Origin of the sequence: Vibrio tapetis subsp. tapetis (assembly GCF_900233005.1) — a bacterium.
Classification (GTDB): domain Bacteria; phylum Pseudomonadota; class Gammaproteobacteria; order Enterobacterales; family Vibrionaceae; genus Vibrio; species Vibrio tapetis.
Window position 1 is genome coordinate 346028 of record NZ_LT960611.1, and the last position, 57671, is coordinate 403698.

The following is a 57671-nucleotide window of genomic DNA, read 5'->3' on the forward strand; positions in this document are numbered from 1 at the left end:
GAATCATCGGCAGCTTGCTGGATTTGCTGTTCAGTAGCGTCAGTGACTGTATCGGTATACCGCTTAAGAAGCAGGCCGTATCCGAGGTCATGCTTGGATTGATCAAAGGCCTGTTCTAGCGCATGAGAGGCATCGCCAGCCCGCAAACGTTCTAGCAATTCATAAGCAACAATGCCGTTTCGAATACGGACTAAATGTTGATCACGCAAATCGTGAAGCCCCGTCACCTCCTCATCCAAAGATCGGGTCGCAATAATCCCCATTACATAAGGAATTTTGACCGCGAAGTCGGTTTTTCCTTCCGCTTGGTTTGGTAATCCGAACAAAGTAAAAGCGGCCGGAGCGGGCTCGGTGTGCCATTCCGCTTCAATGGCCGCGAGTTTCACTTTTTGAACGTCGCCCAACTCATAACCGGATTCATCGCCTAGTACGATTACCGAGATGATAGATGCGATACCAAAAGATGCTGCCACAGCGAAAGAGCGCTTCGCAAAAGCAATGTCTCGACCTTTCAGTAAGTAATATGAACTCACGCCAAGGATAAACATCGCACCGCAGGTATAGGCCGACGCGACAGTATGCAAGAACTTAACTTGAGCAACGGGGTTAAGTACCACTTCGGCAAAGCTGGTCATTTCCATACGCATGGTTTGGTAATTGAACTCTGATCCAATCGGATTTTGCATCCAACCGTTGGCGACCAAAATCCATAGTGCAGAGAAGCTTGAACCTAACGCAACCAGCCAAGTCGCGACAAGATGTTGGTGTTTTGATAGCCTTTCCCAACCAAAAAAGAAAAGACCGACAAAAGTGGATTCAAGGAAGAAAGCGACCAGAGCTTCTATAGCTAAAGGAGCACCAAATATGTCGCCGACATAGTGAGAGTAATAAGACCAGTTGGTCCCGAATTGGAACTCCATGGTCAAACCTGTCGTGACACCTAAAGCGAAGTTAATACCAAACAGTTTGCCCCAGAAGCGAGTCATGTCTTGGTAGATATGCTTACCGGTAAGTACGTAGATCGATTCCATGATCGCAAGCAAGCACGACATACCGATAGTTAAAGGGACGAAGAGAAAGTGGAACATAGCAGTTAGCGCAAACTGTAATCGCGATAATTCAACTACATCAAACATTTAAACTCCAAACATCATAATGATGGCTTTCATATTAAGAATTGGAGCGTATTTCAACACAGTTTTTGGGAACCAAACTAGAACAGATTTACCGTTAAAAATTAGAACAGATCGACTTGTTAAGTAGACTGAGGGTAATAAATCAACAGACTATTTAGGCCTGTGATACCATGTTTTTAATTAGGCGACCAAGCGTTTGTATTGCCTCGGTGATTTTGTCGTCACAAGCGTATGAGCAGTTAAGACGAATGTGATGGGAGAACCTCTTGTCACTGCTGAATATAATTCCCGGAGCGACAGAGATGTTGTATTCAAGTGCCAGTTTATAGAGCTTCTCGACACAAATACTATGAGGTAGCTCTATCCATACAAAGTAACCACCTTGATTCTTATGGATAATCGCGCTCGAAGGCAAACTGTTCTCTAACAGCTCTAGGTGTTCTTTCTTCCTTTCATTTAAGCGTTTGCGAAGCTTTTTAAGGTGGTTGTCATAACTATAGAACGTTAGATAATGAGATAAGCCAAGTTGAATGGGAATACTGCTAGAAAGCGTAGATAAGTGCTGCAATCGTTGAATTGTTAGTGCTTGTTTTCCCGCTACTACCCAACCAATTCGAAAGCCAGGGGAGAGTGATTTGGAAAAAGAGCCACACAGCATGATCTGTTCACCGGCGTCGTACGCTTTTGCCGGCAATGAACTTTGATTACCAACGTGAAGCTCTCGGTACACATCGTCTTCTATCATCGGGATCTTATGTTGATTCACTAATTCTGCTAATCGCTGTTTGTTACTGTCACTCATTGAATAGCCAACAGGGTTTTGCGATTCCGTCATGAACCAGCACGCTTTGATGTCCATCGAAGCAAACACCGACTCCAGCACGTCAAGGTCAATGCCTGTTTTAGGGGCGATTGGGATCTCTACAGCGGTAAGGTTGAGCCTTTCGATAGTCTGTAAGACGCCATAAAACGCTGGATACTCTATTGCGACCAAGTCACCTGGCTCGGTGCAAGATTGTAGGCATAAATTGAGTGCTTCCATCGCCCCAGACGTAATCACTATGTCGTCTGGCAATACATTTAATCCGCTAGCTTGATAGCGTTGAGCGATTTGCCTGCGTAAGGTCTCACTGCCCGGTGGCAAATTGGTAAGCATACTATTGTCAGGCATTTGGCGGCTGGCATTGGCTAAACTGCGTGACAGCGCTTGATGCGGAAACAAGGCTGGGTCTGGAAATGCTGAGCTAAGTGGAATGATACTAGGATCTTTAGCTCGTTGAAGTACATCGTAAAGCAAGTCACTGATTTTAACAGGGTAAGGCTTGATGGCTTTTGGCTTTGAATGATCCGAAACGAATACATTTCTGCGTGGCAAAACAAAGTAGCCAGACTTAGGCTTTGAACGCACATAGCCTTGGTCTTCAAGTTGTTGATACGCTTGCAGTACCGTTTCTATGCTGAGTTTATAGCGCTTACACGCATCTCTAATTGATGGGATCTTCTCACCACTTAACCAAATATTTTGCTCTATCTGATTTTTGATTGTATTGGCGAGTATTTGTGATTTCTTCATCGAAAAATTCTTTAGTGTTTAATTCGCTGAAGAGTAGCGAATTCATTGTATTTAAAGTAAACCAAAGCTCTACCCTAAACACAATTACCTTTCCGGTCGACTTAATCTGATTATTTCACGGTCGTTGAGCCAGAGAAATCGAGTACGTGTCCGTTTAGACGCATCAAGCCCGCCAACCAACGTGCTATTGGCGAGAAAACTAAGGCGATTTACTATTATCGTTAATTCTTTCAATTGCCTGTATTCGCTTGAGCTGTTCTGGTGGGAAGGTATTTGATCTTAATTCGGAGATGGATGCTAGTTGTTCGTCACGACTGAGAGTGACATCATTGAAGATGTCATTCCTGAGAGAAATATAGGCGTCAATGGTTTCAGAAAAACGCTCTCTTTGACGATCTAACACATCAAGCCTTTGCGCGGCTTCTTCGCCCACTAATTCAGCTCTATTTAGGTATTTGTCTTGGGAGTTTAAAGAATTAGCTTGTGATAGTTGAGTTAGGAGAACTTGGTTTTTATGGCTTTTCTGAACGTAGTCAGGTTGTAATTCAAGCTCATTTTGAAGCTTTTGTTGATAGTCATCTCTGTCTAAGCTGTTTTCTTTGAGCTGCAATTTTTGTAATGCTAACTCTCTCATACGGTTGTCATGTTCAAAAAGTAATTGCTGCTCTTCTTTGCTGAAAAACCGCTCTTGTAAAGCGAATAAGGCTTGATGGATTTCTTGCAAATTCAATAGACTCAGATCGGTCATATTGGATGATAAATCAATGTCTTCCAATGCTGATTTATAATCCAAATATTTTGCAAACAGCGCTTTGTCTATAATGCTGTTACCTTGATGTTCCGAGAAATGAACGACCTTATTTTCCATACTTTTTAGGTCAGTTTCTGCAATACCTGACATAAAATATTCCATGGCATCTTTTGTTGAACTGACGTCGATTTCGGTGTCTTTTTGCGACTCAACCTGTACCGTGTTGGCCGATTGTATTGAATTAATTTCAGTTAATGTAGATTCATTCGTTGGTGAGAAATAAAAGACCGCACCAAGGCTCCCCGAGGCGATCATTAACGTTAGTGTGGTCTTTTTCATAATTATCCCCTTGATTCAGTTAACACTTACAAACCTGCAAGCTTCAAACGGTTCGCATGCTGGCGGTACAAAGTCACAGGATCGGTTTCAAATAAATGATGGATACCCAGTAACCCATTAATTTCATCAAGGTGGTTCATTTTGTAATTGTCACCAATCACTTTGCCCAAGTGAGCACTGCACGTTCCAACCAAGCCATCATTAGGGCCGTCAAACGCTAAGCCCAAAATAGTGATTGCTCCATCGGTCGGGTCAAGAAGGTTAGTAAAATTTGAAGAACCCGTCCAAGAATAGTAAGACACCCCATTGCTCGCTATCCAATCACCATCACCACACTCAGAAGTTGGAACGCCTTCTGGGTAAAACTGGTTAAACGCCAAAGATCCTTCCGTCGTTAAGGCATCAAGTGATGCTAGACCATCTTGTCCTAAATCGCTGCCACCAGAAAGTAAGTTAATTAGCGTCGTTAACCCACTCGCGAGCTTGACTGCAATGGCTTCAGTCGTGGATCCTTCCTCTACATTGCTCCTTAATAAATCAGCCACTTGAGAACCTTTATGCACGCCACCAATACTGGTAACTGACGCGACAAGATCGGGTCTTACAGAGGCAACATAGCGAGCGGTTGGACCACCATGGCTGTGTCCAACGATGTTGACCTTATCGGCTCCTGTGGCAGCTAATAAGACCTCAACTTGTTCTAATAATTGTTCACCGCGAATTTCTGAACTGTTTGTCGCAGAAACCTGAGCGACATAAACACTCGCCCCATCTTTTGTGAGTGACTCAGGCACGCCATAGAAGTAATCAACACCAGCCAATGTGTCGAAGCCAAATAAACCATGTACCAAAACAATTGGGTACTTTGTTTGGGTATAACCTCGGTTATCTAATACTGATGCACTTGTTCCCGCATGCACGCTTAAACTGGTCATGCACCACGCAGCCAGGAGAATTATCTTTTTCAATGTTCTTTTCCTTAAACAGATTAGACCTCGGATGAGATAAAAACGTAGGAGAAGATTGATAGAAGGAAAATTTTTGAGATGTAATTTCGTGAGGTCAGTTTTGTATTCAACAGAAGTCATTAACACAATTATATGCAATCACTAAATTAGGGAATAGACGTTCAAAACAGGAAAAAGCTTACGTTAGCTCGTCGAATGCCTTCAACCAAGGAGGGGAGTAGTCTTTGCAAAGGAATTGTTTAGCAGCACTGAGACCTCGCGAGATTTATCTAATGAGTCGTAAACATCGCAGTCGCAGAAGATCTCTTTTGCTAATCAGCATTTTTAACGTTAGTCCGACTTTTATTCATTCGTATTTGATTAACCAAGAAATTAACCAATGTCGCTAGGAAAATACCAATAATTACGCCACTTGTGTTCGCAAGCATATCTAACCATTCGCCGTGGCGATTCATATAGGGCTGAATCAGTTCAATCACACCACTGTAACCGATAAGAACAGCCCCATAGATCTTCCAATGTTTGGGTTTTCTTAAGGCAATAGGAAACATTAAGGCTGCATAGGCAATAAAGTGATGCGTTTTGTCCGTGCCAGGCACACTCGGTAACTCTTGGATGGGTGAAAGAGATAAATACGTAATGGTCAGCCCTAATACCATGACTAAAGCGGCCCAGTAGCGGATAATTATGTCGATGATTTTCATTTGATTTTGTTCTTTATGGCTAGAATGAAGGCGATGCAAAGTGCAAAGAATGATACAACCGTTACACCACCTTACTCATTTTGTGTGGGGTACATTGAGGTATCGATCAGTGAGAGGTTAAGGAAGCATCCAGAAATTTAGCCGATGTCGTGAGAAGCACCGGCTTTAAATTATTCAGATTGAAAGCATGTCTTGCGCTAAAAAGAGGTCGCTCGCACAATGTCGTTTAATTTGGCTTGGAATTCAGTATCCGTTAGGTTGCTGAGTTCGAACAATACTTCTGCCCCGGTAACATCAAACTCTACGTGGTGATCGTCTATGGCTTCATCGTTGTTACGGAACATCAACAAGTGGTGCGCCATTCTTGCAATATCTAGGTAGCTGACTAATTGTTCTTTGTTACCGTACTCTTTGTTTGTGGCAACTTCTATAAAGTCACTGTCAAAACCCCATTGCTTGAGTACCAGTTGGCTGGTATCTGCGCAGCGAGACTGAAAAATCTGCATTGCTAAGTCGTAATTTAGATAATTACCACGTTCAAGGTACAAGTGATATTCGCTCACTAAGCAGAAAAGGCCAATGTCTGCTAACAACCCTGTAAGCAGTGCTTTTTCTGGTTCTAGGTATTCAAAGCGACGTTCAGTGTCGATGGCTCTATATCGTTCTGCAATCATCACCATGGTAGCGCCAAGCTTTCGAGATACTGAGGCACTATTGATGAGAACGGTATTGCACTCTTTTTTAAGGTTCACAGAATGCTTAAGCTGCTCAATGGCTTGTGCAGTAACGATGTCTCGTACGCGATAGATCCCTAGACGTGATACAGCGGTGTTTAGGTCGGTACAGGTAATATTTCTTCTATTGAATACGACTGAATTCGCAACACGGATAACCACGGCAGTAAGCCCTGGATCTTGCAGCAAGCTTTCAGAAATTTCCGCAATGCCTGTCGATTCTAACGTGCACAGAGTCTGAATTTTCAATACAACTTCGGGGATCGGCGGCAGGCTGATTCGGCCTGTGCTGATTGACTGCTCTACAAGTTGAGCAAACTCAGTTTCAAGTCCTTTCAGTAGAAGCTGATTATTATCTGGAAGCCAGTAAAAGGATAAGTGATTCATTGTATTCTTTTATCAGTATTAACTCATGTAAGTTTAACGTCTACTATGGGTATTAGGCAACAAAATGCGATGTAAAATAAGTGTCGAAACAAGGGTCTTTTTGATCATGTTTTATGTGGTATTTAATTATATTTGCGTCAATTACTCTTGTTTCACTCCGTTTCTGTGACGGGGAGTGTATTGAAATTGAGAAATATTGTCTGTCATGTGATCGGTATCGACACTTATTTCTCAAAGATAAGTATCATATTTGTAGGTGACAGGGGGTTACACTTCGGTCACTTTTGATTGCCTTTGGTAATCTTTTTAGCCGCATTATTGGCTAACGCTCTAAAAGTCATTTAATGACGCTTGTGTTTTGATCGGGGGGTTAACACATAAGTACGGAGATCAGAGAACATGAAGGAACAATTGTTCTATGCATACGCAAAAAAATTTGGTTCTTATCAAAAACGTTCAATGTTTGGAGGAATAGGGCTTTTCAAGGATGGCGCGATGTTTGCTCTTATCACTAACGAAATTATCTTTGTTCGTGGTGGTGGTAATCTTGACAGTAAACTGACTGAGCTACAATGCGAAAAATACAAACACGTTAAAAAACAAACAACAGCTACGGTAAATTATTATGATATCACTGAGTTATTTGATGCTGGCTATGATGAGCTAGATTCAATTGTTCAGGGTTCTATTAATTTCTCTAAGCAACAGCGAGCGTTTCAAAAGTCTAAAGACAGCAGAAGGCTACGTGATTTACCTAATATGCAATTGACTCTAGAACGTATGGTCAAGAAATCAGGGGTAGATGATGTGGGTACTTTCCTACGTATGGGTGCGGTTGATGTATTCCGCCAAGTAAGACATACCTACGGAACAGATGTTGATATTCGGTTACTTTGGAAATTTGCTGGAGCAGTAAAAGGTTGTCACTGGAAATTGATTGAAGAGCATCAACAGCAAGAATTACTTGAATCATTGTGATGATTTTGATTGTTTACAAGTCTGTTTTTATAACAGGCCTGTGAAATTATAAAAACAATGCACTATGGCTAGGCATTGAATGTAAAAAAAGGTTCACGAAAGTGAACCTTTTTTAATTTTTCCAGCGCTCTACAGAGAATTAGAACTTAAAACGAGCGGTCATGATCATATGATCACCGTAAAAGTCATTCAAAATCCCTTCAATACCTAAAGAGAACAGTTCAGTCGAGTGGAAACGAGCGTAAACAGAACCAGTGAATTGCTCTTTATCTTTAATCGACATGTAACCGCCTTTACCACCAACCTCAAGTTGTGGACCAAGCCATTGGCGAACACCAAGGTTTAATTGCATGCCTGTTTCGATGCTCTGATTTTTGTCATCTACAGAACGTAGTAACATTTCACCAGTGATATCTGCCCAGTTATTTACTGGCGCATGGAAACCAAAACCAGCCGATGCGTCGAAATCACCTTTGAATTTTGAATCGAGCTTACCAATAACATGCGCATTAGGGTGAATCGATTTGCTAAAAGCACCACCTAATGTCATTGGGCCGGCACCAATGCGGGCTTCTGCGTAATCGTAATTGAAGTTGCTCATCACAACCGTATCTTGATCGGCGGCCATTACTGTAGATGACGCCGCGATAAGTCCAATAGCTAAAAGAGTCTTGCGCATAATTTAGAAAAACCTATTATATTGTTGTTTAGACGTATTGAGCTTAGCGAATAAACTCAGTCGTATCCGATGGTCGCTAAACCTTAGATACGCGCCCTCTAATCCTTGATTCAATGGCATATATCATAAAGCATCTCGCCTAGGAATCATCATAAAAATGTGAATTCTTGTAACTATTCCCCAAACTGGCTGCGTTTATCGGAGATAGCATTGAAGATTCGCTCGGTATTCAGGGCTCTTCCCCAAGGCATTAGCTCAGGCTCATTTTCTATCATGTACGTTGTGAGTTGTTCAGTTACGACGTTAACCAGCTCTTTTCCTTGCCATGGCTTTGCAATATAAAAATCTAAGCTGGCGTGATTGATGGCTTCTACTGTTTCCTCAAGGCCTGCTTGGCCTGTGAGAAGTAGTTTACGAGCATGTTTCGTTGCAAGGTTTTGCTCCAATTCGATGAGAAAGCTAATTCCGGTTTGGTCGGGCATTATATGGTCACAAAGTATCAGAGCTAGCGGTGTGTTTTCTGTAGCAAACTCTGAGATTACGTCTCGTGCTTCGGCAACCGACTCTGCGGCTTCAACAACAAAATACTCTTCAAAGGATGCAAGATCTTGAGTCACGCTATCAAGAACTTCACGTTCATCATCCACACATAAAATGAGATATTTTTTCATGATTCTATTCCTTATTGGATTGTTGAGACGCCGTCATATCATCTATGAAATCAGGGTGGTGGGTTGGCAAGTAAACACGCATTTGGGTAAAAGACTCAGCATCAGATTCTACCTCAATCCAGCCTCCATGCTGGTGGACAATTTGTTGGCACACAGACAAACCAATTCCTAACCCAAAGTTACCTTCGCGTTTCGTTGTATAGTTCAACTCGAAGATGTGTTCCATTATTTCTTCAGGAATACCATGGCCGTTATCTTTAACTATGATTTCAGCAAAGTGTCGTGCTTCAATCTCTTTGATTCCAGTTGAAATTGTCAGTTCGCCGTTATCAGGAAAGGCGTCGATAGCATTAGAGATTAAGTTGGTCCAAACCTGTTGCAAAGAAATAGGCTGACAAAGCACCTCTGGGATACTTTGGTAGTTCTTGGTCACTTTGAATCTTTTCAGTTTGTTTTCAAAGATGACGAGAGTGTCTTCAAGACCTTCATGTAAATCGACAAAATGCAGTTTTTCGTCATCTTGTCGCGCGTAGCCTTTTAGCCCCTTGACCATATCTGCAATGCGCTTTGCACAGACATTAATAGAACGCAGTGTGCTTCCAGTAACGTGATAATCTTCAAGGTGTTTGATGTCTGCTGGTAGATCTTCGCTCTGGGCGAGCAAACGATCGAGTACTGGCTTATTTTGGTGTAGGTTAAATTGCACCAGTTTTTTTGCTAGCTGCCGATCGCCGAGTTGTAACGTGAGCTGTTTGGATTCTTGCCGAACCTCAGCAGTAGACATGGGCCGAGATTCTAACGCATCTTGCAGTATCTGTTTTCCGAGGCCGGAAGTCAGGTTCTGTTTGGAACCAAGGGTTAAACTGGCTATCTTTTCAGTGAGGGTTTCTGCTCCACGTAAGATCGCGGCAATTGGGTTGTTGAGCTCATGCGCTACACCGGCAACGAGTTGACCTAATACCGCCATTTTTTCGCGTTCGATTAACTGCTGATGAGCCGTCTCTAGGGACTCTAACGTTTTCTGTAATTCTAGCTTGGTATTGATACTGCGTTGTAATCTTCGATTAAAGTGCCTTAACAGTAAATTGGTAAACAAAGGAAGAAGATCGGTATTGGAGTGCATAACCTGAGAAAAAACATCGCGGTCTAATTTGATCACTTCGGTTTGGGTCAATGTCACGGCGGTTGAGAAGGAGTGTTCACCGGAAACAAAAGACATCCCCCCGATAATGTTTCCTTTAGTATGGCGCACTACTTCTCGTTCTATACCAAGGTCATCTTTTTTGTACAGTGCCACTTCACCTTGAGTGATAAACCAAAGAAAACGGTTTGGTTCACCTTCTCGGGTTAATAGGTGATCGGCGGAATAGCTTCGAATGGCGCGCGTTTCATCTTTTGTGGTGAAAAACTCGTGCAGCGACCCAATTACTTGCTCTGCTAATTGTGTATCGGAAAGGTCATGAAAGTCGTGAATGAACCCGGCACGATAGGAACGCATTCGGTTGTCGATGTGCGCGCGAAGTATCCGGTTTTGATCAAGTAAGTGACTGTATGCTAACCAATCTTCATTATCTTTTTCTAATATGAAGGTGGTGAGTTCCTTTATTGCCGATTTATGCACAGTGTTGGGAGTGAAAGGCTTCGTGATGCAGTGATCTAAGCGACCCTCGTTGACCGCGGCAAGGATTGATTCAATATCTTGACCATCACTGAGTAATATTTTTCGAGCGCTTCGAGTGGAAGGCCGTTTATCCAGTTGAACCAAAAACTCAGATCCTTGAATCTCCTCACTATCACAGGTGATAACTAACGCAACTATTTGATTTTCTTTTTCAATAAACTCTAAATTGCTTTCGGCTTCTTCTACGGAGTCGGCTCCATAGATATCAAACCGATGAGAAAAAGCTGAAAGCTCACTTCTAAGCTGTTCAATACTGTGTAAGTCATTGTCTATAAATAGTAAGGCGTATTGGTTCACGGCAATCACTTCTGGTTTTTTATCAATGTATCAAGAAAAATTGCAACGAGATGAGAGCTAGCTAAAGTTATTTACTCCCTAACCAATATTTGCTTCAAAAGACTGATTTAACGCAAACTTTGTCAGTAATAAGTAAAACTGCCTATTTTTCGCCTCGGTTGTTGTGATTGCCTTTGAAAGATAAACGGTGGCTAGGTACACTGATTTCTTTTTCCGTTATTGAGTAGAAAATGCAGCAACTAAGAAAATACGGCGCAATTGGTGGCGCAATTGTGATCGCGGCTATTTGGCCATTGGCAGTAGGGCAGATAGCCCAAAAAGTAATGACAGATGGAATCGTGCAACTTAGTAACAGCAAAATGAGCGCCGAAGTGATTGAATACGATCGCGGCTATTTTTCTGCTCAAGCGATAACCCGCTTTGTGGTAACCGATGAAGCCTTGAAATCACAATTAGAAAAAGACGGTATACCAACACAGATAAGTTTGACTCATCAAATATCCCATGGTTTGTTGTCGATAGACGCGAAAACCAATACCTTAGAAAACCCTCTTTTGGCGTTCAGCTTAAATACCAATACCAAACTCAATGGTAATACCACGTTTTCTTTGAACGGTGACCCTATTGAGTTTAAAGATAAAAATGGCGGCCAACTTAACATCGACCGATATACAAGCGAAGGCTCTATCGTACTCGGTGGTGAATCTTTGGTGCGAATAGAAGTGCCAAATACCGAGGTCGAGTTTGCTAATGGTGAATCATTACAAATGAAAAAGCTCGTATTGGAAGGGAAAGGTCAAAAAGGATTAGGGATTTGGCTTGGAAGTCAGAACATTCAGATAGATGGCCTAGCATTAGATACCCATGATCCACTCAACTCAATGTCTTTGGATCAGCTAAGTTACGCTGTAAATGCGTACCAAAATGAAACGGGCGATAGTTTAACCAATACACAGCAACTGCAACTCAAGCAAGTAGAGTTATCTGATGTCACTTTTGACCAAATTGATATGGATTTCTCCATCAATGGGTTGAACAGTTCAGCGTTTGAAGGATTGATGTCGCTCTACCAGCAAAACCAAGTGTTGAATGATCAACAAATAGAGCAAGCGATACCCTTGTTGGATTCATTAGTAGAATCAGGTATCCGATTTGACTTGAGTAAGCTGTCGGTGGCGTCGACTAATGGCGACATGGCGATGAAATGGAATGTAGAGATACCAAAAGGGCTGGCCAATGTTTCTCAAAATCCGACCATGCTTATTAACCAACTGACGGGTGAACTCAGTAGCTCCACGTCAGAAAAGTTAGCCAGTACATACCCAATGGTTCAAGAAGGGATTGATGAGATGATGATCATGGAGTTCGCTGAAGAATCTTCCAATGGTTATGCCCTAAAAGCGACGTTAGATAATGGTATTGTTACCTTTGATACGGGTAAACAAATGTCTTTAATGGCGCTGTTTATGCCCTTAATGGTGAATGGCCAATAACAAGATAGTTAATAGAAATAGCCATTAGCAAATAAAAAGAGGTCAAATGACCTCTTTTTTCGCTTTTGTCGTTGCGCAAAAAATGGTATTAATCTGGTATAGAGCTTAGAAACCAACGCAGGAGCATACGCTATCATGGAACCGATTTATAATTTTAGTGCTGGCCCAGCTGGCTTACCGAAGCCAGTGATGAAACAAGCACAAGCAGAACTGATTGATTGGAATGGCTTAGGTACTTCGGTCATGGAGATCAGCCACCGAAGCAAAGAATTTATCGAGGTTGCAAATCAAGCGGAGCAAGATCTACGCGATTTGTTAAACGTGCCTAGCAATTACAAAGTGTTGTTCTGCCAAGGTGGTGCTCGCGCTCAGTTTGCTGCGGTCCCAATGAATTTGTTGGGCGAGAGTAACACGGCTGATTATGTCGATGCTGGTTACTGGGCTGAAAGTGCCGTTGTTGAAGCCGTTAAATACTGCGAACCAAACGTCATTAATGCGCGCACTGAAAAAGATGGAAAAACAGCGGTTGTTCCGGCAAATCAATGGAAAATTAGCGAAAATGCAGCTTATGTGCATTTTTGTCCGAATGAAACGATTGATGGCATTGAGATTAACGACCTGCCAGTGACAGACAAGCCCATCGTCGCTGATATGTCGTCTAACATTTTGTCTCGTAAAATTGACGTATCTAAATACGGTGTCATTTACGCAGGTGCACAGAAAAACATTGGCCCAGCAGGGATTGCGATCGTTATCGTACGCGATGATCTGTTAGAGCTGGCAAATCAAGCGTTGCCTAGTATTCTTAGCTACAAAGTTCAGGCAGAAAAAGACTCAATGTTTAATACGCCTCCAACGTTCTCATGGTACCTCTCTGGGCTTGTGTTCAAATGGTTAAAAGAGCAAGGCGGTGTAGAAGCGATAGAAGCGGTGAACAAAGCAAAAGCAGAGTTACTTTACGGCTACATTGATGCGTCGCCGTTTTATCGTAATAATGTACACCCTGATAACCGTTCTCGCATGAACGTGCCATTTCAGCTTGCTAAACCTGAGTTAGATGCAACGTTTTTAGAGTTGGCAGAGGCGAAAGGCTTAAAGTCACTAAAAGGCCACAGAGCCGTAGGCGGGATGCGAGCTTCAATTTATAACGCACTGCCGCTGGAAGGCGTTCAAGCTTTGGTTGAGTTCATGAAAGACTTTGAACAGGCGAACGCTTAATCGTTAATGATTTAAGTTGATAGCAGAAAGATCAAAAATAGAAAGTCCGAGTGTCATTCCGCTCGGATTTTTTTATGCCCATTCTCAATTGAAGCTTCAAAAAAAAAGCCGCTCAGTTAATGAGCGGCTTGATAGCTTCGTGTTTGGTTAAATTACGAGGTTAGTACTCGTATTTACTCTCACGTTCAGCGGCTTCCTTTTCCCACTGAGGAACAACGGTTTTCAAGAAAGTATCTTTGTCAGAATTCATCTTGTCCATTGGCATGCCCAGTGCTTTTTGAGCAGCAGCTTTGGTAGAGATATCTGGAATTTCAATCGGCTCTAGAATGCCTTTCTTCGCAAGTAAACGTACGAGCTTAGTACGGGCATCAGCAGCACGGTCAACAGCAGTACCTAGAATTTCTAGTGCAACTTCGGGTGCGTGCATGTGGACACCGTGTGAGGCGATTGCGTAATCCCAGCGCCATTGCGCATGACGAATATCCAGTAAGATGTCTTGCATCTCTTCTTCTGTTGCCCCCGCGTCCCACGCCGCTCCTGCTTCAAAGTGAGCAGCAACAATTTGTTTTTCGGCGGTTAACTTCATATTTGTCACTTGTTGTTTACGTGTACCAACAATATCAATCATTGTTTCTTTGCTTTGTGTATGACAATTTGCACACGTGTCTTCGAAGCGGTCTAGCGGGTTGCCAATCTTATGATCGGTATAAACGGTGCCATCTTCTTTGGTGACTTTTGGCATATGACAATCAGCACAAACCACGTTGTTCTTACCGTGAATACCTTCACGCCAAGTTTCGTACCCTGGGTGTTGAGCTTTTAGCATTGGCGCTTTAGAGACTTTATGAGTCCAATCTTTGAAGTTAAGCGCATCGTAGTAGGTTTCCATTTCGCCTACTTTTGTGCCGTTGTCCCAAGGGAATTTTACGCCCTTAGTTGGCCCTGTGAAGTAGTACTCAACGTGACATTGTGCACACACAGACGCTTGTTGATCTAATCGAGATTGGTCATCAAATTTCTTACCGATGGCTTCGAATGCACGCTCAACGTATGGACGGGTAATGGTCAATGCAGGCTCACCATTCTTAAACTCATCACTTTTAGTGTCGTGACAATCGGCACAACCAATGGGGTTGATGATTTCTGCGCCTAATCGAGCCCACTTACCTTCAAAGTAGCCGTCTTCACCGCGTTCTTCGATAGATCGAGCGACATCAGGGCTTTTACAGCTCCAACACGCCATAGGCATAGGTCCAGAGTTGGCATCCGTTGGTGCGCCAGTACGAAGGGTTTGTCTTACGTCATCTACTGCGTAGAAGTGGCCACGCGCTTTGTTGTAATCTTTGGCGAAGCCGTAACCAGCCCACATGATCACCATGTTAGGATCGCTAGCAAGGGCGTCGTCTAAGGCTTTACTTTCAGACGTTGCTTTCCAAGAGTTGTATTGATCGGGATGGTTCTCTTCGTAGGTTTGGTTACGAGGATCACCGATTTCATTTGTTTCTGGTGCAGCGAGGCAGCCCATACTAAATAAGTAGCTTGAGCCAAATAATAACGCTGCAGCCGAATTCCGTATCCAGTGCTTTTTCACAGTTGCTTCTCCGTAAATTTGTTTTGTTATTACCTAGCGTTGCGTTTCAAGGTAGCCAAAATAAAAAACTGGAGAACTTTTCATATATTAGGTGAAATAAATAGGTTCGTAAGTTCAATTATTTATTAAATTGTTTTAGATCAATTATGAGTAGTGATCTATGCCACGTTATGTTTCTTATACCCCTAAAGGGGGTAGGTCTAGTGTTTGACCGTTGGTTTTTATTAATGAACAAACCTCTTTTATTACTAGTAACTTAGCTAATTTAATTAGTGAAATAGGTCACTGTTTGGTCTATTTAATAAGCAGATATTTACTGTTGTAGATATAATGAAGTCAGATAGCGTTGCGGCTCATCCGAAATAAGAACTGATATCATTTAAGAGTTATTATCATTTAATTCTTAGAGTCACTTTTTGTTTGCCAAAATATAGTTTTGGTTTAAGGAAAGGAAAAAAATGGGCAATATTAAATTGACCATAGCCATGATGCTAAAATACCTTCTAGTATTATGTCTCTATGGGTTTTCATTCAATGTTGCTGCCGATACTTCTGAAACTGCGGTTCAAGAAGTTGACACAGCGCGACACAAAGTGTCGTTGATTCGAGATCCAGATTACAAGTGTACGCAATGTCACAAGGATGCGAAGCAAACATTATTCGGTTCTCACGGGGAAGACGCGCAAGCGATCATAGGCCGTGAGGTAAATTGTACTGAGTGCCATAGTAGCATTTCTCCAGATCACCGTGATGGTGCACCTGAAGTCATCAAATACTCTGCTGCACAATCAAAATCTGGCACAGAGAAACAACTTCTTAGTCACAGTCAAATTTTATCTGCTAATAGCCAATGTACCGATTGTCATCAACCTAAATACCTGCAAGAAGACAGCTGGACACACGATGTCCACGCCACTAACTTGACGTGTTCAAATTGTCATGTGGTTCATGGTGAAAAACAGGGTGTGCTTAGCTTAGAGCGTAAAGACAAAATCAAACTGTGTGTTGATTGTCATTCCGATGTTACTCAGTTAAAAATGAAGAAACCGGAGGACGATTAATATGAGTTGTTCTAGACGAAATTTCCTCACAGGTGCTGGCGCGGTTATCTTAACAACAGGCGTTGCTGGAACCGCGGTTGTTGGTAGCAGTAAGTCATTAGCCTATTCTATGGAAGACGGTAAAAAACGCTATGGCATGGTTTACGATGAAACAGCATGTATCGGCTGCACAGCTTGTATGGATGCTTGTCGTGAAGTCAACAATGTGCCAGAAGGCGTATCACGCTTAGAGATTACACGAGGCGAACCGAAAGGAGAGCATCCGAATGTTGATTATCAATTTGATCGTGTTTCTTGTCAGCATTGTGAAAATGCACCTTGTGTCTATGTGTGCCCAACCGGCGCTGCATATAAAGATGAAGCAACCGGCATTGTAGATGTTCATAACGACAAGTGTGTTGGTTGTGGCTATTGCTTAGCAGCTTGTCCTTATCAAGTTCGTTTCTTTAATCCTGAAACCAAATCAGCGGATAAATGTAATTTCTGCCGAGACACTAACTTGGCCGCTGGGAAACTACCAGCATGTGTCGAGTCGTGTCCGACCAAAGCACTGACATTTGGCGATTTAAATGATCCGAAAAGTGAGATTAACAAGGTTATTGCAAGTAACCCGGTATACCGCGATAAATCCCATCTAGGAACGAAACCGCAGCTATACAAAGTCGCACATGAAAAAGGAGAGGTGAAGTCATGAGTACTTGGCAAGCTGCATTTCAATTCGACTCACTGGTATGGGACTGGATCATCGCTGTTTACCTGTTTTTAGCGGGTATGTCGGCAGGTGCGGTCATGATTGCAATCTATCTGAAACGAAACGTGATAGAAGGCAACCCAGCCGAAAATGGGATCATGAAAGCAATGGCGTGGGTAGCTCCGTTCGGCATTGTGGCGGGTCTTCTTATACTGGTGTTCCACTTAACCAAGCCGCTATCGTTCTGGAAAATCATGATTTATTACAACCCGACGTCCGTGATGTCGATGGGGGTAATATTGTTCCAATTGTACCTAGCGGTACTGTTTGTTTGGATAGGGATTATTTTCAGAGAGACAATCGTTAATTTCCTTAAAGGACGATTTACTTTTGTTGATGGTTTACTAAAATCCTTTGGACGTTTTGAAAACGCAATAGAGATCTCGTTAGGTGTTATGGCGGTAATGCTCGCGGCTTACACTGGATTTTTATTGTCGGCGTTAAAAACCTACCCAATGCTAAATAACCCAGTATTACCATTATTGTTTTTGTTCTCGAGCCTTTCTTCTGGTGCGGCGGCAAGTTTGTTGTTTGGGGTCGTTGGCTTTAAAGAAAGCCCAACCAGCCCGAGCGTTCGTTGGGTACATAACTTCGAACGTCCAGTGGTAATATTTGAGCTGTTTGTCATTGTTACTTTCTTTACTGGCTTAATATTTAGCGGAGGCCAAAGCGAAGCTTCAGCTTGGTTCGCCTTGACTGGCGATTTTTGGTCATCGTGGTTCTGGTGGGGTGTCATTATCTTCGGGATGTTAGTACCGCTCGGGTTAAATGCATTTTCTCCGAAAGCGTTGCGTCACAGTCCGTTGTTTATTGTGGTTGTAACCAGCTTAAGTCTGCTTGGCGTATTGATGTTGAGAACCTTCGTACTCTATGCTGGACAAATGACCGTCGTTTAAAGCATGAATGCCTTGCTGCTTCGAAAAGGGTAGCAAGGTAAATTAAGGAAGTTATGGTAGCAAGTGTTGGCGTTTTTACACTAGCAGTATGTGTGATCAGCGCATTAATGGTCGTTGTTGCAGGGTTAGCTACCTTCTCATCACGGTTCCGTCTTAATCTGCAAGTTGATGTTCCTGTACATCTCGCTTTCCTTTCAAGCCTCGCGGCAATTATGTTATTGGGGTATGCATTCGTATCAAACGATTTTTCGCTCGCCTATGTCTCTTCACATTCAAATACCCAATTGCCAATTTTCTTTCAAATAGCGGCGGTATGGGGCGGTCATGAAGGTTCATTGCTGTTTTGGTTAGTGACGCTGTCGAGCTGGAATAGTGTCATTGCGCTGCAAAGAAACCGGATACCAGACAACTATCGAATTCGGGTAATGATGGTCATGGGGGCCATCATTACTACCTTTGCGTTGTTTATTCTATTTGCCTCTAACCCGTTTGAAACAAATACAATACTGCCTATAGAAGGGCGAGATTTGAATCCCATGTTGCAAGACATTGGGTTGGTGTTACATCCACCTCTGCTATACATCGGCTATGTAGGTTTTGCGGCTACATTTTCGTTCGCTTTTGCCGCCCTTTTAATGCCAAATATCCCTGAATATTGGTTCAAGTTATGCCGTGCTTGGAATGCGGTAGCGTGGGTGTTCTTGACTTTGGGCATCGTACTCGGTTCTTGGTGGGCATATAAAGAGTTGGGTTGGGGAGGGTGGTGGTTCTGGGATCCAGTCGAAAATGCTTCTCTATTACCTTGGCTTACTTCAACGGCCTTGATGCACAGTTTGCAGGTAAGTCACGCAAAGCAACAGTTGAAAGGCTGGAGCTTTTCACTTGCGATCATCACTTTTTGTTTAAGCTTACTTGGCACCTTCGTGGTTCGCTCCGGTGTACTTACGTCTGTTCATGCGTTTGCCGTCGATCCAACTAAAGGCCTGCTACTGTTAGCCATTCTCGCCATTTTACTCTTTGGAGCCTTAACGGCATTAATTCTGCGCAGCGAGAAAATCGTAAGTAAAACGATTACTGGTCTCTTATCAAAAGGCGGTATTGTCTTATTGGTATGCGGAGTTTTGGCACTCGCAACACTCGTCGTATGGTTAGGGACTTTCTACCCTATGGTGTATCAACTTGCGGGCCTTGGAAATATCTCGGTAGGGGCTCCGTATTTCAATCAGATGATGTTACCACTTACGCTCGTTGGGCTGTTACTTATGTTAGTCACGGGGATAAAATCTGCGCCAAATTTAGTCATCAAATGTACGATTTTGGTCGGTTCGGCGTTACTGCTCGCATTGTTGATATTTATCTATCCGATGACCTTCTCACCCATGCTTACTTTCGCTTCATATCTGGTGATTGTAGTTGTAGCGCTTCATGTACTGCCTTCAAAGTTAACGGGAGTATTCGGTTCAGTACCGATGCGTTTGGCTCACGTAGGATTAGCGATTACAATTTTTGGAGCATTAGGAAACGCCCAGCTCTCTTATGAAGTCAGTGGTAAAATGTATCAAGACAGTCAACTGCAATTTAGAGATACTGTGATTACATTCGACGACAGAACTCTTGTTGTTGGGCCTAATTATACGTCTGAACAAGTTCATTTTGTGTTGTCTCGAGATGACGAAATTGAGGCTAGGCTAGTACCTGAAAAACGTCACTATCAAGTAAGGAATATGTTGATGAGTGAGCCTGCTATCCATTCCGACTGGCTCGGGGACGTTTATTTAACGCTCGGTGAAAAACTGGACAATCAGAGTTATGCTGTCCGTATTCAGTACAAAGCCTTCATTCGTTGGATCTGGTTTGGTGGGTTGTTAAGTGCATTTGCCGTGTCACTTACGCTTGTTCCTAAAACACTATTGAAAATAGAGAAACGTTATGTCGAAAAAAGCAAAGCTCACTAGTTTATTTGTCGTACTGGGTGGGTTCATTGCCTTATTGTGGGTTGGGTTGCTTTCCGAGCCTGACAAATCGAATCAAGCGTTAATCGATCAAGCCTTTCCTTCCTTTACTTTACCGTTATTGGGCTCACCTGAAATCAGGGTAAATGAACAGGTATTTAAGGACAGCCAGTGGACCATTGTAAACGTGTGGGCATCCTGGTGTGTGGTGTGCGAAAAAGAGCACGAGTTTTTGAAACAACTGGATCAACAAGGGTACTTTATTATTGGGCTCAATTACCGGGATGACATTGCCAGTGCGGCTCAGTATTTACGACGAAACGGCAGCCCTTATGAAGTGACTTTGTATGATCACGACTCGGATCTTGCGTTACGATTAGGGGTCATTGGCACTCCGGAAACGATTCTTGTTGATCAGCATGGGGTCGTGCGCCAGCGCCATCTTGGTGAGCTGACACCCAGAGTTTGGCAGAGTAAGTTTACTCCGTTAATGGAAGGGCGCTGATATGAAAATATCAAGATTCCATCCCTTAATTCTGGCTTTATTTTTAAGTGTTTTCTCGGTGCAACTGTCAGCAGAAGTTGCGTTATTTTCCAAGGCAGAAAGCGAAAAAATATCGAAAGTAGAACTATTTGAATTCGAGTCACCCGAACAACAAAAGAGGGCGATTGCACTGGCAAAAGAACTGCGCTGCCCACAATGTCAAAATCAAAACTTGGTTGAATCTAATTCTCCAATTGCACAAGATCTACGACTCAAAGTGTACCAAAAGGTCAAGCAAGGTGAGACAAACGAAGCAATCAAAGCTGGCATGGTAAAACAATTTGGCGAGTTCGTCTTATATCGACCAGAAATAGGAACATCGACGTTTATGTTGTGGTTACTCCCGCTATTGGCGGTAGCGGTATTTATTTATTACGTATTAAGCTCAGTTCGCACAAAAAAAGTGTGATGTGTCTCCATGTTAGAGCTCAATTTGCACAATATAAAATTAATAAATGCTATGATCTTCGCAATGTGATGCCATTTAACTCATTCATTGAGATAAGAAACGGACGTAAGGTGTAGGCAGTGGAACCGGTAGTTACGCAGTTAAAAAAGGATTTTCAAGCTCGTATCTGGGCAATGCCAGCTAATAACGGGGCTAATTCAACCTTATCTGTTCTGACAAAAGAAGAGCTAATTGAGCTGGAGAACATTTGGGTTCAGCTTATTATGTGGCAGAAAAGAGCAGGCTTAGTTTTTTTCAGCAACAGCCACTGGTATATTGCGCGCCTTTTCCAGTCATTACTCTAGTCAAATGTATCCCTATCTCTTCAGCCTACAGCCGTCGGCTTCTATAAGCCGAGAATGAGTATAATTCCAAGCCAGTTTGATTCCCAACCCTGCACTTTCTGAGTGTGGGGTTTTTTTATTGTCTAAACTCTTATTGATGGCGGTCTAAACTGAGGTAAGAGTGCCATCGTATTCTTGCGGTATCTCGCCTGCAGGTAAGGGATACAGCCTAGTGAAAGACTAATTGTTATAATATAACAATAGTGGTATAAATATTATCATCATCATGGTTGAATCTGTTCGTGGGCACCCCCATTTAGAGTTCAACTTCTCTTTACTTGTTTGCATGAACAACAGACATCGATACGAGTGAAGAGTTAAAGTCACAAATAATAGAATAAGTTGGGAAATGTTATGGCGGAAGTTCGTGCCAGAGTTAGCTTAAAAGTCGGCCTGAAAAGCCATATAGACGCAGAAATTCTTTCGTTTCATGGATTGAAAACCGAAAAAGAACACGTTGCTTTGATTTTCAAATCTGCTGTTCAGCAGGCGCATACTCCACTGGTACGAATGCACTCTGAGTGTTTGACTGGGGATGTATTCCACTCCTCGCGATGTGACTGCGGTGAGCAGCTTGATGAAACATTGGAAAAAATGGGCGACAACGGTGGCATCATTCTGTATTTACGTCAGGAAGGTCGAGGTATTGGTTTATACAATAAAATTGATGCCTATAAACTCCAAAGCGAAGGCATGAATACATACGAAGCGAATAATCACCTTGGATTTGGTGATGACCTGCGTGATTTCCAAGAAGCGGCCCAAATGCTATTGGCGCTGGGGATCAACAAGATCCGTTTGATAACCAATAACCCTAAGAAGATAAAAGACCTTACCTCTCATGGCATCGAGATTGAAGAAGTGGTCAATACCGCAGCACACATTAAGCATGGTAACGAAGGTTACCTGAAGGCGAAAGTCTCTCACGGTAAGCACAAGCTGGACATCTAGCCAGCACAAAATACAGTAGGGCGCTTGAATAAGAGCCACTGTGCATAACAAATCAATAGGCCTCACGTATGTGGGGCTTTTTGTTATCTGGTACTTGAATATCAGTAATAAAAATGTATCATTCTGTTACGAATAATAATGATAATAGTTCTTACTACTTATTTGCTCAACAAGGATGATTTCATGATCACTAAACAAGCTACTACCCAATTAATGGTAGTTTCTCTTCTTGGTTTATCTGGCAGTGCTGTCGCTGCTGTAACACAATCTCAAGTCGTTAAACATTATGCAGACGTCGCTCATGCAACGTATGCAGATGCAGCAATGACCGCAAAAGTTCTCGATAAATCAATCGACCAGCTTCTAGCCGCTCCATCACAGGCGACTCTTTTGTCTGCTCGTGAAGCGTGGTTGAATGCTCGTGTCCCTTATCAGCAAAGTGAAGTGTTTCGCTTTGGCAACGCAATCGTTGATGATTGGGAAGGTCAGCTGAATGCGTGGCCACTTGATGAAGGTCTGATTGATTACGTATCAAGCGATTACCAGTACGAGTTAGGTAATGAAGGTGCGCAAGCAAATATCGTTGCAAACGAAGAAGTTCTTGTCGGCTCTCAGGTACTTAACACCAAAAAAATCACTCCTGCACTAATTGCCGATCTTAATGAAGTCGGCGGTTCTGAAGCAAACGTAGCGTCGGGTTATCATGCAATTGAGTTTTTATTGTGGGGCCAAGATCTAAATGGAACTAATGCTGGTGCAGGTAATCGCCAACATACTGACTTTGCAGTAGGTAGCGCGTGTACTAATGGTAACTGTGATCGTCGCGGTGAGTTTTTGAAAGCAGCATCGCAACTGCTGATTCAAGATCTAGAGTGGATGGAAAAGCAGTGGGCAAGTAACCAAAAAGGCAATTACCGCCAAAAACTGCTATCTGAATCTAGCGAAACAGGTCTGCGTAAAATGCTATTTGGTATGGGCTCTCTATCTTTAGGTGAGCTTGCTGGTGAGCGTATGAAAGTGGCTCTAGAAGCTAACTCTACTGAAGATGAGCATGATTGCTTCTCTGATAACACGCACAACTCTCACTACTACAATGAGCAAGGTATCTACAATGTATTTACCGGTCTGTACATGCGTCAGAGTGGTCAATTGCTTTCTGGCCCAAGCATCTACGACTTGGTAGCACAGCAAGACAAACAAGCGGCGAAGAAAATTCAAAAAGATTTCGATATGGCGCGCGCACAAGTAAAAGAGCTAGTTATTTCAGCTGAGAAAAACGATCAACACTTCGATCAGTTAATTGCAACGGGCAACACTCAAGGTAATGCTCTGGTTAATGACACGATCATGGCGTTGGTATTACAAACAGCTGCGATTGAACGTGCAGCGAAGATCATCGGTATTGAAAGCCTGAACCCTGATACTGCCGATCACGAGTTTTAATTTAGAAACAGTATTATAGGGCTCACGCATAGTGGGCCCTTTTTTTCTATTAAGGACGTTCAATGACATTTCGTTTATTTACACTGGGATTAATAACGATACTCTCTACTTCTAGTTACGCGTATGAAAAGAAATCTGGCGGCGATACAACAACTAATAAACAAGGCCCCAATGCTTTTTCACTACCCGCAACTAACCTACCAATGGCATCACGGCTTGATTTTAGTGTTGGCAATAGCTTTTTTAGAAACCCTTGGGTTCAAGCGCCAGCATCCACTGATGCTCGTGACGGATTAGGGCCACTTTTCAATACCAACGGTTGCCAAAACTGCCATATAAAAGATGGGCGAGGCCACCCTCCTGAGCCTAACGATATCCATGCGGTCTCCATGCTGGTTCGTTTAAGTATTCCAGCAACGACGAAAGCCCAACAAATGGCAATAATACGTGGCGGAGTCATACCCGAGCCTACTTACGGCGGACAACTGCAAGATTTCGCGCTGCCAGATGCTAAACCTGAAGGCAAAGTCGTCATCGAGTATGATGAGCAAGTGGTTCGCTTTGATGACGGTGAACAGGTAGTACTGCGTAAACCAAAACTGTCTATTACGAATTTGGCATACGGGCCAATGAACCCTGAGGTTTTGCTTTCTGCACGAGTCGCTCCTCCAATGATTGGCTTAGGCTTACTCGAAGCCATTCCTGAACAAACAATCCTTGCTATGTCGGATGTTGACGACAGTAATAAAGATGGGATCTCTGGCAAAGCAAACCGAGTATTGGACGTAAAAACAGACACATTAGCCTTAGGCCGATTTGGCTGGAAAGCAGGGCAGCCTAACCTGATGCAGCAAAATGCAGCGGCGTTTAATGGCGATCTTGGCTTAACCAGTGACCTGTTCCCAAATGAAAATTGCACGTCCGCTCAAGACATTTGCCAAAAACTGCCTAATGGTGGTCAGCCAGAAGTCAGCCAGAAAATTCTCAATTTTGTGGAGTTCTACTCTCAGCATTTAGCCGTTCCAAAGCGTCGGGATATGACTTCGCCTGACGTTATTCGTGGTCAAGCTCTGTTTGCTCAATCGGGGTGTCAATCTTGCCATGCGGTCAATATAAAAACAGGCATTGTGCCAGACAAGCCAGCGTTATCTGAGCAAGTCATCCATCCATACAGCGACATGTTGTTACATGACATGGGCGAAGGCTTAGCGGATAACCGACCTGAGTATTTGGCGAATGGTCAAGAATGGAGAACGCCACCGCTTTGGGGGATCGGCTATACAAGCGAAGTGAATAATCATACCTACTTCTTACATGATGGTCGCGCTCGTAATCTTATGGAAGCCGTATTGTGGCATGGTGGCGAAGCGAAAAATGCACAGCAACAAGTGCTAAGTATGTCTAAATCTGATCGCGATGCGCTGATCGCATTCTTAAATTCATTATAGGGTGAATCAAATGACTAAACGAACCATCGCTTCGTGGGCTAGGCATGAACCTGTGAAAACAACAAAAACATGCGCCCTTGCTGTGTTCGCGACATTACTGGTCGGGTGTCAAACCACAGAACCAACTAATACGGTAACGCCGTCGGTTGCTTTAACACCCAAGTCAGACCACATCAGTGATGATGTGTTTCAGCTTCAATTAGTTTCTGCTAAGCGCTTTGAAGCTCAATCATCGGAACTGGCTCGTCACTTTAGCCAGTTCTGTCAAAACGATGCGAAATCGTTAGATGATTTAAAGTCTCAATGGTCGGTAACCATGCAAACCTGGATGGCGCTTCAAGGGCAGCAGCGTGGGCCGCAATCTGCACTGGATCTGAGTTGGAATATACAGTTCTGGCCAGATAAAAAAAATACCACGGGCAGAAAAATGCAAGCACTGGCTAAGCATAGCTCTGACCTAACGGCGCAAGATGTGCTTAAAGAAAGCGTGACCGTGCAAGGGCTAGGGGCAATAGAGTGGCTTCTTTACGATACTAAGTCTCCATTGCTATCGGATAAACAAGCGGGGTGTCAGTTAGGTGAACCGATTAGCCAAGCCTTGCAATATCATGGACTACAAGTGAATCAAGCTTGGCAACAAAACCCGTGGATTGAATTAGATGGGAAGCACTGGCGTAGCGAATACGTCAGCTTGTTATCAAACCAAATCGAATACAGCATGCAAAAACTAAGTCGACCTCTGGCGAAGATCGGTCAACCTCGTCCTTATTTTGCTGAGTCTTGGCGATCAGGGACATCACTTGCCAACTTGGGTAGCAACGTTGATGCGATGGATAAGATCTATCACCAAGGTGGCCTAGATTCACTGTTACGAGAGCGCGGAAAAACCGATCTAGCGGATAGCCTGAGTAGAAACTTTAAGCATCTCAAAAACGAATGGCCTCGAGACGGTAACATGTTTCAAACCATTGATACGAAAGCTGGCTATCAACAAAATTTGATGTTGTTCAATCAACTGGAATTACTTGATATCTTAATTCGTGACGATGTGGCTCTCGAGCTCGGAATTGTTGTGGGGTTCAATGCAACTGATGGTGACTGATCAAACAAGACGCCGTTTACTACAGGCCGCTTTTTGGGGGGTAGCTTTACCCCTACCCACGACTTTTGGCTGTGCATCAGTGAATGCAGATAAAAAGCCCGCATTGATTGGCTGCGCAATTAGTGGCCGTGATCGCTATCAAGTTGTTATCGCCGATCATCGCGGTCAACCCATTGCGGTTCACCCTTTACCAAAGCGGGGCCATGGTGTTGCTGTCCAACCTAATGGAACGCAGGCCGTAGCATTTGCGCGCAGACCTGGAGATTACTTTCAGCCGTTTGACTATGAATCCGGTGAAATGAAGCCGCTGGTTGTGCCAGAGGCTGATCGTCATTTTTATGGTCATGGTGTTTACTCCAAAGATGGCGAGTATCTTTTTGTTACCGAAGGGGATAAAACGACTAGCCGAGGGATTATTGGGGTGTACCAAGTCTCAAATGGGTATAAAAAAATAGATGAGTGGTCTGGTTTTGGTATTGGTCCACATGAAGTGATCTTATTAGAGAACAACCAACTCGCTATTGGTGTTGGCGGTGTGCATACCTTAGGCAGAACACCTCAAAACCTAGAAAGCATGATGCCTTCATTAAGTTATCTTAATATGGCTGGTGAGCTTGTTGATCAGGTTGGATTACCCGATCACCAACTCAGTATTCGCCATTTAGCAACGGATGCCAACGGTGCGGTTTATTGCGGTCAGCAGTACCGTGGTGAACCGGATAACTACCCAAGTTTGGTGGCGGTGCACAGTGGTTTGTCGAGCGGAGGAAAGGGCAAGTCAGGGTTGAAAATGCTGAATGCGGAACCTGAAGAGTGGGCTCGATTCAATCACTATATTGCCAGTATCGCGGTGCATGAAAATACGCTAATTGCGACTTCGCCTCGTGGGAATTGCTATGGAATTTGGGATTTAGCGAGCAACAAACTTCTGGAGTTGTCCGCACTTCCTGATGCTAGTGGCGCCGTTGCTAGTGAGGATGGATTTTGGTTAAGTTCTGGGGCGGCGAAGGTTGTTCATCAAGCTTATGATCAGCCAAGACAGACGCTTTCATCCAACATCTATTGGGATAACCACTGGAGCGTAATTTAGTCATTTAATAGTCCTATACTTGCTCAAATTTTTGCCATACTTAACTATGTTGTTAAGTATGGCGATGTCAGCAAGGAGCGGGCAAATGAAAGTAAGACATTTAATTGTTTCGATTTTTCTGCTCTGCTCGTCCTCCGTTTATGCGTGGAGCCAGCACCAATCTCTCGCCTGGGTATCTAGCCATACACCTGCAGGCACCGCATTAGCTCATCATGAGTTATTGGCTCAAATTTATCATGGTAATCAGTATCAACCCATTTGGTATCAATACGATGCGATCAAACAGTTTGAAGCGCAATTGGAACACGCCGCGCTGGCGGACGTCAGCGATGTGTTTTATCACCGACTGTCTGAACTAAAAGAAGCTCGTTATCAAAATCGTTGGCAAGAATATGACATTTTGGCCACCGACACCTTACTTACCTTTATGTCTTATTCACAACTGGCTCAGAAAGAAGGCAAAGGTTGGTTCTTTGGTGGGCGTGTACCTGCACATTTGCCAATGCCCGAAGAAGGCAGTACCGAGGCGTTGCTTTTTGCGGTAGAAAATGACGGCCTACAAGCCTACCTAGAACAATACGAGCCTAATACGGCCGCTTTTAAAAAATACGTGACGACGATCGATAAACTGAAACCGTACGTCGATTTCTTTGTCAGTGATTACATGCAGCGAAAACATTTGTTACGCAAAGGAGACAGAATAACTCACAAACCGGAATTAACTTATCGTTTGGATATTCTAGGTTTTGATGTTCAGCACATTGATCAAAGTAATAAAATTTATGATGGCGACTTAGAATTGGTGGTTAAACAGTTCCAACAACGTCATGGCTTGAGTGTGGATGGCGTTATAGGGCCGAAAACTATCTATTGGATTAATCGACCGATGGAAGAGCGATTACGTTTAGTTGCACTTAATGCACAACGGCTACGAATATGGCCAGAACAACGCAGTAATATTGTATTGGTTAATGTCCCGCAGTTTGCGATGACTTATTGGAAAGAAGGGCAGAAAGCGTTTGAATCCGATGTGATTGTTGGTCGACCATCACGCAAGACGCCACTCATCAATACCAAAATGGACTCGGTGATTCTGAATCCTAGATGGAACGTCCCACGAAAAATCATGGTCAAGGACATTTTACCTAAAGCAATCCATAGTCAGGAATATCTAGAAAGCCACAATTATGAAATTGTAAAAAGTTGGCACAATAGAGAAGTCATCAACCCTGATGAAATTGACTGGACTGAGGTCAACCCTAGCTCGTTTCCATATCGAATTCGTCAACTGTCAGGGCCAAGAAATGCGTTAGGGCAATACAAATTTAACACGCCCAACAAAAATGCTATTTTCTTGCACGATACCCCGGCAAAATCTTTGTTTTCTAAAGACAGACGAGCGTTTAGCTCGGGTTGTATTCGCATAGAAGAGGCGGCGTCATTTGCTCAATTATTGGTAGAACAGTCAGCCGTAAAATCTCAGTTCAAACAAATGTCTTTACCCGGTGAAGACACATTAGCAGTAACATTAAAAAGACGCATTCCAGTGCATATCATCTATCAAACGGTTTGGTTTAAGAATGGTGAACTGCAATACAGCGATGATGTTTACCGCTATGACCATTTGAGTAAGAGTTCAAATTTTGACGCAAAACTGACGAAAATCGTGAATCTAGATAAAGTTCTTTCTGCTCAATAACTAATCAACAAATCGGCTCTATCTGAGCCGATTTCGCCAATTTTTCTGGTTTGACCATGGTAAATTTTCTCGGTAGGGTCTCGATCTTGCATTAATTAGCATGTCGATTCGTAACCAAAGTTGAATGAACCAATGTCGTATTCAGATTTAAACCGTAGAAAATTTATACAGCTTGCGAGTGCAGGATTTGTAACCACCACGCTAATGCCGACTCAAGCGTTAGCGAGCTTAGCTTCTAAACCTCGTAACATCGTTTTTAATAATCTTCATACTGGAGAGAAAATAGAAACCTGTTATTTCGATGGCTCTACTTATGTAACAGAAGAGCTTGACCGCATTAACCACATTTGTCGTGATTTCCGCAGAAACGAATCTCATCCAATGGATAAGTTGTTGCTAGACAAGATCAGTGCAATTCAATCAGCGCTCGGAACGAACGCAGAAGTGCAGATCATTTCTGGTTATCGTTCGCCGGCAACTAATGAGATGCTGAGAGGAAAATCTTCCGGTGTGGCAAAGAAAAGCCACCATATGTTAGGCAAAGCCATCGACTTTCGTTTAGAAGGCGTGGCGTTAGCTGACGTGCGTAAAGCCGCTATTTCACTTAAAGCTGGTGGAGTAGGTTATTATCCGGGAAGTAACTTTATTCACATTGATACGGGCGCAACGCGATCTTGGTAATACGCTCTGCCTCGAAAAGTGTTCCAGACTCAGCTTGTCAAATTCAAGGTGAAATGTCATAGTTCTGGGCAATAACCCTTTTCAAAAGAGTAAGTAGAATGAGCCTTAAATACCAAGTCGTGCCTGTCACTTCTTTTTCTCAAAATTGTTCCATTGTTTGGTGCGACGAAACAATGGAAGCTGTAGTGGTCGATCCAGGTGGCGATGTTAAGCACCTAGTTACTATCATTCAAGAATTGGGTGTTAAGGTCGTTAAAATTCTATTAACTCATGGCCATTTAGACCACGTTGGTGGCACCGAAGATTTAGCTCGTGAAATGGTGACCCCAATTATAGGCCCACATAAAGACGACAACTTTTGGTTGCAAGGCCTTGAAGGCCAAAGTCAGATGTTCGGGTTTCCACTCACTGAGGCGTTTGAACCGGATCAGTGGTTAAATGAAGGTGACATCGTAACGTTTGGCAAGGAATCGATGGATGTCTTGCATACTCCAGGTCACACTCCAGGTCATGTGGTGTTTTACAGTGCATCGGCGAAGTTAGCGTTTGTTGGTGATGTTTTATTTAACGGTAGTATTGGTCGTACTGACTTCCCTAAAGGGGATTTGAATACACTGATGGAATCGATCAAAGGCAAGCTTTGGCCGCTTGGTAACGAAACGACATTTGTACCGGGTCATGGGCCTGAATCCACATTTGGAAAAGAGCGTGTCTCTAACCCATATGTGGCAGACGAAATGCCAATCTACTAGTCTGTTTAAAATATAATGAAGCGCCTTAATGGCGCTTTTTTTATGCTCAGAACTTTGTACATTAAGTATTTGAACCTCAGAGCCTCGGTTTATCCGCAGAAACAGAAGGCGAGGCGGCAAGGTAGCGCCTAGTGAGGCCAACGAATTCTTCGATAGGGCGATCAAGATCTGATTCGGAGATAAAGAGATCGTATCCCCAGTACTGTCTTTGATACCGCATACGATTTGCCATCATCGCCGCTAAGCCTCGAAACTGTTCGCCAGAAGATGAGATGTGAGGGTCACCATTAAGTACCATGTCCTCAAATTTGGATAACTCACCTTTTTGCTTTGCACCGAGGTAGAGCAAAGCTCGTTGCTCCAGTAAGATCTGCGTGGTAATGCGTGGGCAAATACTGTTGATGTATGGAGAATAGTCTTTCAGGCGTATCCCAATCCATGGCATGGGCTCACACCAGCCATCTTTTTGGTAATGGCACAGTGAGATTTCACTGATATTACTCCAAGTTACCACCCAACCACCTTTAAATAAGTGCTGTTGAAAGTGTGTATCCGTCATGGTGAAACGAACTCGCGCTTGCTCAATGAGGAAGTAGGCCACCCCAAGCAGGGTGACAATGCCACACCAAATCAGCAGTGCTAGGGCAGGCGTTGGCATGACGACAAATAGTAAAAGACCCAATAAAACAGCAGCAACCCCGACCTTTTTATTAATAGGCGAGCCAAAATCGAATGATATGTTGCTCAGGTGTTGTGTTGGCATCTAGGTTTTCCTTCCCCTCTTTAGTACTGAACAATAAACAGGAATACCGTATCCATGACCCCCGGTTTATTTTACTGATGGTTGTATAAATAATAGTCGAACAGTGCGTATTTCCCCATTTTTCGCCGGAATTTCGGCTCTAGACTACAAATTTGCCTTCATTTTTGTTATAAATCGCGCTTCAAAATTTTCACCACTGCGCCGAATGCAGTGAAATGGAGAAATACTCGATGAGACTAGCACATAAGCGTAAGGTGCAGATGAAACTGCAGAAGCACATTAAAGCGGCTGTAGCAAACGTAACAGCACCTAAAGCAACCAAACCTGCGGCAGACAAGATTGTTGTAGAGAAGGCGGTTGCTGCGACACCAGCGGCGAAAAAAGTCGTTGCTGCAGCTACAAAAGCTGATGTAGCTCTAACTCCAAAGCAACAACAAGTATTGGATATTGTTGTTAGCAATGCTGAAGGTATTAATCCTAAAGGCATCGGCCTTGTTGCTGGCCAAGAAGATGCAAAAGCAGCTTCATGGGCAACAGGCGCACTTAAAAAGCTGCTAGAAGAAAACCTAGTAGTTAAAGAACAGCTAGCGGGTAACAAGGTTATCTACAAAGCGATTTAATTTGCTTTCGCTGTTTAAGAATAAGAAAAAGCCCAGTCATTTCGCGATGACTGGGCTTTTTCTTTATACAGTTCGGATCACTCTTTCCTGTTTTCGATGTCATGTAATGTGTGAAAACCAGACCAAATACGCGTCAGGGTTGTTATCCAGCATAATGATCCAAATACATAGGCGATAATAGCAAAGTGGCTTGGTAACAAGCACATCACAATAAAACAGGCGATGGTTTCTGTTCCTTCAGTAATGCCACTCATGTAGTACAACGATTTGTTTTTATAAACGGGGTTTTCGATACGGTGTTTGCTTGCCATGATGGCAAACGCAAAGTATCAAGTGTCTGTGCCGATAAATGAAAAAATCAAAAATGCACCGGCAATCGCATTACTGCTCGGATCGGCAAGTACAAATCCAAAAGGGATCAATGAATAAAAAAGAAAATCCAAGCTGATGTCGAGAAACCCACCTGAATCTGATATGCCATGCCTGCGGGCCAATGCGCCGTCAAGGCCATCCGCGACTCGGTTTAACACCACAAACAACAATGCCAGCGAGTATTGCTGCCAAATTAACGCAGGAAAGGCGCAACAGCCGAGTATAAACCCTTTAACCGTTGTTTGGTTCGCTGTGGCCCCCATTTTGTCGAGTACGGCTGCACCTAAGTTTAACGGCGAGCGAATAACTTTAATTGAAAATCTATCTAACATGATGGGTCACCTTTTGAACTTGGTTCCAAGGCCAAACTAGACACTTGTCTTGATCCGGTACATCGGATTGGTCGTGAGTCACCATCACTGTTGGGATATTCGCTTCACTAAGTTGTTCGAATATCCAATCTCTAAATTGCGTTCTAAGAGATTGGTCCAATTTGCTAAACGGTTCGTCAAGTAAGGCTAATTTGGGTTTGGCTAGCAGCATTCGAATTAAGCTAACACGTGCACGTTGACCGCCAGATATCTGATTGGGTAGTGAATTGGCAAGAGATTCTAGCCCTAACTTTTCAAGAGCATGTAAAGCCTGAGTCTGGCGTTGTTGCCCCTTGACGGAATTAGGCAAAGCAAACGCGAGGTTTTCCCATACATTGAGATGGGGGAACAGTAAATCCTCTTGAAACAGAATGCCTACTTTGCGCTTGTGCGGTGCTAGGTTCGAGATATCCGTGCCTGCAAGTGTAATTCCCCCAGAAAACGAAAACTCGCGCCCTAGGTGGCCGGCAAGGGCATTTAACAAGGTTGATTTACCACAACCACTCGGGCCCATGAGGCTAAGCACTTCGCCGTTACTCACCGTAAAACTCAGTGGTTGGAATAACTGGCTTTGTTGGCGATCATAAATGGTGAGATTTTCTACTGCGAGCGTCATGTCTAACCGCTGTCCTTACTGGTTTAATTTGTCCTATTTTTCGACGTTGATGTTGTTTTAATAAATATGCAAAGAAGAAAAATACAAAGGGTAATAGTGCTTGCCAAAGGGCATAAATCGCTGTTACGCGTCGGTCGTATCCACTTGAGAGAGCAACAGCTTCCGTTGTAATGGTGGATATTCTGCCAGCCCCTAATACCAGCGTTGGTAAGTATTGCGCGAGACTAACACTCACTCCAATGGCCCAAGCATAGATGATGGCTGGAAAAACAATAGGGGCTTTAACTTGCAGCCAAGTTCTAAGTGGTGATTTACCAAGACTTAGAGCGGATAACGTATAGCGCTCGTCATAGCTGCGCCATGGCCCATCAAGGGATAGGAATACGTATGGAAAGGCAAAGAAAACGTGCGCCCAACAGACCCAGAGATAATAGTAGTCAGCGCCAATTAACAAGCTTGCGACCTGAATGCCAAACAGCAATGATATTTGCGGAATCAATAAGGGGATCGCAATCATGAAGCTCGGTACATGGCTTTTGTGTTTTAAACGGTATTCATGAGTAATTATGGCTAAAAGCAAGGCTATGGTCGCCGAGACTGTCGCAATGGCGACGCTGTTACTGATCGTTGGGAGCACGCTGCTCCATTCGGTTTGCCAGAAGCGCTCACTCCACCGAGAAGGCAGTAAATCTGGGAACTTCCATCGTTGAGCAAAGCTCCAAATGAGTAGAATAGGGAAGCAGATCAAAGCCGTAATGCTCAATGTAGCGAACATTGATTTACCGGGTAGTGCAATGCCATACCGTCCTGAGAATTGCCATTGGCGGCACTGCTTGACAAGAAGCCACTCTAGGGTGCGAGCAAAGGCGATCATGGCCGAACATAGAGCGAATAAAATGGCTGCGCCTGCGCCTGCTCGCGGAAGTAACGTTAAGTTTGGTTCGTTAAACCATTGCCAAACTAGCACAGCAAAAGTGGGAGGATTGGTTGGCCCTACTACTAAAGCGACATCGACGACCGACGCGCTGAAAGCCAACACCGCAAAAAGTGGAAATCGCATCTTGCTTAGCCATTGAGGTAGTATGCATTTCCACCATAACTGGTTGTCGTTGTAGCCGAGGCTGTGCGCCATTTGCGTGGTTTGCTTGATTCTGAGTTGCGCCAGAACAGGCATGCTCATTAATAAGAAAAAAGTGATTTCCTTGAGCGCCAATACCGCAATGAGCCCAACACCAGATTGATGTTGAATTAGAGGAACATTCCAGTTGCCGTCAACGTGAATGGAGAACAAGGCCAGCCCAGACTCAAGCGCTCTTACCATGATACCGGTAGGTGAGAAAAGAAAAGCAAACCCGATAGCAAAAGCAACATGAGGTAAGGCCATGAGCGGGGCTAAACTGTTTTCAATTTTCTGCCACGCTTTGGTTTGCCAACAGCTTTGTAATATCGCAAACGTAGCGAAGAGGGCAAGATAGGAGCTAATTAATGTCGTCGAAACGGTGAGCCAGATAGAGTGGCCGATACCGCTCCAATCGAACGCCGCACTAAAGCCAACTAAACTCGGCTTAGAGAGCCCAAGTGGGGGAATGTAGGCAAATGCAGAGGCAAACATACCTACCATCCCAGGGATGGTAGGTGCGATGCAAATAATCAGTACTGCCAAATACAACAGGCGTAACATAAGAATATTCTAGTTTCCGTAGCGCTTAAGCCACTCTTTTTCAAGAGCGGTTTGCCAGCTTGGGTGAGGTTCCGCTACTGATTTAAACAACTTGGTATTTTTTGCACTACCGGTAAGGTATTCACTCTTAAGCACGGAAGGATCACCCCAGATGCTTAAATCACCTTTACGGGATTGAGCTTCCGGGCTTAACAAGAAGTTAATGGCCACTTGTGCGCCTTCTTTTGCGGTTGCGTTTGAAGGAATTGCCAAGAAATGAATGTTAGATAGTGCGCCACCTTCCATTGCATAGCTCTTAGTGCTGGCCGCAAGCGTGCCGTCAGCTTGTGCTGAGAACACTTCGTTGGGATTAAAAGTGATCGCTAAATCAATTTGGCCGTCGTCGAGTAACTGAATAGACTGAGAACCGTTGGCAGGAAATTGTGTGCCTTGATTCCACATCGTTGGATGCAAGGTATCCAAGTAGCGCCATAATGGTTGAGTAATGATAGCAAAGCTTTCTTCGTTTACTGGCTTCATTAAACTGGCATCGTTATTGGTCAGTTCAATGAGAAGCGCTTTGAGTAAGCTGGTGCCATGAAAAGCAGGTGGTTTAGGGTAACTAATACGCCCTGGAAATGCTCGACTGTAATTGAGCAGTTCTACAAAACTCTTAGGTGGATTACTTAGCTTTTTCTCATCATGAATGAACACCAGTTGCCCTACACCCCACGGGGCTTCTAAGCCCAATGTTGGCTCAGAAAAGTCGCTATCTACTGGGAGTTCAGTGTTGACGTATTTCCAGTTAGGGAGGTCTTGTGTAAATGGGCCGAAAAGTAGCTTGTTGTTCTTCATCGATTTGAAGTTTTCACCGTTAATCCAGACCATATCTACACTGCCGTTGCTGTGTTTCCCTGCGGTCTTTTCAGCAAGTAAGCGAGCGCTGGTTTCAGCAATGTCGGTCACTTTTACATGAACAAATTCAATACCATAATTTCGCTTTAAGTTTTCCCCTGTCCAGCGTAGGTAATTGTTGATTTGCTGGCTACCGCCCCAAGCGTGAAAATAGACGGTTTGGCCACGAGCTTTCATTTCAATATCTTGCCATTCTTGTGCAAGAGCACTGGAAACGGTGAAAAGGGAAGTTAACGCAAATAAGATGAGCTTTTTCATGATTGTCCTTATCTAAGGTTTAGCTGCGAGATGTCGATTATTTTTAGCTATTGAATGACAAGACCGCGTTCCATGCCTATTCCTTTCAAGTATGAACCAGAAATTAGAAATATTCTGGTTTAGCGGAATAAAAAGGAATAAATTTAATGAGATAGGATGATAACAAAAATGCGCCGTTGAAGGCGCATTTATATCGAAGGCAACAGGCTAGATTATGCTTTGCACGTATCCATGGTCACCATTTGGTCGATCAATAGTTGTCCACGAGGGTTACGGAGCATCAGTCTATATTTTACGCCAATTTCCATGTTGTTTTTTACGTCTTTACTGGAGCAGTAGTAATCGGCTGCGTACGACATCAATTGTTGCGGGGTTTGTGATGCATCGTCGGCATTGAAGATCATAAATATTTCTACTACGCCTTGTTTGGCGCTTGCCCTCATTATATTGAGGGGCCCGTATTCAATGGGCAGACCAGCACTGAGTATGCTTGCTCTTTGTTCCGCAACTAGGTTGATGGTTTTTTGTTTATCGTTGTTAGACGCACAACCAGAGACCAGAAGTACAGCCATTAAAGATAACAAAATGGACGATAAAAAAGACTTAGGCATTGTTATCAAAAGACCTTTTTAAATGGTTTTACAATTACGTTGGCATAGACGCCCGCAGCAATGTATGGGTCGCTGTCTGCCCATGCTTGCGCGTCTTGTATTGAATTGAATTGTGCGATAACCGTTGAACCCGTAAAGCCGGCTTCGCCAGGATTATCTGAATCAATAGCAGGCATTGGACCTGCGGTAAGGAGACGACCTTCATCTTGCAGTTGCTGCAAGCGGGCGAGGTGCTTTTCGCGAACGCTCAAACGTTTTTCTAGTGAATTCTCGACGTCTTGAGAAAAAATAACGTACCACATGATTTTGACTTCCTATTCAAGTAATTATTTAGCCAAGATACTAGACCTTGCAGGCAAAAAAAAGCACCTCGTCGAGATGCTAACCGTATTTAGACAATTAATGTGTTTATGGTTCGATAACGCGAGGGCGACCTTCGTTATCTATCGCCACGTAATGGAACGTAGCATCACACACTTGGAAGCGATCACCAACGCCATCTTCTTTTACTGGTTTCACCCAAACGTCAATGTCGATGGACATAGAAGTGCGGCCAATTTTACTGCATGCACCGTAGCAGCAAACTACATCGCCGACCTTTACTGGCTTTTTAAAGGTGATGCTTGAAACCGAAACGGTAACGATACGGCCACCTGAAATTTCTTTTGCAAGAATGCCACCAGCCAAGTCAAGTTGAGACATGATCCAACCACCGAAGATGTCGCCATTTGCATTGGTGTCTGCAGGCATAGCAAGAGTACGGAGTAGAAGTTGGCCGTGTGGAGCGTCGTGTGTCTTTGTCATGAGTTATCCATTGTGCGCCCTGAGAACAGAGACAAGGCGCTTATATATTGGTAGTAATTAATCTTTGTTTTCTGGTTGATTGTCTTGCTGACCGTCTTCGTCTTTGGGCATGTATTTGTAGACATAAATTCCGGTTAACAAAGTGAAACCAAAAGTCGCGGCAAGCAAACCAAATACCTTAAAGTTTACCCATACATCCAGCGGTAGGCTGAAGGCGACGTAAACATTAAGCGCTGCGCAGAAGGTAAAAAAGACAATCCACGCTGCATTGATTTTTGCCCACACAGAGTCAGGTAAGGTGATCTCTTTTGCCAGCATGCCTTTAATAACCGGTTTGCCCATAAGTTGAGTGATTAACAAGCCTAGTGCGAACACCATGTATACAATCGTCACTTTCCACTTAATGAAGTTTTCATCGTGTAAGAATATGGTCATCCCGCCAAATACCGCCACCATTACAAAGGTAATGAGCTGCATCTTTTCGACTTTTTTATAAAGGAAATAAGTCACAGCAATTTGAATCGCAGTCGCGATGATCAAAGCACCTGTACCTACATAGATGTCGTACATTTTATAGAGCGCGAAGAAGATAATCAGTGGGATAAAATCAATCAGTTGCTTCATTGGGTACGTATTTCCATTAAATAAATTCGGTCTCAGTCTACCCAAAATAGCGACAATGAAAAATACACTTTACGTAATTAGGCATAAAATAGTCAGCAACTGACGGATAATCAGCCGAAATAGGGTGTGATTTCTGATGAGACAAAAAAGACTACCCATAATTGGATAGTCTTTTCGTTAATGACTCGCAGGTTTAACAAGGATTAGCAGGTTCGAAAACTTGGCGATTAAGCCTGCTGCTTCTCCAGCTCAACTTGTTGCTCTTCTTTAGCAATGGCATCAACGATAACGGCACAAGCGGCATCACCTGTGATGTTTAGCGCAGTACGGATCATGTCAAAGATACGGTCTAATGCGAACAACAAAGGAAGACCTTCGATTGGGATGCCAGCGGCAAGCAATACAGCGACCACTAAGAAGCTAGGTCCAGGAACGCCAGCTTGACCAACAGCACCAAGCGTTGAAGTCACGATGATTGCAGCGTATGCACCCATCGACAAGTCAATACCGAAGAGCTGAGAGAAGAAAATGGCAACTAAACCATAGTAAATGGCATTACCCGACATGTTGATGGTCGCACCAAGTGGAAGCACAAATGAAGCGGTCGAGTTTTTAACACCTAATTCGCGTTCTACTGTGTCCATAGTAACAGGCAGCGTGGCCATTGAAGATGCAGTAGAAAGCGCAACGGCTTGCGGTTTCTTCATTGCAACTAAGAATTTTTTAGCCGACGTCTTGGTAAAGATCTGAACCATAAGTGGGTAGACGATAAAGCCAAAGATCAGAATGGCAGCAACGTAGACAAGGAATAATTTGAACACGACCATCAGTGCGCCGAAACCAAACGTACCAACCGCTTCTGCCATTAAACCAAACACGCCGATTGGTGCGATGATCATAACCTTGTTGATCATCCAAACCATGCTATCAACGATGCAGTTCACACCATTGATGATTGGGTCGCGTTTCTCTTTTGCTTGCTTAGATAAAGCAATACCAAAGAATAAACAGAAAACTAGGATTTGCAGGATGTTCGCTTCGTTCAGTGACTGGAAAACGTTAGTTGGGATCATACCTGTGATGGTAGCCCAGAAAGTAGGGAGTTCACCTTTTGCTGCGTATTCAGACGAGAACATACCTTCTACACCTGAAACATCAATGCCTAAACCTGGTTCAAACACTTCGCCCATTACCAGCGCGAGCGTAACGGCCATTGCAGAAGTCAACGCGAAGTAACCGAGAGTGACAATACCCACTTTACCGGCGTTAGTGCTGTTACCTAAGCCCGCAGCGCCTGAAATAAGGGCGACGGCAACCAAAGGAATAACCAGCATCTTAATCAAGGCGATAAAGATCGTACCTAGCGGGGCGAACATGGTGGCTGAATCGCCCATCATGGCACCAACGATTGTACCTACAATCATAGCGACAACGACTTGAAAGCCGATGTTGCTCATTAAACTCTTATTATTTAACACTTCCATAACCTCTGTGCTGCATATTGTGAATTTGTTAGAGATAAATATTAATAACCATTTTCCTAATGGATAAATATCTCGCAACACTTTCTACACTTTAACCGAGTTGTTATCAATGGAGGCGAAACGTTTAACGCGATATATCAGGAAAAAACATGCGATACGGTGATGAAATAGCCATTTTTTAACACTGGTCAGACTTTATGTAAGCTATGTGTAAAGTTTCAGGGGAGCAAAAAAAAGAAGGGTAGATGTTAAAGCATAAGCGCACGCTATAGGTGGTTAGCGTGCGCATAGTGTTACAGGTGTGTAACGTATCGTATGGTGACTATAGTTGAGTTGCTGCTTTCATTGATGTGACAAATTGCGCTAAATCAGCCAGCATTTTGTCCGAATCATCAAGGTTCGATTCGATGATCTTTACCACCGCTGAACCCGAAATAGCGCCCGCTGCACCTGCTGTGATGGCTTGCTTAACTTGTTCCGGTGAGGATATACCAAAACCAAGTAAGGCTGGTGGAGCGTCAAATTGGTTCAATCTGGCTAACATGCTATCAACAGGCATATTGGCTTTTGTTTCTGTTCCTGTCACACCAGCACGTGAAAGCAGGTATGTATAACCACCACCTAATGAAGCCACGTCTTTTAGGGTTTCATCTGATGCTGTCGGTGGGGCGATGAAAATTGGGTGTACACCGTACTTCTCGGCCGCAGCGACAAATTCCGCACTTTCACCTGTTGGAACATCAGCAATCAACACAGAGTCAATTCCAGCTTCGCTGCAGCGTTGATAGAAAGTTTCAATCCCAGCTGAATAGACCAGGTTTGCATACATCAACAAACCGATAGGTAAGTCGGGATGCTCTGCACGAATTTGTGCAATCAGATCGAAACAAATCGGTGGTGTTGCTTTAGAGTCCAATGCGCGGATGTTTGCACTTTGAATGGTTGGGCCGTCTGCTGATGGGTCTGAAAACGGAATACCCAGCTCCAGTGCGTCAGCGCCAGATTCAACCAACGTCTTCATGATGCGTAATGATTGCTCTGGGCTTGGATCGCCAACGGTGACAAATGGGACAAAAGCGCCTTGTTTTTTCTCTGCTAGGCGAGCAAATAGGGCTTGATAGCGATCCATTATAGCGCTCCTTTTTGTTCTAAAATGTCATGCACAGTGAAGATGTCTTTGTCGCCACGGCCTGAAAGATTCACAACCAGCAGTTGTTCTTTTTCTGGTTCGTCGTGCGCCATTTTTAATGCATAAGCAAGTGCGTGTGAAGACTCTAGGGCAGGGATAATACCTTCGTTACGCGCTAGAGATTGAAAGGCTTCTAATGCTTCGTCATCGGTAATCGATACATACTCTGCACGGCCGGTAGCACTCAAGTGAGCATGCTGTGGGCCTACAGATGGGAAATCAAGACCAGCGGAAACCGAATAAGATTCCTCAACCTGACCATGTTCATCTTGCATCAGTGGTGCTTTCATCCCAAAGAAGATGCCCGTTTTACCGTGCTTGAGTGGTGCGCCATGCTGATCGGTATCAATACCAAGACCTGCCGGTTCTACGCCGATTAAGCCGACATCGGTTTCTTCAATAAAATCAGCAAACATACCAATGGCGTTAGAACCGCCACCGACACAGGCAATCACAGAATCCGGAAGGCGACCTTCGCGGGCTAAGATTTGGTTCTTAGTTTCTTCACCGATCATACGCTGGAACTCACGAACAATGGTTGGGAAAGGGTGAGGGCCTGCCGCCGTACCTAGTAGGTAATGCGCGGTTTCGTAGCTTGCAGACCAGTCACGTAGCGCTTCGTTACACGCATCTTTGAGTGTCGAGCTACCAGAATGAACAGGGATAACTTCAGCGCCCATCAACTTCATACGAAATACGTTCGGGCTTTGGCGTTCTACATCTTTAGCGCCCATATAGACACGGCACTTTAATCCAAGTAGCGCACAAGCGAGCGCAGTCGCAACGCCATGTTGGCCGGCACCGGTTTCTGCGATGATTTCGTTTTTACCCATGCGTTTCGCAAGCAGAGCTTGGCCTAACACTTGGTTGGTTTTGTGTGCGCCGCCATGCAGCAAGTCTTCACGTTTGAGGTACAGTTTGGTCTTGGTCCCTTTCGTTAAGTTACGCGTCAGTGTCAGTGCCGTTGGGCGACCAGCGTATTCTTGCAACAAGCCCATGAATTCGGCTTGAAAGTCATCGTCTTGTTGTGCGTCGATGAAGGCTTGTTCTAGCTGATCTAATGCAGGAACAAGGATTTGTGGTACGTACTGACCACCGTATTCACCAAAGTAGGCATCTAATTTAGCCATGAGACTTCCTTTTAAATTTAGTAATGACGAATCGCAGCAAAGGCGTCGTTTAATTTTTGAGTATCTTTTTTACCCGGCGCGCTTTCAACACCAGAGTTCAAATCAAGTCCAATACAACCAAGCTGAGCGGCTTGTTGTACGTTGTCTGGTGATAGGCCACCAGCAAGCATTATTTGGCGTTCTTGGCCTAACAGTTGCCAGTCAAAAACCTCGCCTGTACCACCGGACTGAGTGCCAATTTTTGCATCAAGTAAGTGGCGAGCAACTGGGGCATCGAGCAAGGTTGGCATTGAATCAACGACGCCATAGGCTTTCCATATTTGGGTTGCACTATCTAGTGCATTCGTTAACGCATCAACGTAGCTTTGGTCTTCATCGCCATGAAGCTGAACAGCGAACAGCCCCAATTCATTCGCGGTACGAGCAACAACATCAACCGGCTGGTTCTGGAACACACCGACGTAATGCAGGGGTGCGCCACTCATGGTTAAACGAGCCGCTTCGATATCAACACAGCGCTTGGACGCTTCAACAAAGATCAAACCACCATAAACGGCGCCTGCTTGATACGCTTTGGCTGCGTCTTCCGAGTGGGTTAGGCCACAGACTTTGTTTTCACCTAGCAGTACTTTTCGTGCCGCTAGTTCAATGTTGTCTTCCGACATCAGAGAGCTACCAATTAAAAAGCCATTCGCATGGTTAGCAAGATCCCGTACTTGCTGATGGTTATAAATGCCCGACTCGGAAATCACAATGGTTCCTTTTGGCAATTTGGGTGCAAGCTCTTTAGTTCGATTCAGGTCGATGGTTAAATCGCGTAAGTTGCGATTATTGATACCAACGACTTTCGCTTTCAGTTCAATAGCTCGCTCTAACTCTTCATCGTTGCTGACTTCGGTTAACACACCCAAATTCAGAGAGTGCGCAATGTCGGCCAATTCGCGGTATTCGTTATCGTCGAGCACAGACAACATCAGCAAGATGGCATCGGCTTGATAATGGCGAGCAAGGTACACTTGATAAGCGTCAACCATGAAGTCTTTACAAAGAATGGGTTGCTTAGCAATGGCACGAACTTGTGGTAGGAAATCTACGCTGCCTTGAAAGTACTTTTCTTCAGTTAAAACCGAGATAGCGCTAGCATGGCGGTTGTATACCGACGCGATGTAATCCAAATCAAAGTCATCACGAATCAAGCCTTTCGACGGAGAGGCTTTCTTGCATTCAAGAATGAAAGCGGTTTTATCTTGGCTTAGCGCCTCGTAAAAACTGCGATCAGACGGCTCTAGTTCTGCTTGAAAAGACAAAAGAGGCTGAGACACTTTGCGAGCCTCTACCCATTCGCGTTTATCGTTGACGATTTTCGCTAGCACTTGCGCCATATCGCGGTTTTCTTTAGTGATATTTTCCGACATCGTATTAGCCTCGTGCTGCCAGTTGTTCAACAAGGGTAAATGCCTTGCCAGAGTTCATTGCGTCTATCGCTTGTTTTGCGTTGGCTTTAAGGTCGTTATGGCCAAACAGTTTCATCAAGAGGGCGACGTTAACTGCAACGGCTGATAATTGTGCTTCTGTGCCCTTACCGGTCAGAATGTCGGTGACAATAGCGCGGTTTTCCGCAGGCTCCCCGCCTTTAATTGCTTCAAGAGGGTGCTGATTCACGCCAAAATCTTGTGGCGTTAAAGTGTATTCTGTAATTTTACCATCTTGGATTTCAGCCACCAGCGTTTCACCGTGAATAGCCACTTCATCTAGCCCACTTCCATGTACTACGGCCGCACGTTGCATGCCCATTTCGAGCATGGTTTCTGCAATAGGACGCACCAAGGCGGCGTCATAAACACCCATCAATTCTATGTTAGGACGAGCCGGGTTAATTAGTGGTCCAAGAATGTTGAAAATCGTTCGAGTTTTCATGGCTTGACGTACAGGCATTGCGTGTCGAACACCACCGTGATACTGAGGCGCAAACATAAAGGCGACACCTAACTCGTCAACCGCTTTGCGTGTATCTTCTGCGCTCATGGCGAGGTTAATGCCAAATGAATCCAGTAAATCCGAGGACCCTGACTTACTTGAAACGCCACGGTTGCCATGTTTCGCGACTTTTAGGCCACATGCAGCGGCAACGAAAGCGGCGGTAGTAGAGATATTAAAGGTGTTTGAACCGTCACCGCCTGTGCCAACAATGTCGGCAAAATCGTAATCTGGGCGAGGGAATGGGCTTGCGTTATCCAGCAGTGCGGATGCCGCCCCTGCGATTTCTTGTGGAGTTTCGCCCTTGATTTTAAGCGCCGTTAATACGGCTGCCAATTGGATAGGGTCCATTTCACCTTTGATGATGGCATCAAAAAGTTGTTGGCTCTCTTCACGGCTTAATGATTTTTGGTCGTACAGTTTATTGATGACTTCTTGCATAATCTTATCCTAATTCCTTTTAAGCCTGTGCTGGAGTAAGAGCCCAGTCGATGGTGTTCGCCAGTAGCGTAGCGCCATAAGTCGTCATGATGGATTCGGGGTGAAACTGGAATCCACACACTCTATCTTGTTCTTGTGCAACCGACATAACCAAGCCATCTACTTCTGCTGTCACCGTTAGCGCTGGTGACACCTCGTGAGCGACCAATGAATGATAGCGAGCGATGGCCAAGGGTGAAGGTAAGCCTTGATATACTTTATGGTTGTCGTGTTCCATCATTGATACCTTACCGTGGATGATTTCACCCGCACCACCGACTACGCCGCCGTAGGCCTCAACGATAGCTTGATGGCCCAGACAAATACCAATCATTGGCACTTTGCCTTTTAAGCGTTGAATCAATTCTGGCATGCAGCCTGCGTCGGCGGGAGCGCCAGGGCCTGGGGATAAGATAACCACAGGTTGAGCCAATTTTTCAACGGCTGTTTCAATCACTTCGGCAGAAATGTTGTTTCGGTAAATGGTCACTTCGTGACCTAGCGAGCGGAATTGATCCACGAGGTTATAAGTAAAAGAGTCGAAGTTATCGACAAATACAAGATCAGCCATCTTAAGACTCCTTATGCGCGAGTTGAATTGCATTGATAACCGCTGCGGCTTTGCCACGCGTTTCGTCGGCTTCAGATTGTGGGTCAGAGTCGTAAACAACGCCCGCGCCGGCTTGAACTTGGGCGACGCCATTTTCAACATAGGCCGAGCGAATAACGATACAGGTATCAAGATCGCCTTCACCAGTAAAGTAACCTACCGCGCCACCGTAGCTGCCTCGGCGAGCTTGCTCAACATCGCGGATTAACTGCATGGCACGAATTTTAGGCGCACCGGTAAGCGTGCCCATGTTCATACAAGCTTGATATGCGTGTAGTGCGTCTAGGTCGCCGCGAAGTTGGCCAACAACGCGAGATACCAAGTGCATCACATGGCTGTAGCGGTCTACTTTAAGTAAATCGGCAACGTGGCGAGAGCCTGCTTGAGCAATTCGAGCCACATCGTTACGCGCCAAATCCACCAGCATCATGTGCTCTGCGTTTTCCTTGGTGTCAGTGCGCAGCTCTAATTCAATGCGGCTGTCTAAATCAAAGTTAATTGACCCATCGGTATTCTTACCGCGGCGACGTGTGCCTGCTATTGGGTAGATTTCAATTTGATTGGTATTGGTTTCGTATTTCAGTGCGCTTTCTGGTGAGGCGCCAAATAAGGTGAACAGCTCATCATGCATGTAAAACATGTATGGGCTCGGGTTACTCAGCTTTAGTGCTTTATAAGCAGACAGTGGTGAAGGGCACGGCAGAGTAAAACGACGCGATGGCACAACTTGGAATACATCGCCTTTAACAACGTATTGTTTTAAGTCGATAACCGTTTGGCAGAAGTCTTCGTCAGAAATACTGGCAACAGGGTCTAGATCGGTAACTTGTATGGCATCTTTTAATGGCGCCGGATCGTGGCTGTGCGTTTTGATTTCTTCTAAACGAGTCAGCAGGGTTTGCTTAATGTCATCATCGCCATCGAATTGTGATGCTTGTACATCGCAAGTGGCGTTTTGATGATCAACAACCATCAGCGTCTCAGCGACATAGAATACGTAGTCTGGGCATTGGTTGGTTTGAGCGGCATCGCCTAATGGCTCGAAGTTGGCAACTAAGTCGTAGGCAAATAGACCACCCATGAAAATAGCGTGCTTATCTTTGTTGGTTAAATCAAAGCTGTGCTGCACTAAACGCAGAGCATCAAATGAAGAGGCTTCACGTAAACGGCTGTCTTCATCCATATCATTACGAGGCTGCTCGAAATGTAGGGTAAGGGTATTTTGGTCGCTGCTTAGTTTAATTCCCTGAGAGACATTGGATTCTAGACGTGCAAGCAGGTTGCGACCGTTTTCTGTTTTCGCTTCGAATTCGACATCATGGCCTCGGCAAACAATGCGTACGGCAGCATCGATAAGTAACCAGCTACTTAAATCCTCTTTTGAGTCTATTTCAGCAGACTCCAAAAGTAGGCTGTTGGTTTTGTTACCACACAGTACCTGAAATAGACGTGTTGGATCTTTTGCGTAAGGTACGCTTTGGTGATAAACGTTCACCAGACCTTGCTCAGCAATTGTTATGGCCTTATTCACAAGACATCCTTTTTATCATTCTTAATTCTTTCCTGCCGTACATACTCGCATATTCCCAACGACGACCCAATCAGTGCAAACGTTTATTTGCTGGTTTCTTACGCAGTTGAATGTGAGGCAGTCGACAAAACAAAAAAGCCCGCTTACAAAGCGGGCTTTTTGAGTGAGATTCTATAAATTAACTCGACACCAAAGCCCGCCACGAAATTGACCAGATACGCCACCACGAAAGCACAGTAGAGACCACTGAAACTTTGTCGTTATGCTGTTGGCGAAAATCGGGTAACATGATTGACCTATTGTTGGTGTTTGTATTTGCGTACTAGTTAACTAGTGCGGAAGGAAAAAGTCAAGCGATATTATGAGAATTGATTTACATAGTCACACAACGGCGTCTGACGGACGTTTCACTCCTACTCACTTAATTGATCGTGCACTCGATTTTGATTTAGAAGTGTTAGCGATCACCGACCATGACACAACAGATGGCTTGGCCGAAGCTCATGCTTACATTAAAGAAAACGACTTGCCAATTCAGTTGATCGATGGCATTGAAATTTCCACCTTGTGGCAAAATAAAGACATTCATATTGTCGGGCTGAATATTGATATAAATTGCCCTGCATTGCTTGAGCTGATTGAACAACAAAAACAGCGTCGCACTGAACGTTCAGTGCTCATGGCTCAGCGTTTGGAAAAAGTAACCCGTGAGGGCGTGCTTGAAGAAGTGCGAGCCATCGCAGGGGACGCATCGGTAACGCGAGCGCATTTCGCTAAGTGGCTAGTAGATAATGGCTATGCGAAGAACATGCAGCAGGTATTTAAGAAATACCTAACCCGAAACAATCCAGGCTACGTTCCTCCGTTTTGGTGCTCCATGTCCGAAGCCGTCGATGCCATTCATCAAGCTGGTGGGCGTGCTGTTTTGGCTCATCCTGGTCGTTATGGCCTAACGGCCAAGTGGGTTAAACGATTGTTGACCTCATTCAGTGAAGCGGGAGGCGATGCAATGGAAGTTGCCCAACCTCAACAAGCGCAACAAGAAAGACGCACTCTTGCTGATTATGCTATACAATACAAACTATTAGCTTCTCAAGGTTCTGATTTTCATTACCCATCACCTTGGATGGAACTGGGCAGAAACTTATGGCTGCCGTCAGGTGTTGAGCCTGTATGGCAAGATTGGGGTTTAACTCCAATAGAGACAGGTAATTGATTTCTATTGTTTTTATATAAAACAATCTATTACAAAGATCACTTACTTATCTAGATTGCTGTCGCCCTTGATTACATTGCTCTGAATTCCTAGGCTTTACAAAGCATGCGTAGGCGTTCGACTGTGAGGATTTATAATGAGTCAATTTTTTTACGTACACCCTGATAACCCGCAAGCACGTTTGATTAACCAAGCCGTTGCGATTATTCGTAATGGTGGTGTCGTGGTGTATCCAACCGATTCTGGTTATGCTCTGGGTTGCCAGCTAGAAAACAAACAAGCATTGGAACGAATTTGTCGAATCCGTAAGCTCGATGACAAGCACAACTTCACATTGCTATGCCGTGATTTATCTGAGCTATCTCTTTATGCTCGAGTGGATAACAGCGCCTTCCGTTTATTGAAAAATAACACACCGGGCGCGTACACCTTTATTTTTAAAGGCACTAAAGAAGTCCCTCGTCGCTTAATGAACGCGAAGAGAAAAACCATTGGTATTCGTGTTCCAGATAACGTCATTGCGTTGGAGTTGCTTGAAGCCTTGGGCGAGCCGTTAATGTCGACCACATTAATACTACCGGGTAACGATTACGCAGAGTCAGATCCGGAAGACATTCGTGATAAACTTGAACACTCTGTGGACGCAATTTTGAATGGCGGATACCTAGGCGAGCAGCCAACAACCGTCATTGATTTTAGCGACGATGAGATTGTCATTGCGCGTTCTGGCGCGGGTGATCCAACGCCGTTCGAATAGTCGATAAAATAGCTGACCAACGAGACGTTTTCTGCGATAATACGCGGCTGCCATATTGGGCACCCCTAATTTTTTACATTCGACGTCTGTGAAGACGACACATAGGTAAATTAATGAGCGAAAAATTACAGAAAGTTTTAGCACGAGCGGGCCACGGCTCTCGTCGCGAAATTGAAGCTTTGATCAAAGCGAATCGCGTGAGTGTTAATGGCCAAGTGGCCAAGCTAGGTGAACGCCTAGAAGACGATAGTGCGATTGTGCGTATCGACGGCCACAACGTTGCTGTTAAAGATTCTGAAGAAGTAGTGTGCCGCGTATTGGCATATTACAAACCTGAAGGTGAGTTGTGTACTCGTTCTGACCCAGAAGGTCGCCGTACTGTATTTGATCGTCTGCCAAAGATCCGCGGAGCTCGTTGGGTTTCTGTTGGTCGTCTAGATGCAAACACATCGGGTTTGCTGCTTTTCACTACTGATGGTGAATTAGCAAACCGCTTGATGCACCCATCTCGTCAGGTTGATCGTGAATACCTAGTTCGTGTATTTGGTGAAGTGACAGAAGACAACATCCGTAACCTCGTTCGTGGCGTTAAGCTCGAAGATGGTATGGCACGTTTTGAAGACGTGGTATATGCGGGTGGTGACGGCATGAACCACACCTTCTACGTTGTGATCAATGAAGGTCGTAACCGTGAAGTTCGTCGTTTATGGGAATCTCAAGGTTCAACGGTAAGTCGTCTGAAACGTGTTCGTTACGGTGATATCTTCCTAGACAAAAAACTGCCTCGTGGCGGTTGGATGGAAATGGATCTGAAAGAAGTAAACTACCTTCGAGAAATGGTAGAACTTCCACCAGAAGAAAACACCATGATTGACCCAATGAATACGTCTCGCCAGCGCGATCGTTCTCGTAGCCAAAAAATTCGTCGTGCTGTTAAGCGTCACGAAGAGCGTGTAAGTACTCCAGGTGGTCGTTCTAATCAACGTCGTAAGCCTGCGACAAAAGGCAGTAAGCCGGGTACAAAAAACACGACAACCGGTGGCAAGCCAGCACCGCGTAGTGCGAACAAAAACCGCACTGCCAATAAGACACGCGCAGGTCGTTAATATCGCCCGTTGTTATTGAGTCATATAAAAAAACACCTCGCTAAATAGTGAGGTGTTTTTGTATCTCAGTACTTATTTAAGTTTGAGTTAATCGCGCTTCCAAAGCATATGACAAAACTTGTTGTCTGGGTCGCGGCTGATAAGCATGCGAGCAAACACGTCGTCTAATACGTCATCTTCTTCGTTAACTAGGCCAATGCGCACTTCAGCGTAGACTTCTTTATCGACATCAAAGCCGACTTGCTCAGCCCAATCGTCGCCAGTTTCAACTAACTCTGCTGCACCGCGGTCTTCAAATTGCGCAGTAAACAAAATTACGTCAGCGGGTTCTAGGTTTTCAGGCGCCATTTCTAAAAAAATGTCGTAGCCTGCATCAATCACATCATCGTAAGAAATTAGTTCAGACATATTAAGCTCGGTTCATGTATTTCTTTTCAGCGGTGTTAACCACTACGCGATCGCCAGTAGCGATGTATTCAGGCACTTGTACCGTTAGGCCAGTAGACAAACGAGCCGGTTTAGTACGAGCAGAAGCAGATGCGCCTTTAATTGAAGGGTCTGTTTCTTCAATCACAAGTTCAACAGTAGAAGGAAGTTCAAGGCCTGCTGTTTTGTCGTTTACAACCACAACCATCATGCCTTGTGTTTCTTCGTTAATGAACTGTAACTCATCTTCAAGTTCTTCTGCTTTGAACGTGTATTGAGTGTAGTCTTCAGTATCCATGAAGATGTATTCGTCGCCATCGACATAAGAAAAAGACACTTGGCGTTTGAACATATCAACCGTATCAACCACTTCGTCGGCTTTAAAACGTTCGTCAACACGTACGCCTGTTGCTATTTCAAAGCAACGCATCTTGTAAATTTTCGTTCCACCACGGCCGCCTGGTGTCGTTACTTCAATGTCTTTTACTAACAGTGTTTTACCGTTAGATTCAATGGCAAAACCCTTTTTAATCTCACTCGCCCTAGGCATCGATATGTTCCTATATTTGTTATTTGGTTATAGTTTGATAGAAAGAGATTATACCGCCTTCTTTTAAGTTATTCATCTTCTTGTTGCGGGTTTAATTGGCTGTAGTAAGGGGAGGGCAAGACACGTTAAAATGGTAGGCAATAAAGAGAGTTAGTAGGTAAAAATCACATCCATTTCTTGATTGCTAGGTCAAGCTAAGCGAAACTAACTAGGCTACAACTAATCGGAACCCTTTCTTGAACACAAATGCAGCAATATCAATTATTGACCCGAAAGCTCCCTTCCAAGCGGAGTTTGAACCTGTCATAGAAGAATTAAAACGTTACGTGGCTGGTGGTCTCGGAGCAAACCTTCACAGCATCTACTTATTTGGTAGTGTCGCAAGGAAAACAGCTCGTATCGCACATTCAAATATCGATGTGGTTGTGGTTACTCAGCAGCCATTGTCGGAAAAAAGCACCAGCTTAATCAATACGATAAAATGGCGATTTGCTCGAGAGTACCCTCAAATTACTGGCGTTTCTTTTCAATTTGGTGAACTGAGCGATGTACTGAGCTTAGAGGGGATTTTTACTTGGGGTTTTATGCTCAGACATTGTTGTGTCTGCGTAAAAGGTGATGATCTGTCCGAGCGATTCGGCGAGTTTGAACCAAGCTGGGAAATTGCCAAGCATTGGAATATGGACGTAGAAGACTGGTTGTCTGTTTATCGCAATAAAATTGTTCGTGCGGACAATCTCGATGCTCAACTCAAGTCTCAAAAGTTGATTGCCAAAAAGCTGCTGCGTGCTAGTTATTCGCTGATCATGCACAAAGATAAGCAATGGATCGAAAACCCGATCGAATGCGGTAAGGTATTTTTGCGCTATTATCCAAAGAAAAAAGTCGAGATTCAACGCTTGGTGATTTTGCTTTCAGGTAAGCCTGTCCCGAAGCGCTCTGTGATTGGCGTGTTGGATGGTTTTGGTGAGTGGTTGGTTAAGGCTTATCAAAAAACTGAATTTCGAATAGGCTAATAAATATTATCGACAGTTGATTGGTGCGATTAACAATCAGCAAGTATTAAGATAAAAAAGGGGTTGCACACGGCTGAACATCCGGTGCAACCCCTTGGTTTTTTTAAGGTCTACTTAAGCGTTTTAAGGCCAGGATCTAAGATGGTGCTATTTGTCCTGTGGTGATAAGGTCGCTTTCTAAATCGTTCACTTCTTCAATGTATTGATCTAAGGTCTGAACCGCAGCATCGGTCTTGTTACCAAAATAAGCCAGATGGAATACCGCGTCTCCTTCGTTGACCAAAGGTAACGTCTGTTGTCCTATGACTATGCCATCTTTGTGGGCGACAATTTGAGTCTCCGTTTCTCCAAGAGGAGAGCTAATGTATGCCAGTGTCTGACCTTCAACCACTTTCTCTCCTAATGTCACAACGGTTCTTAAAATACCGTCACTGTTCGCGCGAATCCAGCTGGTCGAATTTGCAATGATGGGCTCCGGGTAAGCTTTTCGGCTTGGCCTTAACATGCCCACGGCTTGCATGACGCGCTTAATCCCGAGTAAGCCTGCAGTAATTGAAATGGGCTCAAACCGCAGAGCTTCTCCTGCTTCATAAGTCAGAGTCGGTATGCCCACCAATTCCGCCTCACTTCGTAACGAACCATCTCTTAATGGCGCATCAACGATGACTGGCGTATTAAACGCTTTGGCGATTCGCAGTGTTTCTGGATTACTCAAATTGGCACGTATTTGTGGCAAGTTGGTTCGGTGAATCGCGCCGGTATGCAGATCCAATATGTAGTTGCATCGCAGCGCAACATTGTCGAAAAAAGCACTCGCCATTCTTGATGCTAAGGAGCCTTTATCACTACCAGGGAAGCAGCGATTGAGGTCGCGTCTATCAGGTAGGTAACGAGATTTATGAATGAAGCCAAATACGTTCACAATTGGCACCGCGATAACGGTGCCTCTTAGTTTGTTAGCGTCAATGGATTGAGACAATTGGCGTACTATTTCAACGCCATTAAGCTCATCACCATGGATGGCCGCATTAACCATTACGACTGGGCCTGCGTATTTGCCATTGATCACTTCAATAGGGATTGAAAGTGGTGAATGGGTATATAATTTGGCGCATTCTAATTCGAATGACAGCCTTTTGCCCGGTTGAATGCAATGATCAAGCAGCTGAAACGATTGATTCTTGCGAGTTCTTACCATGGGTTAACTCCTCAATAGTGTTCAATTTTTTTACGGTATTTTTCTTACCCGCCGCTTTTTTCTCAATAAATTCGATGATCATGCCAGCCACGTCTTTGCCTGTCGCCGCTTCGATGCCTTCAAGCCCCGGTGAAGAGTTCACTTCCATTACCAGTGGCCCGCGCTCTGAACGCAGTAGGTCGACACCGGCAACACTCAGGCCCATCGCTTTGGCTGCTGCAATCGCTGTTTTACGCTCTTGTGGTGTAATCTTCACCAAAGATGCGCTTCCGCACGGTGTAGGTTTGAACGAAACTCGCCTTCAGCACCTTGTCGTTTCATTGCTGCGATCACTTTGTCGCCAATAACGAAGCAGCGAATGTCTGCGCCGCCCGCTTCTTTAATGAATTCTTGCACCATGATGTTGGCTTTTAGCCCCATAAAAGCTTCAATAACGCTTTCAGCTGCTTTGCGTGTTTCAGCTAATACAACACCAATACCTTGAGTGCCTTCGAGCAACTTAATCACAACCGGAGCGCCGCCAACCATATCAAGCAGATCTTTTACATCGTCCGGGCGGCTAGCAAAACCTGTAACAGGCATGCCAATGCCTCGGCGAGACAATATTTGCATTGAGCGTAATTTATCGCGTGAACGTGAGATGGCGATCGACTCGTTTACTGCGTATACACCCATGGTTTCAAATTGACGGATGACCGCGGTACCGTAAAACGTCACTGACGCACCAATACGTGGAATCACGGCATCAACACCAGATAACTCTTCACCTTGGTAATGAATTTCTGGTTTGTTTGAGTTGATGTTCATGTAGCAACGTAGAACGTCGACCACTTTTGCTTCGTGACCACGGGCTTCACAAGCCTCGATCAAACGACGAGTAGAATAAAGGTTCGCGTTGCGAGATAGGATGCCAATTTTCATTATTCTTTTTCCTCTGGTTGTAGCAAAAATGATTCGGTCGGATCTACGATGATGCGGTCGTGCATCGCGGTGCGCCCTAATAACATACGGAACACCATGTTTTCTCTGTTGGTCAGTGTTACTTCTATTGGCCAGCTTTCGCCCGCCATGTTGAGCTCTGTTAAAATCACGTATCTTTTTTTCTTCGTGGCCGCCTGAGTCACGCACAATGCGCTGATCAACAACAGGCGCTTCGCATACTGCGACCTCGTCAGTGTGTTGTTGTGGATGAATCCAAAACCGTACCCAAAGCGAATGTTCTTTCGTAAATGTTTCTAATTTAAATGCGTGTAAACAAGACGTGCGCGCACCTGTATCTATTTTCGCTTTGATACCATCTAGGCGAAGTTCAGGTAGGTTGAGGGTTTCGCGCCATCCTACGGTGATCTTCTTATTCATCTAATTAACTTAATCGAGTATTTAACTGGGCAGAGTGCCCAAACGACCGATAGTGTAGGGTGGAGCCCTACCTGCCATATAATGCTATACAACGACTATCGGTGAATGCTTGAGTAGAGAGCCTATGATGAGGCGTTTTCTATTAGGAAGCTCAAGTGGCGCGACTATAATGTTCACGCCACGAAATGTCATACGAATAGTTTTTGTCGTGACGACAATATTTATTGATGATTAGAAGAGGCCGAGTTGAGGCGCGTTGAGAGATTCAAAATCTAACCCGATAAATGGCAATATGGCATCGGCTACCGGTTTGAGTTGCTTATCTATATAGTGCTGATAATCAATTTGACTGGTCAGGTAGTCTTTAGGTTCGGGGCCGTTAACCGTAATTAGGTATTCGATTCGGCCGCGATTTTGATATTGCAATGGCCGACCCAATTCCGCATTTTTCTCATCGGCCATTCTTGCTGCACGCACTTGTGGTGGAATGTTCTTTTGATATTCAGACAACTTGCGGCGTAAGCGCTTTTGATAAATCATCTGGTCGTTAAATTCGCCAGCTTGTGTCTTTAATACGTATTCTCGTATGTAATCACTCGGGTCTTGGTCGTGGAATACCATGTCATACAAGGTTTGCTGAAAAGTTTGTGAAAGTGGAGTCCAATCGGTGCGCGCACTTTCAAGCCCTTTAAAGATGATTTTTTCTTTGTCTTGTTGTTTAATCAAGCCCGCATAGCGTTTTTTAGAACCTGCCTCAGAGCCCCGAATCGTTGGCATTAAGAACTTTCTATAATGGGTTTCGTATTCAAGCTCGATGCAAGATTCTAACCCGTGCTCTTCCAGCAAATGAGCGGTCCACCATTGGTTAATATGCTGGGTTAGGGCTTGTCCAACCTTATCGGCTTCTTCTTGGCTGCAGGCGGCATTCAGGGAGACGAATGTGGAGTCTGTATCACCATAAATAACGGCATAACCCTTGTCTTCTATCAGCACCTTGGTCTGCTTCATGATTTCATGCCCGCGCATGGTGATGGACGAGGCTAGGCGGGTATCAAAAAATCGGCAGCCTGATGAACCTAATACGCCGTAATAAGAGTTCATGATGATTTTAATGGCTTGAGAAAATGCTTTGTCGTTGTTCTTTTTGGCTTCATCGCGAGCAGCCCAAAGATCTTGAATCATCTTTGGTAGAAAATGGGCGCTACGGTGAAATTGCCCGCCTCTAAATCCGGCTACGGAGGTCGAAGGCGTGTTACCTACTTCAAGCTTCAACCCTTCTATAAGCCCCATAGGATCAATGAGGAAACTACGAATAATAGAAGGGTATAGACTCTTAAAGTCCAACACCAATACCGAGTCATACAAGTTGGGAATGGAGTCCATGACGTAGCCGCCTGGGCTTGCCAACCAATTTTCAGGTTGTAGGTTTGGGGCAATATAGTTAGCGCGATGTAATTGTGGTAAATACAGGTTAGTAAAAGCGGCAACCGACCCACCTAAGCGATCCAGCTCTACACCGGTAAGCCGAGTACGTTCGATTGCAAATTCTAACAGGTGCGTATGTTCGAAAATTCGATTGACGAGTTTACAATCCTGTAAGTTGTAGAGCGCCAGTGAAGGTTTGTCATCACGGAACATGCGGTTGATCTCATCCATGCGGTCATGAACATTGTGGATGATCTTACCTTCACCAAGTAACTCCTGCGATACCGATTCCAACGACCAACTTCTAAAGTGGTAAGTCGCTGTTTTGAGGGTATCAATTCCGTCTAAAACGACGCGGCCAGGAATGGTAATAAACCCCTGATTAGACGTGTTGGATTGTCTAAAATGCGCGTTTTGTTTGCCTCGGCCAATTTGGAATGGCAATTTATGCCATTCACAGCGACGCATTAGCAATTTAAAATCGAAATCAACCACTGCCCAGCCAACAATTACGTCCGGGTCAAAGCGTTCGAACCATGTGATAAGGGCTTTTAATAACTGCAGTTCATTCTCGACCCATTCAATGGGTGTTTCGGCTTCTTGTGGAGGGCCGATCATGATGACTCGGCTATCCATTGGGCTATCTAAGCCAATAGAATACAGAATCCCTTTTTCACTGCATTCGATATCTAATGAAACCGAGTGAAGGGTTGGGCGATAATCTGCCGCTTTGCACTTGGCGTTAACGATGCGCGTATATTTCGGTCTGGCCTGAGCTGCTCCAGAGAAGCAAATGCCACCTTGGATGAAGCGCTCCATTAAAAAACGGTCAGTTAGCCGGATATCGTGCTCGTAACAAGCGATGTCTTTTTGCTTTAGCTGTTCTACGGCTTGTCTTTGTGAACGGATTGACGAGAAATACACAGCGCTGGTGGGTTGATGGTCAAATGTCTTTAGCGGCAAGCTTTTCAGCGTATGGGTGATGCTCACTTCTGATAGGAGTTGGCTTACCAGTTTAGCCTCTGATTGCAGAATAAAGAGAACCGACTGCTGGTTAGGTAAAATGAGTTGCGTTGGCCCGTTATCAGTACTCACCCAGAGTTCGATTTGAGCTTGGCCTGAAATGTCTCTTGCTTGGCGAGTTAATACAAAACCGTTTTGAATGCTGACAGGTAGGCTCAATGGAGAAAGCTCAAATAAGAAAATGGCTCGTGATTATATCAAATGTTGCAATGTAATAGTGAACAGGATAAATCTAATTAGGTTACGGGTTTCATCATGGCAATATTACATGAAGTCAATAAGTTAGTTTACCGCACTTTGGTGAAGCTCTGATTCAAACAAAGAGCACTACTTTTGATTGTTCGTTATTGCGACAACGGTAATAGCTGCAATGGCAGTACATTAAATGAACAATAATTCGCGGTAAGGTGATGAAAAATAAACCAATAAGGTGTTTTGTTAACGTCTTTTGGCTTTAGTTATCGCTAAAGTTTGCGTTACGGCACAGATTCAGTGTAAGTTTTTATATGGATTTACGGTATGATGAGCGTACTGTAATTTTTCATCTTAAAGTTAAGATGAAAAGAACCAATTTATAAGTGTGGAGATACAAGCGTGATAAATGTTTTCCTTGTAGATGATCACGAGCTGGTTCGCACAGGGATACGACGTATTATTGAAGACGTCCGTGGTATGAACGTGGCAGGGGAAGCTGACAGCGGTGAAGAAGCGGTAAAATGGTGTCGTACTAATCATACTGACGTCGTCTTAATGGACATGAACATGCCGGGTATCGGCGGTTTAGAGGCCACTAAGAAAATTTTACGTTTTAACCCAGACGTTAAAATTATTGTTTTAACCGTCCATACAGAAAACCCATTCCCAACCAAAGTAATGCAGGCTGGGGCATCGGGCTATCTAACAAAAGGTGCAGGGCCAGATGAAATGGTGAATGCAATCCGTATGGTTAATTCTGGTCAGCGTTATATCTCACCAGAAATTGCCCAGCAGATGGCATTGAGTCAATTTTCTTCTGGATCAGATAACCCGTTTAAAGAGCTATCTGAACGAGAACTGCAGATCATGATGATGATCACTAAGGGTGAAAAAGTTACCGACATCTCAGAGCAGCTGAGTTTGAGCCCTAAAACAGTGAATAGCTATCGCTACAGACTGTTCAGTAAGCTTGATATTAGCGGCGATGTTGAATTAACTCACCTTGCGATTCGTCATGGAATG

Annotated in this window: 53 protein-coding genes and 3 pseudogenes (2 of these 56 running past the window's edge); 24 read left to right on the top strand and 32 right to left on the bottom strand. The window is 44.2% G+C overall.

The features are described 5' to 3' along the window. From VTAP4600_RS01600 to VTAP4600_RS01625, 6 genes are all read right to left on the bottom strand, one after another. Positions 1 to 1136, bottom strand: the 5' portion of a protein-coding gene (locus tag VTAP4600_RS01600; RefSeq protein WP_102521200.1) for a cytochrome ubiquinol oxidase subunit I. It extends 448 nt beyond the left edge of the window; the window shows 1136 of its 1584 coding nt (coding positions 1-1136); the start codon lies at positions 1134 to 1136; its stop codon lies off the left edge, out of view. 154 nt (positions 1137 to 1290) lie between these two features. Further along, positions 1291 to 2709, bottom strand: coding sequence for an aminotransferase-like domain-containing protein (locus VTAP4600_RS01605; RefSeq protein ID WP_102521201.1), 1419 nt, complete (start codon positions 2707 to 2709; stop codon positions 1291 to 1293). Between the two features lie 199 nt (positions 2710 to 2908). Further along, positions 2909 to 3799, bottom strand: coding sequence for a lipase secretion chaperone (locus VTAP4600_RS01610; protein WP_102521202.1), 891 nt, complete (start codon positions 3797 to 3799; stop codon positions 2909 to 2911). Positions 3800 to 3825: 26 nt separating this feature from the next. Beyond that, positions 3826 to 4734, bottom strand: a complete 909-nt coding sequence (locus VTAP4600_RS01615) for a lipase family alpha/beta hydrolase (RefSeq protein ID WP_415239680.1) — start codon at positions 4732 to 4734, stop codon at positions 3826 to 3828. A gap of 344 nt (positions 4735 to 5078) precedes the next feature. Then, on the bottom strand, positions 5079 to 5471 hold the full coding sequence (locus VTAP4600_RS01620) for a VanZ family protein (RefSeq protein WP_102521204.1): 393 nt from the start codon (positions 5469 to 5471) through the stop codon (positions 5079 to 5081). Positions 5472 to 5668: 197 nt separating this feature from the next. Continuing rightward, positions 5669 to 6592: an HDOD domain-containing protein gene (locus tag VTAP4600_RS01625; RefSeq protein WP_102521205.1), complete on the bottom strand. Its 924-nt coding sequence runs from the start codon at positions 6590 to 6592 to the stop codon at positions 5669 to 5671. Positions 6593 to 6991: 399 nt separating this feature from the next. Between VTAP4600_RS01625 and VTAP4600_RS01630 the strand changes: the two genes are divergently transcribed. Then, complete coding sequence (locus tag VTAP4600_RS01630) at positions 6992 to 7570, top strand: TfoX/Sxy family DNA transformation protein (RefSeq protein WP_102521206.1); 579 nt, start codon at positions 6992 to 6994, stop codon at positions 7568 to 7570. Between the two features lie 139 nt (positions 7571 to 7709). On the opposite strand, the gene VTAP4600_RS01635 is transcribed toward VTAP4600_RS01630, so the two are convergent. The 3 genes from VTAP4600_RS01635 to VTAP4600_RS01645 form a co-directional block, all read right to left on the bottom strand. Then, positions 7710 to 8249, bottom strand: coding sequence for a hypothetical protein (locus VTAP4600_RS01635; RefSeq protein ID WP_102521207.1), 540 nt, complete (start codon positions 8247 to 8249; stop codon positions 7710 to 7712). A gap of 173 nt (positions 8250 to 8422) precedes the next feature. Then, on the bottom strand, positions 8423 to 8920 hold the full coding sequence (locus tag VTAP4600_RS01640) for a response regulator (RefSeq protein ID WP_102521208.1): 498 nt from the start codon (positions 8918 to 8920) through the stop codon (positions 8423 to 8425). A 4-nt stretch (positions 8921 to 8924) separates the two neighbouring features. Further along, entirely contained in the window at positions 8925 to 10898 is a 1974-nt protein-coding gene (locus VTAP4600_RS01645) for an ATP-binding protein (protein WP_102523854.1), read from the bottom strand. 230 nt (positions 10899 to 11128) lie between these two features. Between VTAP4600_RS01645 and VTAP4600_RS01650 the strand changes: the two genes are divergently transcribed. Further along, entirely contained in the window at positions 11129 to 12391 is a 1263-nt protein-coding gene (locus VTAP4600_RS01650) for a DUF945 family protein (RefSeq protein ID WP_102521209.1), read from the top strand. Between the two features lie 135 nt (positions 12392 to 12526). Then, entirely contained in the window at positions 12527 to 13609 is a 1083-nt protein-coding gene (gene serC, locus VTAP4600_RS01655) for a 3-phosphoserine/phosphohydroxythreonine transaminase (RefSeq protein WP_102521210.1), read from the top strand. 160 nt (positions 13610 to 13769) lie between these two features. Here serC and nrfA read toward each other — a convergent pair whose 3' ends face one another. Beyond that, entirely contained in the window at positions 13770 to 15200 is a 1431-nt protein-coding gene (nrfA, locus tag VTAP4600_RS01660) for an ammonia-forming nitrite reductase cytochrome c552 subunit (protein WP_102521211.1), read from the bottom strand. Between the two features lie 458 nt (positions 15201 to 15658). On the opposite strand from nrfA, the gene nrfB reads away from it, so the two are divergent. From nrfB to VTAP4600_RS01735, 15 genes are all read left to right on the top strand, one after another. Then, a complete protein-coding gene (gene nrfB, locus VTAP4600_RS01665; protein ID WP_102521212.1) occupies positions 15659 to 16261 on the top strand; it encodes a cytochrome c nitrite reductase pentaheme subunit in 603 nt (200 codons plus the stop codon). 1 nt (position 16262) lies between these two features. Further along, the gene (nrfC, locus tag VTAP4600_RS01670) at positions 16263 to 16955 is read left to right on the top strand and encodes a cytochrome c nitrite reductase Fe-S protein (RefSeq protein WP_102521213.1); all 693 of its coding nucleotides are present in this window, start codon (positions 16263 to 16265) and stop codon (positions 16953 to 16955) included. Next, complete coding sequence (gene nrfD / locus VTAP4600_RS01675) at positions 16952 to 17908, top strand: cytochrome c nitrite reductase subunit NrfD (RefSeq protein WP_102521214.1); 957 nt, start codon at positions 16952 to 16954, stop codon at positions 17906 to 17908. The genes nrfC and nrfD overlap by 4 nt, the downstream gene beginning before the upstream one ends. A gap of 53 nt (positions 17909 to 17961) precedes the next feature. Beyond that, on the top strand, positions 17962 to 19863 hold the full coding sequence (locus tag VTAP4600_RS01680) for a heme lyase CcmF/NrfE family subunit (RefSeq protein ID WP_102521215.1): 1902 nt from the start codon (positions 17962 to 17964) through the stop codon (positions 19861 to 19863). Further along, positions 19838 to 20365, top strand: coding sequence for a DsbE family thiol:disulfide interchange protein (locus VTAP4600_RS01685; RefSeq protein ID WP_102521216.1), 528 nt, complete (start codon positions 19838 to 19840; stop codon positions 20363 to 20365). The genes VTAP4600_RS01680 and VTAP4600_RS01685 overlap by 26 nt, the downstream gene beginning before the upstream one ends. 1 nt (position 20366) lies before the next feature. Further along, positions 20367 to 20813 carry a cytochrome c-type biogenesis protein CcmH gene (locus VTAP4600_RS01690; RefSeq protein ID WP_102521217.1) on the top strand — a complete coding sequence of 149 codons (447 nt, stop codon included), beginning with the start codon at positions 20367 to 20369 and terminating at the stop codon, positions 20811 to 20813. Between the two features lie 119 nt (positions 20814 to 20932). Then, positions 20933 to 21157, top strand: coding sequence for a hypothetical protein (locus VTAP4600_RS01695; RefSeq protein ID WP_102521218.1), 225 nt, complete (start codon positions 20933 to 20935; stop codon positions 21155 to 21157). Positions 21158 to 21550: 393 nt separating this feature from the next. Next, on the top strand, positions 21551 to 22147 hold the full coding sequence (locus VTAP4600_RS01700) for a GTP cyclohydrolase II (RefSeq protein ID WP_102521219.1): 597 nt from the start codon (positions 21551 to 21553) through the stop codon (positions 22145 to 22147). A 183-nt stretch (positions 22148 to 22330) separates the two neighbouring features. Beyond that, complete coding sequence (locus tag VTAP4600_RS01705) at positions 22331 to 23590, top strand: imelysin family protein (RefSeq protein ID WP_102521220.1); 1260 nt, start codon at positions 22331 to 22333, stop codon at positions 23588 to 23590. A 62-nt stretch (positions 23591 to 23652) separates the two neighbouring features. After that, positions 23653 to 25038: a di-heme oxidoreductase family protein gene (locus VTAP4600_RS01710; protein ID WP_102521221.1), complete on the top strand. Its 1386-nt coding sequence runs from the start codon at positions 23653 to 23655 to the stop codon at positions 25036 to 25038. Positions 25039 to 25048: 10 nt separating this feature from the next. Further along, positions 25049 to 26140 carry an imelysin family protein gene (locus tag VTAP4600_RS01715; protein ID WP_102521222.1) on the top strand — a complete coding sequence of 364 codons (1092 nt, stop codon included), beginning with the start codon at positions 25049 to 25051 and terminating at the stop codon, positions 26138 to 26140. Then, positions 26121 to 27230: a DUF1513 domain-containing protein gene (locus tag VTAP4600_RS01720; RefSeq protein ID WP_172443047.1), complete on the top strand. Its 1110-nt coding sequence runs from the start codon at positions 26121 to 26123 to the stop codon at positions 27228 to 27230. The genes VTAP4600_RS01715 and VTAP4600_RS01720 overlap by 20 nt, the downstream gene beginning before the upstream one ends. Before the next feature lie 85 nt (positions 27231 to 27315). Next, complete coding sequence (locus VTAP4600_RS01725; protein ID WP_172443048.1) at positions 27316 to 28929, top strand: L,D-transpeptidase family protein; 1614 nt, start codon at positions 27316 to 27318, stop codon at positions 28927 to 28929. Positions 28930 to 29061: 132 nt separating this feature from the next. Then, on the top strand, positions 29062 to 29610 hold the full coding sequence (locus VTAP4600_RS01730; RefSeq protein WP_102521224.1) for a peptidoglycan L,D-endopeptidase MepK: 549 nt from the start codon (positions 29062 to 29064) through the stop codon (positions 29608 to 29610). A 98-nt stretch (positions 29611 to 29708) separates the two neighbouring features. Further along, entirely contained in the window at positions 29709 to 30362 is a 654-nt protein-coding gene (locus VTAP4600_RS01735) for an MBL fold metallo-hydrolase (protein WP_102521225.1), read from the top strand. Between the two features lie 76 nt (positions 30363 to 30438). Here the strand turns inward: VTAP4600_RS01735 and VTAP4600_RS01740 are convergent, their stop codons facing one another. Continuing rightward, positions 30439 to 31125 carry a DUF2982 domain-containing protein gene (locus tag VTAP4600_RS01740; protein ID WP_102521226.1) on the bottom strand — a complete coding sequence of 229 codons (687 nt, stop codon included), beginning with the start codon at positions 31123 to 31125 and terminating at the stop codon, positions 30439 to 30441. A 230-nt stretch (positions 31126 to 31355) separates the two neighbouring features. On the opposite strand from VTAP4600_RS01740, the gene VTAP4600_RS01745 reads away from it, so the two are divergent. Next, on the top strand, positions 31356 to 31745 hold the full coding sequence (locus VTAP4600_RS01745) for a MarR family transcriptional regulator (protein ID WP_102521227.1): 390 nt from the start codon (positions 31356 to 31358) through the stop codon (positions 31743 to 31745). Between the two features lie 77 nt (positions 31746 to 31822). Here VTAP4600_RS01745 and VTAP4600_RS01750 read toward each other — a convergent pair. From VTAP4600_RS01750 to VTAP4600_RS01820, 15 genes and pseudogenes are all read right to left on the bottom strand, one after another. Further along, a pseudogene (locus VTAP4600_RS01750) lies at positions 31823 to 32449 on the bottom strand (CDP-alcohol phosphatidyltransferase family protein). Beyond that, positions 32439 to 33104 carry an ATP-binding cassette domain-containing protein gene (locus VTAP4600_RS01755; protein ID WP_102521228.1) on the bottom strand — a complete coding sequence of 222 codons (666 nt, stop codon included), beginning with the start codon at positions 33102 to 33104 and terminating at the stop codon, positions 32439 to 32441. The pseudogene VTAP4600_RS01750 and the gene VTAP4600_RS01755 overlap by 11 nt, the downstream one beginning before the upstream one ends. Continuing rightward, positions 33070 to 34785 carry an ABC transporter permease gene (locus tag VTAP4600_RS01760; RefSeq protein ID WP_102521229.1) on the bottom strand — a complete coding sequence of 572 codons (1716 nt, stop codon included), beginning with the start codon at positions 34783 to 34785 and terminating at the stop codon, positions 33070 to 33072. The genes VTAP4600_RS01755 and VTAP4600_RS01760 overlap by 35 nt, the downstream gene beginning before the upstream one ends. Positions 34786 to 34794: 9 nt before the next feature. Beyond that, positions 34795 to 35937 carry an ABC transporter substrate-binding protein gene (locus VTAP4600_RS01765; RefSeq protein ID WP_102521230.1) on the bottom strand — a complete coding sequence of 381 codons (1143 nt, stop codon included), beginning with the start codon at positions 35935 to 35937 and terminating at the stop codon, positions 34795 to 34797. A gap of 212 nt (positions 35938 to 36149) precedes the next feature. After that, positions 36150 to 36548 carry a GspS/AspS pilotin family protein gene (locus VTAP4600_RS01770; protein ID WP_102521231.1) on the bottom strand — a complete coding sequence of 133 codons (399 nt, stop codon included), beginning with the start codon at positions 36546 to 36548 and terminating at the stop codon, positions 36150 to 36152. A 5-nt stretch (positions 36549 to 36553) separates the two neighbouring features. Further along, positions 36554 to 36850: a YciI family protein gene (locus VTAP4600_RS01775; protein ID WP_102521232.1), complete on the bottom strand. Its 297-nt coding sequence runs from the start codon at positions 36848 to 36850 to the stop codon at positions 36554 to 36556. A gap of 106 nt (positions 36851 to 36956) precedes the next feature. Beyond that, positions 36957 to 37352: an acyl-CoA thioester hydrolase YciA gene (gene yciA, locus VTAP4600_RS01780; RefSeq protein ID WP_102521233.1), complete on the bottom strand. Its 396-nt coding sequence runs from the start codon at positions 37350 to 37352 to the stop codon at positions 36957 to 36959. 57 nt (positions 37353 to 37409) lie between these two features. Then, positions 37410 to 37976, bottom strand: a complete 567-nt coding sequence (locus VTAP4600_RS01785; RefSeq protein WP_102521234.1) for a septation protein A — start codon at positions 37974 to 37976, stop codon at positions 37410 to 37412. Positions 37977 to 38203: 227 nt separating this feature from the next. Then, positions 38204 to 39460 carry a dicarboxylate/amino acid:cation symporter gene (locus tag VTAP4600_RS01790; protein WP_102521235.1) on the bottom strand — a complete coding sequence of 419 codons (1257 nt, stop codon included), beginning with the start codon at positions 39458 to 39460 and terminating at the stop codon, positions 38204 to 38206. 322 nt (positions 39461 to 39782) lie between these two features. Then, positions 39783 to 40589 (bottom strand): tryptophan synthase subunit alpha, encoded by an 807-nt coding sequence (gene trpA / locus VTAP4600_RS01795; protein WP_102521236.1) that lies wholly within the window; start codon positions 40587 to 40589, stop codon positions 39783 to 39785. Continuing rightward, on the bottom strand, positions 40589 to 41779 hold the full coding sequence (gene trpB / locus VTAP4600_RS01800; RefSeq protein WP_102521237.1) for a tryptophan synthase subunit beta: 1191 nt from the start codon (positions 41777 to 41779) through the stop codon (positions 40589 to 40591). The genes trpA and trpB overlap by 1 nt, the downstream gene beginning before the upstream one ends. 17 nt (positions 41780 to 41796) lie before the next feature. Further along, complete coding sequence (gene trpCF / locus VTAP4600_RS01805; protein WP_102523856.1) at positions 41797 to 43194, bottom strand: bifunctional indole-3-glycerol-phosphate synthase TrpC/phosphoribosylanthranilate isomerase TrpF; 1398 nt, start codon at positions 43192 to 43194, stop codon at positions 41797 to 41799. A gap of 4 nt (positions 43195 to 43198) precedes the next feature. Continuing rightward, positions 43199 to 44197 carry an anthranilate phosphoribosyltransferase gene (gene trpD / locus VTAP4600_RS01810; RefSeq protein ID WP_102521238.1) on the bottom strand — a complete coding sequence of 333 codons (999 nt, stop codon included), beginning with the start codon at positions 44195 to 44197 and terminating at the stop codon, positions 43199 to 43201. Between the two features lie 19 nt (positions 44198 to 44216). Then, the gene (locus VTAP4600_RS01815; RefSeq protein WP_102521239.1) at positions 44217 to 44807 is read right to left on the bottom strand and encodes an aminodeoxychorismate/anthranilate synthase component II; all 591 of its coding nucleotides are present in this window, start codon (positions 44805 to 44807) and stop codon (positions 44217 to 44219) included. Position 44808: 1 nt separating this feature from the next. Then, a complete protein-coding gene (locus VTAP4600_RS01820; protein ID WP_102521240.1) occupies positions 44809 to 46377 on the bottom strand; it encodes an anthranilate synthase component 1 in 1569 nt (522 codons plus the stop codon). A gap of 361 nt (positions 46378 to 46738) precedes the next feature. On the opposite strand from VTAP4600_RS01820, the gene rnm reads away from it, so the two are divergent. The 3 genes from rnm to rluB all read left to right on the top strand — a co-directional run bounded on the left by rnm (position 46739) and on the right by rluB (position 49456). Further along, positions 46739 to 47593: an RNase RNM gene (gene rnm / locus VTAP4600_RS01830; protein ID WP_102521242.1), complete on the top strand. Its 855-nt coding sequence runs from the start codon at positions 46739 to 46741 to the stop codon at positions 47591 to 47593. A gap of 136 nt (positions 47594 to 47729) precedes the next feature. After that, complete coding sequence (locus VTAP4600_RS01835; RefSeq protein WP_102521243.1) at positions 47730 to 48350, top strand: L-threonylcarbamoyladenylate synthase; 621 nt, start codon at positions 47730 to 47732, stop codon at positions 48348 to 48350. 113 nt (positions 48351 to 48463) lie between these two features. Further along, positions 48464 to 49456: a 23S rRNA pseudouridine(2605) synthase RluB gene (rluB, locus tag VTAP4600_RS01840; protein WP_102521244.1), complete on the top strand. Its 993-nt coding sequence runs from the start codon at positions 48464 to 48466 to the stop codon at positions 49454 to 49456. An 87-nt stretch (positions 49457 to 49543) separates the two neighbouring features. On the opposite strand, the gene VTAP4600_RS01845 is transcribed toward rluB, so the two are convergent. Then, positions 49544 to 49864 (bottom strand): HI1450 family dsDNA-mimic protein, encoded by a 321-nt coding sequence (locus tag VTAP4600_RS01845; protein WP_102521245.1) that lies wholly within the window; start codon positions 49862 to 49864, stop codon positions 49544 to 49546. Position 49865: 1 nt separating this feature from the next. After that, positions 49866 to 50432, bottom strand: a complete 567-nt coding sequence (gene efpL, locus VTAP4600_RS01850) for an elongation factor P-like protein EfpL (protein WP_102521246.1) — start codon at positions 50430 to 50432, stop codon at positions 49866 to 49868. A 236-nt stretch (positions 50433 to 50668) separates the two neighbouring features. Between efpL and VTAP4600_RS01855 the strand changes: the two genes are divergently transcribed. Further along, positions 50669 to 51448: a nucleotidyltransferase domain-containing protein gene (locus VTAP4600_RS01855; protein ID WP_172443049.1), complete on the top strand. Its 780-nt coding sequence runs from the start codon at positions 50669 to 50671 to the stop codon at positions 51446 to 51448. A gap of 136 nt (positions 51449 to 51584) precedes the next feature. Here the strand turns inward: VTAP4600_RS01855 and VTAP4600_RS01860 are convergent, their stop codons facing one another. The 4 genes and pseudogenes from VTAP4600_RS01860 to VTAP4600_RS01875 all read right to left on the bottom strand — a co-directional run bounded on the left by VTAP4600_RS01860 (position 51585) and on the right by VTAP4600_RS01875 (position 56612). Further along, entirely contained in the window at positions 51585 to 52646 is a 1062-nt protein-coding gene (locus VTAP4600_RS01860; RefSeq protein WP_102521247.1) for a succinylglutamate desuccinylase/aspartoacylase family protein, read from the bottom strand. After that, a pseudogene (rimK, locus tag VTAP4600_RS01865) lies at positions 52606 to 53567 on the bottom strand (30S ribosomal protein S6--L-glutamate ligase). Before rimK ends, VTAP4600_RS01860 begins: the two are co-directional and overlap by 41 nt. Continuing rightward, positions 53567 to 54005, bottom strand: a pseudogene (locus VTAP4600_RS01870) (ATP-dependent zinc protease family protein). Before VTAP4600_RS01870 ends, rimK begins: the two co-directional pseudogenes overlap by 1 nt. Positions 54006 to 54236: 231 nt before the next feature. Further along, a complete protein-coding gene (locus tag VTAP4600_RS01875; protein ID WP_102521248.1) occupies positions 54237 to 56612 on the bottom strand; it encodes a DNA polymerase II in 2376 nt (791 codons plus the stop codon). Between the two features lie 435 nt (positions 56613 to 57047). On the opposite strand from VTAP4600_RS01875, the gene uvrY reads away from it, so the two are divergent. Then, positions 57048 to 57671, top strand: partial view of a UvrY/SirA/GacA family response regulator transcription factor gene (uvrY, locus tag VTAP4600_RS01880; protein WP_102521249.1) — the 5' portion only. Its footprint extends 21 nt past the window's final position; only the first 624 of its 645 coding nucleotides appear in the window; it begins with the start codon at positions 57048 to 57050; the stop codon falls past the right edge of the window.

What these genes read in the sequence shown, in the direction of transcription:
- VTAP4600_RS01605 (WP_102521201.1), bottom strand. Translation starts at nt 2,709, where the DNA reads ATGAAGAAATCACAAATACTCGCCAATACAATCAAAAATCAGATAGAG.
- VTAP4600_RS01610 (WP_102521202.1), bottom strand. Translation starts at nt 3,799, where the DNA reads ATGAAAAAGACCACACTAACGTTAATGATCGCCTCGGGGAGCCTTGGT.
- VTAP4600_RS01615 (WP_415239680.1), bottom strand. Translation starts at nt 4,734, where the DNA reads ATGACCAGTTTAAGCGTGCATGCGGGAACAAGTGCATCAGTATTAGAT.
- VTAP4600_RS01620 (WP_102521204.1), bottom strand. Translation starts at nt 5,471, where the DNA reads ATGAAAATCATCGACATAATTATCCGCTACTGGGCCGCTTTAGTCATG.
- VTAP4600_RS01625 (WP_102521205.1), bottom strand. Translation starts at nt 6,592, where the DNA reads ATGAATCACTTATCCTTTTACTGGCTTCCAGATAATAATCAGCTTCTA.
- VTAP4600_RS01630 (WP_102521206.1), top strand. Translation starts at nt 6,992, where the DNA reads ATGAAGGAACAATTGTTCTATGCATACGCAAAAAAATTTGGTTCTTAT.
- VTAP4600_RS01635 (WP_102521207.1), bottom strand. Translation starts at nt 8,249, where the DNA reads ATGCGCAAGACTCTTTTAGCTATTGGACTTATCGCGGCGTCATCTACA.
- VTAP4600_RS01640 (WP_102521208.1), bottom strand. Translation starts at nt 8,920, where the DNA reads ATGAAAAAATATCTCATTTTATGTGTGGATGATGAACGTGAAGTTCTT.
- VTAP4600_RS01650 (WP_102521209.1), top strand. Translation starts at nt 11,129, where the DNA reads ATGCAGCAACTAAGAAAATACGGCGCAATTGGTGGCGCAATTGTGATC.
- serC (WP_102521210.1), top strand. Translation starts at nt 12,527, where the DNA reads ATGGAACCGATTTATAATTTTAGTGCTGGCCCAGCTGGCTTACCGAAG.
- nrfB (WP_102521212.1), top strand. Translation starts at nt 15,659, where the DNA reads ATGGGCAATATTAAATTGACCATAGCCATGATGCTAAAATACCTTCTA.
- nrfC (WP_102521213.1), top strand. Translation starts at nt 16,263, where the DNA reads ATGAGTTGTTCTAGACGAAATTTCCTCACAGGTGCTGGCGCGGTTATC.
- nrfD (WP_102521214.1), top strand. Translation starts at nt 16,952, where the DNA reads ATGAGTACTTGGCAAGCTGCATTTCAATTCGACTCACTGGTATGGGAC.
- VTAP4600_RS01680 (WP_102521215.1), top strand. Translation starts at nt 17,962, where the DNA reads ATGGTAGCAAGTGTTGGCGTTTTTACACTAGCAGTATGTGTGATCAGC.
- VTAP4600_RS01685 (WP_102521216.1), top strand. Translation starts at nt 19,838, where the DNA reads ATGTCGAAAAAAGCAAAGCTCACTAGTTTATTTGTCGTACTGGGTGGG.
- VTAP4600_RS01690 (WP_102521217.1), top strand. Translation starts at nt 20,367, where the DNA reads ATGAAAATATCAAGATTCCATCCCTTAATTCTGGCTTTATTTTTAAGT.
- VTAP4600_RS01700 (WP_102521219.1), top strand. Translation starts at nt 21,551, where the DNA reads ATGGCGGAAGTTCGTGCCAGAGTTAGCTTAAAAGTCGGCCTGAAAAGC.
- VTAP4600_RS01705 (WP_102521220.1), top strand. Translation starts at nt 22,331, where the DNA reads ATGATCACTAAACAAGCTACTACCCAATTAATGGTAGTTTCTCTTCTT.
- VTAP4600_RS01710 (WP_102521221.1), top strand. Translation starts at nt 23,653, where the DNA reads ATGACATTTCGTTTATTTACACTGGGATTAATAACGATACTCTCTACT.
- VTAP4600_RS01715 (WP_102521222.1), top strand. Translation starts at nt 25,049, where the DNA reads ATGACTAAACGAACCATCGCTTCGTGGGCTAGGCATGAACCTGTGAAA.
- VTAP4600_RS01720 (WP_172443047.1), top strand. Translation starts at nt 26,121, where the DNA reads ATGCAACTGATGGTGACTGATCAAACAAGACGCCGTTTACTACAGGCC.
- VTAP4600_RS01725 (WP_172443048.1), top strand. Translation starts at nt 27,316, where the DNA reads ATGAAAGTAAGACATTTAATTGTTTCGATTTTTCTGCTCTGCTCGTCC.
- VTAP4600_RS01730 (WP_102521224.1), top strand. Translation starts at nt 29,062, where the DNA reads ATGTCGTATTCAGATTTAAACCGTAGAAAATTTATACAGCTTGCGAGT.
- VTAP4600_RS01735 (WP_102521225.1), top strand. Translation starts at nt 29,709, where the DNA reads ATGAGCCTTAAATACCAAGTCGTGCCTGTCACTTCTTTTTCTCAAAAT.
- VTAP4600_RS01740 (WP_102521226.1), bottom strand. Translation starts at nt 31,125, where the DNA reads ATGCCAACACAACACCTGAGCAACATATCATTCGATTTTGGCTCGCCT.
- VTAP4600_RS01745 (WP_102521227.1), top strand. Translation starts at nt 31,356, where the DNA reads ATGAGACTAGCACATAAGCGTAAGGTGCAGATGAAACTGCAGAAGCAC.
- VTAP4600_RS01755 (WP_102521228.1), bottom strand. Translation starts at nt 33,104, where the DNA reads ATGACGCTCGCAGTAGAAAATCTCACCATTTATGATCGCCAACAAAGC.
- VTAP4600_RS01760 (WP_102521229.1), bottom strand. Translation starts at nt 34,785, where the DNA reads ATGTTACGCCTGTTGTATTTGGCAGTACTGATTATTTGCATCGCACCT.
- VTAP4600_RS01765 (WP_102521230.1), bottom strand. Translation starts at nt 35,937, where the DNA reads ATGAAAAAGCTCATCTTATTTGCGTTAACTTCCCTTTTCACCGTTTCC.
- VTAP4600_RS01770 (WP_102521231.1), bottom strand. Translation starts at nt 36,548, where the DNA reads ATGCCTAAGTCTTTTTTATCGTCCATTTTGTTATCTTTAATGGCTGTA.
- VTAP4600_RS01775 (WP_102521232.1), bottom strand. Translation starts at nt 36,850, where the DNA reads ATGTGGTACGTTATTTTTTCTCAAGACGTCGAGAATTCACTAGAAAAA.
- yciA (WP_102521233.1), bottom strand. Translation starts at nt 37,352, where the DNA reads ATGACAAAGACACACGACGCTCCACACGGCCAACTTCTACTCCGTACT.
- VTAP4600_RS01785 (WP_102521234.1), bottom strand. Translation starts at nt 37,976, where the DNA reads ATGAAGCAACTGATTGATTTTATCCCACTGATTATCTTCTTCGCGCTC.
- VTAP4600_RS01790 (WP_102521235.1), bottom strand. Translation starts at nt 39,460, where the DNA reads ATGGAAGTGTTAAATAATAAGAGTTTAATGAGCAACATCGGCTTTCAA.
- trpA (WP_102521236.1), bottom strand. Translation starts at nt 40,589, where the DNA reads ATGGATCGCTATCAAGCCCTATTTGCTCGCCTAGCAGAGAAAAAACAA.
- trpB (WP_102521237.1), bottom strand. Translation starts at nt 41,779, where the DNA reads ATGGCTAAATTAGATGCCTACTTTGGTGAATACGGTGGTCAGTACGTA.
- trpCF (WP_102523856.1), bottom strand. Translation starts at nt 43,194, where the DNA reads ATGTCGGAAAATATCACTAAAGAAAACCGCGATATGGCGCAAGTGCTA.
- trpD (WP_102521238.1), bottom strand. Translation starts at nt 44,197, where the DNA reads ATGCAAGAAGTCATCAATAAACTGTACGACCAAAAATCATTAAGCCGT.
- VTAP4600_RS01815 (WP_102521239.1), bottom strand. Translation starts at nt 44,807, where the DNA reads ATGGCTGATCTTGTATTTGTCGATAACTTCGACTCTTTTACTTATAAC.
- rnm (WP_102521242.1), top strand. Translation starts at nt 46,739, where the DNA reads ATGAGAATTGATTTACATAGTCACACAACGGCGTCTGACGGACGTTTC.
- VTAP4600_RS01835 (WP_102521243.1), top strand. Translation starts at nt 47,730, where the DNA reads ATGAGTCAATTTTTTTACGTACACCCTGATAACCCGCAAGCACGTTTG.
- rluB (WP_102521244.1), top strand. Translation starts at nt 48,464, where the DNA reads ATGAGCGAAAAATTACAGAAAGTTTTAGCACGAGCGGGCCACGGCTCT.
- VTAP4600_RS01845 (WP_102521245.1), bottom strand. Translation starts at nt 49,864, where the DNA reads ATGTCTGAACTAATTTCTTACGATGATGTGATTGATGCAGGCTACGAC.
- efpL (WP_102521246.1), bottom strand. Translation starts at nt 50,432, where the DNA reads ATGCCTAGGGCGAGTGAGATTAAAAAGGGTTTTGCCATTGAATCTAAC.
- VTAP4600_RS01860 (WP_102521247.1), bottom strand. Translation starts at nt 52,646, where the DNA reads ATGGTAAGAACTCGCAAGAATCAATCGTTTCAGCTGCTTGATCATTGC.